Raw genomic sequence first — 55,346 nt, forward strand, 5'->3', positions numbered from 1 at the left:
GCCGTGGCAGACCGCCTGGTGGACCACTTTGGCGGCCTGCAGTTCCTCATGGCGGCGACCATTGACGACCTCATGACAGTTGACGGCATCGGCGACCAGCGCGCCCGGACGGTCCGCGAAGGCCTGAGCCGGATGGCCGAGGCCAGCCTGCTGGACCGGTTCCTCTAGCCCGGTTCCTCTGGCCCCGTCGACTGCTCCGTAACGGCCCTTTTGGCCCGCCTAAACGGCGATTTCGGAGCAATCGAAGATGACTAGCCGAGCTGGAAGACGGCCTTGGGGCTGGTCTTGTTCCCGAGCCGGGCAGTGAAGACGTAGTAGGCGCCGCCCCCGCCAGGCTGGGCGTCCACCACTTTGCAGCCCTCGGTGGACCGGTTGCGGTTCCAGGGGAAGTTGGCGGTTTCACTCCGGCCCGGGCGGATCGTTTTGACCAGGTCGCTGCTTTCGGCCTGGCAGTCGCTGGAGGAGAAGATCCGGTCCGAGCCACTGGTGATCAGGTACTCCATCTGCGAGGTCCCGAGGTTGACCTCGCACGGCACCTTGTTGCCATTGGTGACCTTGAGGGTCAGCAGGGGGTTCTCGCCCGGCGCGTAGGCGGCCTTGTCCGTGGCCGCGGTGACTTTCAGCAGCGCCTCGTCGCAGCCGGCGCCCGATGTTGGCGTGGCCGACCCCTGTGGGCTGGCGGTGGCTTTGCCCTGACCGTCCGGCTGGGGCGAGTCGCTGGCGGTGGCCGCAGGCGTTTCGCCGTTGAAGGCGCTGGAGATCGCCGCGAAACCGCCGACGGCGAGGGCAAGCACCAGCAAGAGCGCGGCGCCCACGAAGAGCCGGCGCCGGCGGTAGACCGGGCTGAGCGGTTTCCGGGCCGGCCTGCCGCTGGTCTTTGCCTTGGCGGAAGCCTTCGGTCCCGAACCGCGCGTTCCTGAGTTGCCTTGCCTGACCATGCTTCTAGGCTAGGTAACGCCGCGGGTTATGCCTGCCCACCACGCCGCTGGCCGCAGTATGGTCCCCGTCTCTATTACGATGATTCGATCAAAGCTTTAGCCGATTCCCCCGCCCCTGCCGGCCCGGCCGCCCCCGCGGCCGCGACCCCGCCCGCGGACCCGCCCGCGCCGGCCGTTCCCCTCGCCGAGCTGCATGACGCGCTTGCCTCCTGGTTCGCTGAAACTGCCCGCGACCTCCCGTGGCGGGCGGCGGACTGTTCTGCCTGGGGCGTGCTGGTCAGCGAAATCATGCTCCAGCAAACCCCTGTTGTCCGCGTTCTGCCGGTGTGGGAAGAATGGCTGCGGCGCTGGCCCGCGCCGGCCGACTTGGCCCGGGAGCCTGCCGGGGAAGCGGTCCGGTCCTGGGGGCGGCTGGGGTATCCGCGGCGCGCCCTCCGGCTGCACGCGGCCGCCGTCGCCATTGTCGAAAACCACGGGGGCGCGGTTCCCGGCAGCCACGCGGAGCTGCTGGAGCTGCCCGGCGTGGGAAGCTACACCGCGGCCGCTGTCGCCGCATTCGCGTTCGGCCGCAGGGAGACGGTGGTGGACACGAACATCCGCCGGGTCCACGCACGCCTGTTTACCGGGACCGCGTTGCCGGCGCCGGCCCTGACGGCCGCCGAGATGCGGCTGGCCGCGCAACTGCTGCCCGACGACGGCGCCGCGTCGGTGCGCTGGAACGCGGCGGTGATGGAACTGGGGGCGCTGGTCTGCACGGCCCGGAGTCCGAAGTGCGGTGAATGCCCGGTCCGCGGCGCCTGCGCCTGGCTTGCCGCCGGGGAGCCGCCGCCCAGCTACACGCCCAAGGGGCAGGCCTGGCATGGGACAGACCGGCAGCTGCGCGGGGCCGTGATGGCGGTCCTGCGCCTGGCCGAGTCGCCGGTGGCCCGCGAGCTGCTGGAGCGCGCCCCCGCGGACCTGGGCTTCGACGCGGACGGAATCGCCGTCCCGCTGGCCGCGCTGCACCGGCTCAACCCCGCGCCGGAGCAGCTGGAGCGTGCGCTTTCCGGGCTGCTCAGCGACGGCTTGGCAGAACTGCACCCCGGCGGCCTGCGGCTGCCGGGCTGAGCACTTCCTAGGGCTCCCCGAAGCCGGCCTTGATCAGCCCGCCCAGGTAGTCCACCGCCCTGGCCGCGTCCGCGCCGCTGGCTTCGATATGCAGCACGGTTCCTTTGCTGGCGCCAAGCATCATCAGTTCCGTCATGGACGCGCCGTCGACCCCGTTAATGGTGACGTCGGCCTCCATCCCGGCCAGGCCTCCCGCGATCTTCGCCGCCGGCCGCGCGTGCATGCCGGCCTGGTTGACCAGTTCAAAGTCGCCCTGGGCATCCGGCGGCTGCTGGTGCGGATGTTCGGGTCCGTGCGGGTGGGCCGGAGGCCGGTAGACAGCTTCGGCGGCTTCCTTGACGGTTTCCGCGTCGGCCCCCGTCTGCGCGGATACGGCCGCCGCGACCAGGCCCTCGATCAGCGGGGCGTCGGCGAGGTGGATGGATTCCGGGTCAGCGGCGAACTCCACCGCCGATTCCGCGGTCATGACGGCTGAACCCAGGTCGGTGAGCACCACGATGCCGCTTCCCCCGGCTGCCTGTTCCAGCGCGGCCATCACCTTCTCCAGGCTGGTCCCGATCCGGCCGTCGTCGGTGCCGCCCGCGGCCACGATCATGACGTCAGGGGCCATCTGGGCGGCGAGCTCGACGGCGCCGTCGGCAATCTTTTCGCTGTGCGAGACGACGACGAGCCGGACCGTCATTCGGCGGCCCCGACGGCGGCGCGCAGGATCAGGGCACTGGAGACGGCACCGGGGTCGCGGTGGCCGATGCTGCGCTCCCCCAGGTAGCTGGCGCGGCCCTTGCGGGCCAGCATCGGGTCGGTGGAGACTGCCCCGGCCTCGGCCGCCTCGGCTGCCGCGGCCAGGACCTTGCGGACGTCGCCCTCGCCGGCGGCGGCCGCGGAGGCGTCCACGGCAGGAGTCCAGGCATCCACCATCGTCTTGTCCCCGGATTCGGCCTTGCCGCGGGCAACGATGCCGTCGCGGGCCGCCTGCAGCGCCGCGGCCAGCGTGGCGGCGTCGATGTCGGCAGCGTCCCCGAGCGCCGTGGYGGCGCGCAGGAAGGCGGTTCCGTACAGCGGCCCTGCTGCGCCGCCCACTTTCGACATGAGCGTCATGGCGGTCAGCTTCAGGGCCGCCCCCGCAGTTTCCGGGGGCGATTCGGCGAGTTTGTCCATTACGGCTTTGAAGCCCCGGTCCATGTTCTCGCCGTGGTCGGAGTCTCCGATCGGCCGGTCCAGTTCGATGAGCTCAACCCTGTGCTCGGCCATTGCCTCGGCGGACAGGGTCAGCCACCGGAGGGCCCAGTCGACGTCCAGCCCCACGTTCAGACGCCCCACCGCAGGGCCGCCGTGTGGACGGGCGCGTCCCAGAGGCCGATCATTTCATCGTCCAGGCGCAGCACGGTGATCGAGCAGCCCTGCATCTCGAGCGAGGTGATGTAGTTGCCCACCAGCGAGCGCTCCACGGTGACGCCCTGGTCCGCGAGCCTTTGCGCGGCCCGGCGGTAGACGATGTACAGCTCACTTTGCGGTGTGCCGCCCATGCCATTGACGAACAACAGGACCTTGTCCCCTGAGGCGAGGCCGAGGTCGCTGACGACCGGGTCCAGCAGCCGGTCGGTGATGCCGTCGGCAGGTTCCATCGGGATCTTGTGCCGGCCGGGTTCGCCGTGGATGCCGATGCCGATTTCAATCTCGTTGTCTTCAAGCTCAAAGCTGGGCACCCCGGCGTGCGGAACGGTGCACGCGGTCAGGGCCACGCCCATGCTCCGCACGTTCTGGTTCACGCGGTCACCGATGGCTGCGACTGCGTCGAGGCTGTCGCCGCGTTCGGCCGCGGCTCCGGCGATCTTCTCCACCAGGACGGTTCCGCCCACTCCGCGGCGCCCTGCCGTGTAGAGCGAGTCCTGCACGGCGACGTCGTCGTTGACCAGCACCGTGCGGACTTCCACGCCCTCGGCCTGGGCCAGTTCGGCGGCCGTCTCGAAGTTCAGCACGTCGCCGGTGTAGTTCTTCACGATGTGCACGACGCCGGCTCCGGAGTTCACCGCGAGCGTGGCCGGCAGGATCTGGTCCGGGGTGGGCGAGGTGAACACGGCCCCCGGTACCGCCGCGTCCAGCATGCCCATCCCGACGTAGCCGCCGTGCAGGGGCTCGTGGCCGCTGCCGCCGCCGGAGACGAGCCCGACCTTGCCGGACACGGGGGCGTCCTTGCGGACAATGTATTTGGGGTCCGGGTGGACGGTCACAAGGTCGGCATGTGCAAGCCCGAACCCTTCTACTGACTCGTCGACCACTGCCTTGGGATCATTGATGAGTTTCTTCATGGCTGTGCTCCCTGGATGGTTGTCCTGGCTGCTTGCTTAGACCCTACTACCGGGGCCCTGCCAGCGGTAGGCTCCGGATTCAACCACTGCCGGGGGCTCAGGGCCCGGGTGCGGCCTCCGGCGCGAAGCTGGGCCAGGCGTCGGGTCCGAGCGCGGCCCGGGGCTGCGGGCGGCGCGCGGCGGCGGGATCGGCGCCGGCGCAGTCAGCCCCGGATGAGTCCGGCTGCACCGGCACGGCGTCGACCGTCATTTGGAATGCGGAGAAATCTGGAAAAATCACGCGATTCTGCAATTTCTGCCTCCGGAAGCTGGCGGCCCTCCCCATTGGGCCGGGATCAGTTTATCCACCAAGTTGATTTGGCGGAAGACCCCTTTTCAGGCAGCTGCGGGAGCGTTCAGAGCGTCCGGATCATCCGGGTGTTGCCCAGGGTATTGGGCTTGACCCGGGCCAGGTCGAGGAATTCGGCGACGCCTTCGTCGTGCGAGCGCAGGAGCTCCGAGTACACCACCGGATCCACGGCCGTCTGGTCGGCCATCACGTCGAAGCCGTGCTTCTTGAAGAACTCCACCTCGAAGGTCAGGCAGAAAACGCGTGAGATGCCCAGCGCCTTCGCATCCTCCAGCAGGCGCTCCACCAGCAGGTGTCCCACGCCCTTGCCGCGCCACGCGTCCGAGGTGGCCAGGGTGCGCACCTCGGCCAGATCCTCCCACATCACGTGCAGCGCGCCGCAGCCGATCACCTCGCCGTCGGGTGCTTCGGCGATCCGGAACTCCTGGAGGCTCTCGTAGTACGCGACTGTTTCCTTGGCCATCAGGATCCGCTGCTCGGCCAGGGGTGCCACCAAGGTCTTGATAGCGGCAACGTCGCCGGTGCGGGCAAGGCGGATGCGGATCGTCTCAGTCACAGCCCAATCCTACGGCGCGGACCCTTAGCCGCCCGCGCCGGTTACCCGCACCGCTCAGCCCGCACCGCCGGACCGGCCATCTGGCCGGCCCGGAGGCGGGAGGCTCAGAGACCGAGCGCGTCCGGCACCGGAATGTCCTTGTCCAGCAGGTTCCGGGCCAGGAAGTGCTCGACGACGCCGTACCAGACCTTGGCGTGCTGCGGCTGCAGGATCCAGTGGTTCTCGTCCGGAAAGTAGAGGAAGCGGTGGTCGGTTTCGCCATCCTCGCCGGCCGGCAGCTGTGACTTGGAGAGCAGCTCGTACCAGAGCCGCAGCCCCTCGCCGATCGGCACCCGGTAGTCCTTGTCTCCGTGGATGACCAACATCGGCGTGCGGATGTTGCCCACGTGCAGGTGCGGCGAGTTCTCCGCAGCCATCTCGGCTGTCATTTCCTTCAGCCAGTACTGCGCGGAGTCCGTCGTGGGGCCGAACTGGTCGAGGGCCCAGAGGCTGGCGTGCGTGACGATCGCCTTGAACCGGTCCGTGTGGCCCGCCACCCAGTTGGCCATGTAGCCGCCGAAGGATCCGCCCATCGCCGCGGTGCGTGTCTCATCGATGTCGGGGCGCTGTTCGACGGCGTCGGTGATTGCCATCAGGTCCAGGAAGGGGGCCTTGCCCCATTCGCCCCAGCCGCGCTGGATGTGGTCCTGGCCGTAGCCCGTGGACAGGGCCGGGTCCGGGAGCAGCACCGCGTAGCCGCGGGCAACAAGCAGCCACGGGTTCCAGCGCCAGGTCCAGGCGTTCCAGGAGCCCAGCGGGCCGCCGTGGATCCAGAGCAGCAGCGGGGCCGGGTTCCCCGCGGAGGCGTCGTCGGGCAGGGCCAGGTAGCCGGGCACCCGGTCGCCGCCTGCCGAGGTCGCCTCCACCCGCTCGAGCCTGCCCCGGTAGGCGGGACGCTCGGCCGGGGCCGGCAGCCGGGTCACCTCGCCGCTGCCGAGGTCGATCCGCACGGCTTCCGCCGGGAATTCGTAGGAGCTGCGCAGCGCGTAGGCGCTCCGGCCGTCCGGGGAGACGACGACGTCGGTGTAGGCGGCCGCATCGGCCGTCAGCCGCACGGGGGCGGTGTCCCCGCCGGCCGCGCCGGGCACCTGGATCCGGAAGACCGGGGCGGCACCGTCTTCGTCCGCCGTCACGAGCACGGCCGATCCGTCCGGGAGCCACGCCGCGGGGTGCGGCCAGCGGTCCCAGCCCTGAGCGAGCGGTGTCAGCCGCGCTTCGCCGTCGGCCGGGACTTCCCGGCCAGCTGAGACGTCGAGGAGGTGCAGCCCGATCCTGGGCGCCTGCTCCGGCGTCGTATCGGTCTCGCTGAGAACCACCAGGGTCCGGCCGTCGGGGCTGACCGGGCCGGGGAAGTAGCTCATACCCTCGGTGTCCAGCAGGACCCGGCGCGTGCCGGCGGCAACGTCGACGGCCACCAGCACGGTTCGGGAGTCGGCGTTGGCGAGCGGCTTGGTGAAGCTGCTGTAGATGGTTTTCCCGTCCGGGCTGACAACGGTGTCCGCCTCGCGGAGGCCGTTCCCGGCGTCGGGAGTCAGATTGCGTAGCTTGACCGGCGGGACGGCGTCGACGGTCACCGGTTTGCCGGGTTGCGGCTCCGCGCCGGGCTCGACGGCGAACAGCCGCGGCTGCGCGGGGCCCAGGTCAGCGTCCCAGTAGCGCACCGGGTAGCCGCTGTGCAGGATTGCGGCCACCTTGTTGTCCTTGCGGTCCTTGCGGCGTTCCTCGTCGTTGTCCTCGTCGGTGGAACCGGCGAGCACCGATGCCGTAACGAAGAGGGCATCGGCGTCCTTCGCCGCGAGCAGGCCTCCGACGCCGCCAGCGCGGGAGAGCGCGACGCGGGCCTCGCCGCCGTCGGCCGGAAGCACCCAGAGCGCGTTGACCGGCTCTGCGTCCGGGCTCTCTGGGTCCGGGCGAGCGGAGGTGAAGTACAGGCTGCCGTCGGCCGCGAACACGGCTCCGGCCTCGCCCTTGGCGCTGCGCGTAATCCGCCGGGCGTGCTTCTTGCCTTCGGGGTCCAACTCCCACAGCGCGGTGCGGTATTCGGTGCCCTTGTCGTTGAGCGTGGCCACGGTAGTGACGAGCCTTCCGCCATCGGGGCTCAGCGCCAGGCCGCTCACCCGCGGAATGGCGAGGTAATGGTCTAGGTCGTGGAACGGTGTCTCGGGATGTTCGGCCGGGGTCTGCGTATCGGTAGAAGCCATGCCCCCGATTCAACACCCCTTGTGCCCCGGATCACACCCCGTTCACTCAGAGTGAAACACTGCTTTCAGATTCCGGCGCCGGAAAATCCGCAGCGGGCTCTCAGGGACTATTGGCATGATGGGTGCATGAACCCTGAAAAGTCATTGCCTCGACGCTCCCTGCTGCTCGGCGCCGGCGCCCTGGGCGGTGGCGCCCTGGGCCTCTCGGCCTGCGCCGCTTCGCCTACCGCCGCCCCGGCAACGACGGCGGCCGGCCCCTCCGTTCCGGCCGGCACCGCGGTCCGAGTGGGCAAGCTCAGCGATGTGAAGGTGGGCGCAACGGCTACCGGCAATATCAACGGCAAGACGGTGGTGATCTTCCGGCAGGACGACAAGACCGTCCTGGCGTACGACGCGGCCTGCACTCACGCCGGCTGCCCGGTGGCTCCTGCCGGGGAAGATTTCGAATGCCCGTGCCACGGCTCCTCGTTCAAGGGATCCGACGGCAGCGTCATTCAGGGGCCGGCCCAGGCGCCGCTGGCCAAGCTGAAGGCTGCTATCGACGGCGAATGGATCACCGTCACCGCCTGAGAACCCGGGCTGCGATGGCTGCAAAAGCCCCGCTGGCAGCAAAAAGGCCCCGGCCGCCTCCCTGAAGGAAGCGGCCGGGGCCTTTTGCTTGGAGTGTGACCGCCTGGAGCCTAGACGCTCGGGGCGATTTCCGGAATGCGCGGCTTGGCGTTGCCGGCGAAGGTGAACTTCGCGTCGTCGCCTTCGCCTTCCACGTCCACCACCACGATGTCGCCGGAGTGCAGCTCGCCGAAGAGGATCTTCTCGGAGAGCTGGTCCTCGATCTCGCGCTGGATGGTGCGGCGCAGCGGCCGGGCACCCATCGCGGGATCGTAACCACGGGTGGCCAGCAGCACCTTGGCCGCGGGCGTGAGCTCGATGCCCATGTCCTTGTCCTTGAGGCGCTTCTCCAGGCGGGTGACGAACAGGTCCACGATCTCGATGATCTCGTCCTGGGTCAGCTGCGGGAACACCACCACGTCGTCAACACGGTTCAGGAACTCGGGGCGGAAGTGCTGCTTGAGCTCCTCCGTGACCCGGGCGCGCATCCGGTTGTAGCCGGTCTGCGTGTCCGTGCCGGACTGGAAGCCGGTGGCGACGCTCTTGGAGATGTCCCGGGTGCCGAGGTTCGTGGTCATGATGATCACGGTGTTCTTGAAGTCCACCACGCGGCCCTGGGAGTCGGTCAGGCGGCCGTCTTCCAGGATCTGCAGCAGCGAGTTGAAGAGATCGGCGTGCGCCTTTTCCACTTCGTCGAACAGCACCACGGAGAACGGACGGCGACGGACCTTCTCGGTCAGCTGGCCACCCTCCTCGTAGCCCACGTAGCCCGGAGGGGCACCGAAGAGCCTGGAGACGGTGTGCTTCTCCGAGTACTCGGACATGTCCAGCGTGATGAGCGCGTCTTCCTCGCCGAAGAGGAACTCCGCAAGGGCCTTGGCCAACTCGGTCTTGCCGACGCCGGTGGGGCCGGCGAAGATGAACGAGCCGCCGGGACGCTTCGGGTCCTTCAGGCCTGCACGGGTGCGGCGGATCGCCTGGGACAGGGCCTTGATGGCCTCGTCCTGGCCGACCACACGCTTGTGCAGTTCGTCTTCCATCTTCAGCAGGCGCGAGGACTCTTCCTCTGTCAGCTTGAAGACCGGGATGCCGGTGGAGTTCGCCAGCACCTCGGCGATGAGATCCTCATCCACCTCGGAGATGTCGTCCATGCCGCCGGTCTTCCACTGGCGTTCCTTCTCGGCGCGCTCCGCAATGAGCTTCTGCTCCTTGTCGCGCAGCGAGGCGGCGCCTTCGAAGTCCTGCGCGTCGATCGCGGATTCCTTCTCCAGCTTCATGGCCGCGATCTTCTCGTCCATGACCTTGAGCTCCGGCGGAGCGGTCATCCGGCGGATGCGCAGCCGGGCGCCGGCTTCGTCGATCAGGTCGATCGCCTTGTCCGGCAGGAAGCGGTCCGAGATGTAGCGCTCGGAGAGGCTGGCCGCCGATGCGAGGGCGCCGTCGGTGATGGTGACGCGGTGGTGCGCTTCGTAGCGGTCACGCAGGCCCTTGAGGATCTCGATCGCGTCGGCGACGGAGGGCTCCTTGACCTGGATCGGCTGGAAGCGGCGCTCCAGCGCGGCATCCTTCTCGATGTGCTTGCGGTACTCGTCCAGCGTGGTGGCACCGATGGTCTGGAGCTCGCCGCGGGCCAGCATCGGCTTCAGGATCGAGGCCGCATCGATGGCACCTTCGGCGGCTCCGGCACCCACCAGGGTGTGGATCTCGTCGATGAACAGGATGATGTCGCCGCGGGTGCGGATCTCCTTGAGCACCTTCTTCAGGCGCTCTTCGAAGTCACCGCGGTAGCGGGAGCCGGCCACGAGGGACCCAAGGTCCAGGGTGTACAGCTGCTTGTCCTTGATGGTCTCCGGCACGTCGCCGCGGACGATCGCCTGGGCCAGGCCCTCGACGACGGCGGTCTTGCCGACGCCGGGCTCGCCGATCAGCACCGGGTTGTTCTTGGTGCGGCGGGAAAGGACCTGCATGACGCGTTCCATTTCCTGCTCGCGGCCGATCACGGGATCGAGCTTGTTCTCCCGCGCAGCCTGGGTCAGGTTGCGCCCGAACTGGTCCAGGACCACCGAGCCGGCGGGGGTGCCTTCGGCCTGGCCGGAGCCAACGCCCGCACCCGTGGATTCTTTGCCCTGGTAGCCGGAGAGCAGCTGGATGACCTGCTGGCGGACGCGGTTCAGGTCCGCTCCGAGCTTGACCAGCACCTGGGCTGCCACACCTTCACCCTCGCGGATGAGGCCGAGCAGGATGTGCTCGGTGCCAATGTAGTTGTGGCCCAGCTGCAGGGCTTCGCGCAGCGAGAGCTCCAGCACCTTCTTGGCGCGCGGGGTGAAGGGGATGTGACCGGAGGGGGCTTGCTGGCCCTGGCCGATGATCTCCTGCACCTGCTCGCGGACGCCGTCGAGCGAGATGCTCAAGGACTCGAGGGCTTTGGCGGCAACACCTTCACCCTCATGGATCAGACCCAAGAGGATGTGTTCGGTGCCGATGTAATTGTGGTTCAGCATGCGTGCCTCTTCTTGGGCAAGCACAACTACGCGACGGGCACGGTCCGTAAATCGCTCAAACATTTCGCCACACTCCTAGCTACGACGTACTTTGATGCTACGTGCCGGACTTCCAGATTTGTGGCTTGTTCGCCACGGGGGAAACCGGGCCGGTTGCGGAGACCGGGACGGCGTGCGCAGCTGGGGCGAACCTTCCCTCCCGGTTACCTCCTCCGAAGCCTCCGGGACACGCCGCATCCACGGCGCGGCGGGGGCATTTCCGGGCCGCCGCCGGGAGTAACCGGGGAGGAACGCACATGCTCCGCTCACGACAAAGCCCCCGCCGAATGGCAGGGGCTTCGTCTGGTGCAATTGCGCCGGCACTGAACGGGCCGGAAGCGGGCTCAAACCTAGGAATTCGCCTTTTGGTAGGCTTCCTGGATTTCGGCCTGGATACGGCCGCGGCTGTTTACCGCATAGCCGTTGTCCCGGGCCCACTGTCGAATCTGCGCCGAGTCCTGATTGCGGCCGCTCGAAACCTTTGCCCGAGTAGCCCGGCCGCTCGACGTCTTGCGTGCGTGGGCCACATACCGCTCGACGGCCGAGCGGAGTTCTGATGCATTGCCCGATGACAGGTCAATTTCATAACTGACGCCATCAAGGCCAAACCGGACAGTTTCGTCCGCGGATCCCCCATCCAGATCATCAACAAGGATGATTTTAACTTTCTGTGCCATAAAGACTCTCTTTTCAAAAGGTGGAGTATTCAGAAAAGCAGGATGTATCTGATAAAAGTATCCATCCTTTTATGGCAGCGAGTCAAAGCAGAAAAGCCCTTCCAAAGAAAATTCGCAGGAAGGAATAGCCGAGCTATTAGCGCTGTTCGGGAGAATGCCCGGACCCGGGAGCAGGAGTTTGCTCCGGGCCGCGGGCTGCCGCCTCCGCCTGAGCGCGGGCTTCGGCCTGGCGCTCGGACTTGTCGGCGTTGAAGATCGCCTTCATGGCAAACCAGAAGATGAGCCCGACCACCACAGACGGGAGCAGCACGGCAATGTATTCCATGATCAGTGGCCTTCGGGCTTCAGCAGCGGGAAGAGGATGGTCTCGCGGATGCCGGCTCCGGTGAAGAGCATGACCAGCCGGTCGATGCCCAGTCCGATGCCGCCCATCGGCGGAGCCCCGTATTCGAGGGCGCGGAGGAAGTCCTCGTCCAGCTGCATGGCCTCGACGTCGCCCGCGGCGGAACGGCGTGACTGCTCGGTAAGGCGTTCGCGCTGGATGACCGGGTCGATCAGCTCGGAGAACGCGGTGCCGCGTTCCATGCCGCCGATGATCAGGTCCCACGCCTCGATCAGCCGGTCGTCTTCGCGGTGGTGGCGGGCCAGCGGCTGTGCGGACGGCGGGTAGTCGTAAACGAAGGTGGGGTTGAGCAGGGTCGGTTCCACCAGCTCGCCGAAGAGCTCCACCACGAGCTTCTCGGCGTCCCAGGCCGCGTCGACCTTCACCTCGTGCTTGGCGGCGATGGCCAGCAGTTCGGCGACGGGGGTCTCCGGCGTGATGTCCTGGCCCACGAAGTCGGACAGGCCCGGGTACACGGCCATCCAGGCCCAGTCGCCGTCGAGGTTGATCTCGCCGGCTTCGGTCTGCAGCACGCGGCCCACCCCGGCGGCGTCGGCGGCGTCCAGGATGATTTCCTTGATCCGGTCCGCCATGACGAACTGGTCCGCCCACGCCTCGTAGCTCTCCAGCGTGGTGAATTCGGGGCTGTGAGTGGAGTCCACGCCCTCGTTGCGGAAGACCCGGCCCATGTCGTAGACCCGGTCGATGCCGCCGACCACGGTGCGCTTGAGGTATAGCTCGGTGGCGATCCGGAGGGTCATCTTCTGGTCGAACGCGTTCATGTGCGTCTCGAACGGACGGGCCGTGGCGCCGCCGTGCACCAGCTGCAGCATCGGCGTCTCCACCTCGACGTAGCCCTGGCGGTGCAGGGTCTCACGGATGGATCGCGTGATGGCGGCGCGGGTGTAGACCATTTCACGGGCCTCGTCGCGGACGATCAGGTCCACGTAACGCTGGCGGACGCGGGTTTCCTCGTTCAGCTCGGCGTGCAGCACGGGCAGCGGCCGCAGCGCCTTGGAGGCCATGGACCAGGACTCGGCCATGACGGAGAGCTCGCCGCGGCGCGAGGAGATGACCTCGCCCTTGATGAAGACGTGGTCGCCAAGGTCCACGAGGGACTTCCAGTCCGCGAGCGCTTCCTCGCCGATGTTGGCCAGGCTGAGCATGACCTGCAGCCGGACGGCCTTGCCATCGAGGCCACCCTCCTGGAGGGTCGCGAAGCAGAGCTTTCCGGTGTTGCGGATGAAGACAATGCGGCCGGTCACGCCGACGACGTCGCCGGTGGTCTCGTCGGCCACGAGGTGTGCGTATTTTTCGCGGACCTCCGTCAGCGAGTGCGTCCGTTCGACTCCCACCGGGTACGCCTCGATGCCACGTTCGATCAGCTTGGCGCGCTTTTCCATGCGGACCAGCGTCTGTTCGCTGGCATCGGAGTGCTCGGGCGTGTTCGGGGCGGGGGTGTTTTGGGAAGTCACAATCCCTAAGTTTACCGGGCATCCGGCCCCGGCCGGTGCGGAGGGCGCGGGAAGCGACCGGGAATAGACTCACAACCATGGAGACGTGGACGATTCGGACCGACGACGGCGGCGGGCACCTTGAGGTGCACACCTTCCGTCCCAGCACCGAAGCGGCCCCGCAAGCGCGGCTAGTGCAGCTTCCGGAGCGGCAGGATCCGGCGCCAGCGGACCCGATGTCGGAAGGCGCGCCGGAGGGTGCGCCGTCGGCCGGGACCGGCGTCGTGCTGGTCCATGGGACGTTGGTCACGGACGCCCTGTACCGTCCGTTCGCCCGGAGCCTGAGCCGGCTGTTGGGCCGGCCGGTGCACTGTTACAACCGCCGCGGGCGGGCCGGGTCCTCGCCCCAGCCCGCGGATTACTCGGCGGCGACCGAGGTGGCCGATCTCGCCGCAGTGCTGCGGCAGACCGGCTCGACGGACGTGTTCGCGCACAGTTACGGCGGCTTCGTGGCGTTGCAGGCCGCGCGCAGCGTGCCGATCCGACGGCTGGTGACCTATGACGCGGCCGTGTCCCTCGCCGGGAACCTGACCAGCCGTTGGCGCCCGGAACTGGAGCGATCCGTGGCAGCCGGGGAACTGGACAATGCGTGGGCCCACCTGGTCCAGGGGCTGGAAACCGCCGGTCCCGTGTCGAAACTGCCGCTCGGTGCCCTGCGCATGCTCAGCATCCTCTCTGCCCGGACCAGCCTGGGCGCGGAGATGCGGGAACTGCTGCCCACGGCCGTGAAGGAGATGCGCGCCGTGCTCGCTGCCGACGCGGAGCTCGATGATTTTGCCGGCATCACCACGCCCACACTGATGCTCACCGGCGGCTGGAGCCCCGGCTACTTCGCCGAAACCGGGCGGCAGCTCGCGGCCTCGGTGCCGGCCATCGAGTTTGCCGCCGTGCCGGGCCAGCTGCACGAGGGACCGATCCGTCCCGGGAACCGCCGGCTGGCGCTGATTGCGGCCAGGTTCCTGCTCGACGGCGATGGCGTTCCGGCGCGGCTACGGATCCGGCGGCGGCTGCGGCCGGCCCGCTGACTTCTGGCACTAGACTCGGTGGCGACCTAAGTCGAAAGGACCCCCTTGGCCAAGCTCTACTTCCGTTACGGCGCGATGAACTCCGGCAAGTCGACGGGCCTGCTGCAGGCTGCGTTCAACTATGAGGAGCGCGGCCAGAGAGTGGTGCTCGCCAAGCCGGACATCGACACCAAGGGCGACGCCGACGTCGTGTCCCGGCTGGGGATGACCCGCTCGGTGGACTTCCTGATCCCGGCCGGGGCATCCGCCCGGGAGCTGTTCTCGGCGCACGCCCACGGCGACGACCCGGCCGCGCTGCTGCAGCATGTGGACACTCCCCCGGTGGCCTGCCTGCTGGTGGATGAAGCCCAGTTCCTCGAGCCGGAGCAGGTGGACGACCTGTTTCGCATCGCCGTGCTGGACAACGTTCCGGTTCTTGCCTACGGCATCCGCACCGATTTCCGGACCCGCGCCTTCCCGGGCTCGCTTCGGCTCCTGGAAATCGCGCACACCCTGGAAGAACTCAAGACCATCTGCCGGTGCGGCCGCAAGGCCATCTTCAACACCCGCCGGATCGGCGACGAGGTGGTGTTCGACGGCGACCAGGTCGCCATCGACGGGCAGGACGCCTGGTACGAATCGCTCTGCGGCTCCTGCTACCTCGAAATCTCCGGCGGCCGGCTCGGCAGCTGACGGGTTCCGCGCTGTGCGGTTCCGGGCGCCTCGGCTAGGCTCGGAGCATGACCCGCGAGAACATCAAAACCCCCGACGGCGGAACCCTCGAGCTTTTCAGCACGGGCGCGGAGCTGACCGAGGCGGGTTCCGGCGTCGTCGTCGTGCCGGCATCCATGGTGACGGCGGCCGACTACACGCGTTTCGCGCAGAAGCTCAGCGCCGCCCTGGGCCGGCCGGTCCACACCTTTAACCGCCGCGGCCGCGGCTCGTCCTCCCCGCAGCCGGAGGACTACACGCTGGACGTGGACATCCGCGACCTGGACGCCGTGATGAAGCACACCGCCAGCACCGACGTCTTCGGGCACAGCTTCGGCGGCGCGGTGGCGCTGCACGCCGCACGCACCCTGCCGGTGGAACGCCTGGCCGTCTACGACCCAGCTGTGTCGGTGAACCACAGCGTCACCGCGGACTGGATTCCCGAATACGAACGCCTGACCGCATCGGGCGACGACGACCGCGCCCTTGCGGTGCTGGTCCGCGGCTTGGAGACCGGCAGTGCCCTGTCCCGGATGCCGCTGTCCATGCTCACCCTGGCGAACAAGCTCACCGCCGGCACGCCGGTCGGCAAGCAGCTGCGCGAGCTGATGCAGACAGGCGTACGCGAGATCAAGGCGATCATCGCCGCCGACATGCCGGCCGAGCCGTTCCTGGAACTCCCGCTCGAGACGCTAATCGTTGTGGGCGAAAAGAGCCCGGCGTACTTCGGCGTGGCCTGCGGGCAGATCCATGACGTGCTCTCCGGCTCCAGCTACACCATCCTGCCCGGGATGGGTCACGACGGCGTCAACAAGGCACCGGACAAGCTCATCGCCGAACTCAGCGAGTTCTTCGCAGGCTAGGGCAGGCCAGGGGCCGCGTCCCTAGTGGGCTGCCGGGCCGGCTGTCCCCTCGGTCTTGCGCATCAGCACCGAGAGCACGACGGCGGCGAGCGCGATGGCGGCCGCCGTCAGGAACGCCGCGTGCATCCCGGCGACGATGCCGGACCCGGCCGAGACAACCGCGTAGATCGACACCAGCAGTGCCGTGCCGGCCGCGCCCGCGACCTGTTGAAGGGTGCTCATGATGGCCGAGCCGTGCGAGTACAGGTGCGGGGGCAAGGGGTTCAGCCCGGTGGTGAAGGCGGGCGTGAACAGCAGCGCCAGGCCCAGGCTCAGTGTCACATGCAGGGCGATGATCCAGCCCACCGGCGTCTGGGCGTCCAGCCGGGAGAACTGCCAGAGCGAGAGCACCATCAGCACCGATCCCGTGACGGTCAGCGGCAGCGGGCCGAACTTGTCGAAAAGCCGGCCGATGACCGGGCCCAGCAGGCCCATCGCGAGGCCGCCCGGCAGCAGGGCGAGGCCGGTTTCCAACGACTTCAGCCCGCGGACTTCCTGCAGGTACAACGGGAGCAGGATCACGGCCCCGAACAGGGCAATCATCGCGACCACGAGCAACAGCACGGACACGGAGAACATCCGGAAGTTGAAGGCCCGCAGGTCCAACAGCGGCGCGTCGGACTTCTGCAGCCAGAGCTGGCGCAGGACGAAGGCCAGCAGCGCCACGACGCCGACGGCGAGCGCGGCCACCGCCGGGGTTCCCGGGCCCGCCGTTCCGCCGCCGATCTGGCTCAGGCCGTACACGACGCCGCCGAAAGCCGGGACGGTCAGGACGACGGAAAGCGCGTCGAGCCGGGGCTTCTCGTTTTCGCCGATGTTCCGCAGGAATTTGGCGCCGATGCCGAACGCGAGCAGGGCGATCGGCAGGACGAACACGAACATGAACCGCCAGGAGAAGTGCTGCAGGATCAGCCCGGAAACCGTCGGTCCCATGGCCGGTGCCACCGAGATCGCGATGCTCACGTTGCCCATCACGGCGCCGCGGCGTGAGACGGGGACCAGGGTCAGGATGGTGGTCATCAGCAGCGGGAGCATGATCGCGGTGCCGCCGGCCTGGACGATCCTGGCCAGGAGCAGGACTTCGAAACCGGGTGCCAGGGCTGCCAGCAGGGTGCCCGCGGAAAACAGCCCGATCGCCAGCATGAAGACGGCACGGGTGGAGAGCCGCTGCAGGATGAAGCCCGTGGTGGGGATGACCACCGCCATGGTCAGCATGAAGCCGGTGGACAACCACTGCACCGTGGGGGCATCGACCCGCAGGTCAACCATGAGCCGCTGCAGCGCAACGTTCATGATGGTTTCGTTGAGGATCACCACGAAGGTTGCCACCAACAGGGTGGCGATGATCGTGACGGACTGCCGGGACAGCTTCTCCGGACCGGCCGCCGGTGCCTCCGCGCGCGGCGGTGCCGCCACGGCAGCGCCGTCGGACCCGGCAGCGTCGGCGGAGACGGCAGCGTCGGTGCGCAGTGGCTGCACGGGGCTTTCCCTGAGGTTGGAAGGGGCGTCTGCTGGCATGGTGATCCCCTTGGGAGTCGGCGTGGGTTGTGGCGAACTCCGTCGCCGTTATGGTTTCCAACCCGGGACGCGCGGCGGTAATTCCCGGTGGGGGGGACAAATTGCTCAGGATTCGCTGCGGAACCGAAGCGGCCGGGCCGGGAGACGTCCCGGCCCGCAGCGGAAGACCCGCCCCGGGGCCTTTCTCCCCTACCCGCTTTCCGGCGGCGGGCGTTGGCTGGTAACGGGCCGCGGAACCGTTGCCGCACACCCGTTTCCCTGATTGTTGTGACGTGAGGATCTTCGATGGGCCACATCAAACTCGACACGCAGATCGATGCGCCGGTGGAGCGCGTCACCGAAATCGCCGTCGACCCGTACCACTGGGCTTCGTGGTGGGTTAATCTCAGCGAGCCGAAAAAGGTGCAGGGCGACGGCCGGGCCGGGACCGTCCTCGAGCACAGCTACCTGATGGCCGGCGTTCCGTTTCCGGTCACCACGCGCGTGCTGGAAAACGAGCCGACCGCCAGCGGCGGCCAGCACGTCCGGCTCGAATTCGAGGGCCCCCTCAAGGGGTGGCAGACCTGGGACTACGAGCCCTCCGGAACCGGCACCCGGGTCACCGCGGAAATCGAGTACAACGTCCCCGGTGCGGCGATCGGGAAGTTCGACGACCGGGTGCTGGTGGAACAGCTGCAGGAGCGGGCCAGGGAACAAACCTTGGCGAACCTCAAACTCATGGCCGAAACGGTGCAGGGCTAGGAGTCCAGCGGCACGTTGTCGATCAGCCGGACCGGGCCCACCTTGGCCGCAATGAGAACCAGGCCCTCGCCGCGGAACGGGGTCTCGCGGCAGTTCTCCGCGAGCGGCTCCAGGGTGCGCGGGTCCACGACGTCGAAGTAGTCCAGCGCCACGAGGGGCTGGGATTCCACCAGAGCCCGGGCGGAGTCCAGGTCGAGGGGTTCGTGGGCGTTGGCGCGTTCCTCGACCAGCCGCAGCGCCCGGGACAGCACCAGGGCGGCCTCGCGTTCCTCGGCTGAGAGGAAACGGTTCCGGCTGGAGAGCGCCAGGCCGTCCGCGGACCGCACGATCGGCACCGGGACGATGTCCACCGGAAAGTTCAAGTCCGCCACCATCCGCTGGACCAGGGCCAGCTGCTGGGCGTCCTTCTGGCCGAAGTAGGCCCGGTAGCTGCTCTGCCCCAAGGCGGGGAGGCCGTAGTGCAGCAGCTTCGCCACCACGGTCAGGGCGCCGTCGAAGTGCCCGGGTCGGGAGGCGCCCTCCCACTTGTCCGCCAGCACGCCTGCGGTGATCCGCACGAGGGGTTCGCCGCCGGGATAGACCTCCTCGACCGCCGGCGCGAAGGCGATGTCCACGCCTTCGGCCTCAAGCAAGGCCAGATCCGCCTCCAGCGTCCGCGGGTAGCGTTCCAGATCCACGGCCTCGCCGAACTGCAGCGGGTTGACGAAGATGCTGGCCACCACCACGTCGTTTTCCGCGACGGCGGTGCGCGCCAGCTGGGCATGCCCCTCGTGCAGGGCGCCCATCGTCGGCACGAGGCCCTGCGAGGTGCCGCGCTTTTCGGTGAGCAGGCGTGCGCTCTCGGCGCGCAGCTGCGCAGCCGTAGTCACCAGCTGGATTGCCATCTCAGGGTCCTTCCTCAGGAATCGGGCCATCGGCGTCTGGGTTATCGAGCGCCTGCCGGATGCCGTCGATTTGCTCCGGCTTCAACAGCCCTCGGCTGCCCGCGCGGCGGGCCGTTGCCCGGGCCATGGCCAGGTATGCCTCCAGAATATCGCCGCCGGAGCCGCCGTCGAGTTCGCGCAGGGCCTCCGAGTGCGCTGCCACAGTGCCCACGTCCCCGCGCGCCACCGGGCCGGTCAGCGCCGCCTCGCCGGAGGCGAGGGCGTTTTCCAGGCTGGCCCGCAGCAGGGGGCCCAGCATGCGTTCGGGGGCATCGACGCCGACTTCGCGCAGCAGTTCGGACGCCTGGGCCACAAGGGTGACCAGGTGGTTCGAGCCGTGCGCCAGTGCCGCGTGGTACACAGTGCGGTCAGCCTCGGCAATCGCAACGGGCTCGGCGCCCATTTCCACCACGAGGGCCTGGGCGATTGGCAGCATGGCCGGATCGGCCGTCACCCCGAAGCTGCAGTCCAGCAGCCGGGTCAGGTCCAGGCTCATGCCGGTGAAGGTCATGGCGGGGTGCAGCGCCAGCGGGATGGCTCCCGCGGCGCGGACCGGGCTCAGGATGCCGACGCCGAAGCGGCCCGAGGTGTGGGCCACGAGCTGGCCGGGCTGCCAGGCGCCGAGCTTCGCCAGTCCCTCCACGAGCGGGCCGAGGGCGTCGTCCGGGACCGCCAGCAGCACCAGTTCGGCGCGTTCCACGATGTCCTGCACCTCGAGGATCGGGACGCCCGGCAATAGGGTTTCCGCACGTTCACGGCTCGCGTCGGAGACGGCCGAGACCCCGACGACGGCGTGCTCGGCGGCGCGCAGGGCGGCGCCCAGGACGGCGCCGACCTTGCCGGCTCCGATGATTCCGACGCCCAGGCGTCCTGGCTTAGCCATGCTGCGGCCCTTCCTTTGGTGTGGGTACAAGGTGGCCGCCCTGAGCGAGCCAGTGTTCGCTGGTCTGTTGTTTCCGCGCGGTCCGGGCGCGGGCGGCCTGTGCGTCAAGCAGGGCCCTGCCCTCGTCCAGGCCCGCCTGCACCAGCCGCGGTGCGACCGGCCCGGCGGTGGTGTGCAGGACCAGGTCCGCCACCCGGAAGCGCCGGGCCAGCGGGCCCTGCTGCAGTGCGATCGACTGGGTGCGTTGGTGTGGGACGAGCACGAGGTGGCGCCACCACCGGCCGGAGCGGATCAGCAGGGCCGTGTCCGTCGCGGTGAAGCCGTTGCGCCGCCAGCCCAGCGGTGCAAGCAGCCGGGCCCGCCGCGGCGTGGTGACGAAGCCGCCGTCGTCGCCATCGGCCTGGCCGGGGCCGCCGGAGGACGCCAGCCCGTTCAGCCCCGCGGTGAAGACGCGCACCGGATCCGGGGCGCCGGGGTCCGGCAGGACCAGCGCGAGCATGGTGAACACCTCGGCCAGCGTTCCGACCGGCAGCAGGGTGGTCCGGGAGGAGTGCTCGCCGTTGCTGCCGGATGTGCCGTAGCCGGCGACGTTGACCTGCATCCGGTACCAGCCGAAGAAGCGCCAGAGCGGCGGCTGGCTGACGCGGACGGCCTGGATCCGGCCCGGCGGCAGAGTCTGGGCCTGGGTGTCCAGCAGGCCGTAGCGGAGCCGGATGCCGTCCGGGGAAATGGCGGCGGTGAAGTTGTAGCCCTTGTTGAAGGAGTTCCAGTACGCAGCGGCCAGGCCCAGGCCGGCCGGGATCAGGTAGAAGTAGAAGCTGCGGTTCTCGGTGAAGGCGGAGAGCAGCACCGACGCCACGGCGCCGAGGACGATCACGACGCTTTGCTCGCTCAGCACCAGCGACCCCAGCAGGCGCGGCGGCGGTACGGTGAGCACGGCGCGTTCCGGCGCCTCCTCGGCGATTCCCGCCTGCTGCCCCGCTATTCCCGCCGACGACGCCGGCGGCGCCGCCTCAGGTGCCGCGTCGGCGGCACCTGACGCGCGGGCGGCCCCCGATGCGCGCGCAAGGATGGTCGCGCGGAGCTGGCGGGCCTCGTCCACGCGCAGGTAGGCCAGGTGCACCGCCGACTGGCCGGCGTCGGCTACCTCGAACCTCAGCTCGGCGAGTCCGAAAATCCGCGCCAGCAGGGGCTGCACGACGTCGATTGCCTGCACCCGGTCCAGCCTCGCCTGGCGCTGTTGCTTGAACAGGAATCCGGTGTTGACCCGCACGTACCCGTCGGCCACCTGGTAGCGGGTGAAGTACCAGCTCAGCACGAAACCGGTCACGGTCAGCAGCAAGACGGTGCCGCCACCGACCAGCAGCCACGGCGCCCGTCCGGCGAACCGCTCGTCAAAGACCGGCCCGCCCTGGAGCAGGCGTTCAAAGGCATCCCTCCCGAAGAAGAAGAACGTCGCGGCCACCGCCACCCAGCCGCGCACGAACGGCGACGCCGGATGCACGCGCTGCCAGCTGTCCTGTGTGGTCCTCACGGCGCGGCCGTCACAGTCCGGCCAAACGGGCCTCGCCGCGGGCGGACAGCTGTTCGCGCAGCCGCGCCCCCTCCGCCGCGGGCAGGCCTGGGATCTCCGCGCTGGTGCCGGCGGAAGCGGTGTGAAGTTTAAGGGTGCACAGGCCGAGGCCGCGCTCCACCGGGCCGGCCCCGATGTCCACGTACTGCATCCGCCCGTACGGCACCACAAGCACGCGCTGGAAGAAGATGCCGCGGCGGATCAGCAGGTCATCCTCGCGTTCGGCGTAGCCGATGGACCGCACCTGGCGCGGGATCAGCACGAACCGCCAGAGGGCCAGCAGGAAGGCCGCGGCGGGCAGGGCAACGGCGAGCCAGAGCGGCGGCCAGTCCCACGCCCCGTTCAGCACCAGCACCAGCGGTACGGACAGGACCGCGACGGCAACGAGGTTGGCCAGCGCCCAGCCCACCAGGCGCACCGTCACGTACCGCGGGGACACCCGTCGCCAGGCCAGGCCGGGCGGGTCAATCGCCTCGGTATGCATATTCGCCCTCAGCCTTGGGTTTGCCGCGCTTGCCCTGCAGGCCTGGGGTGCCCTCGGCGTCGCCGTCCTCGGGGGGAATCCGGCAGAAGCGCTCCACCACCAGGCCCACCACCACCATGACGAGGCCCCCGCCGGCCATGGCCAGCGTCTCCCAGGTGATGGACTGCCCACTGCGCACCGCCCAAAGCCTCAGCTGGTCCAGGAATATTCCGGCGTGCCAGCCCAGCAGAACGGTGCCCGTGTAGGCGCACGCCTGGGCGAGGACCAGCGTCCACGCGGCCAGGATCGGGTTGAGCATTTTCTTCTTCTTGCCGTTGCGCCAGCGCAGCACCCGGATGCCAAGGATCAGGGTCAGGACCACGATCACGCCCATCGTGAGCAGCCCGGTGAGCGGCAGAACCGGGGTGTCGAGGCTGTAGCGCCCTGAAATCAGGGAGCCAAGCCAGCCCAGCACGGCGAGGGCGACCGCGATGAGGAGAAGCAGCAGCGGGCTGACCGGCTTCACGGCGCCTCCACCGGCGCGGCCCCGGCTGCGCTGTTGAAGTCTTCGAACCCGTCGAACGGCGCGAGGTCCGGGAAGTCGGCGGCCTTGGCGGCCAGTTCGCCGACCCGTTCGCCGTTGAGCTCCGCCGTGGGGTCGATCAGGGACCAGGGGTAGAGCACGAAGGCGCGCTCCGCGGCGCGTGGGTGCGGAAGGGTCAGTTCCGGGTCGGAGCTCACCACCTCGCCGTAGGTGATGATGTCCACGTCCAGGGTGCGCGGACCCCAGTGGACGTCACGGACCCTCAGGTGCTTCTGTTCCACCGCGTGGCAGTGCCGCAGCAGTTCCTCCGGGGACAGCGAGGTCTCCACGGCAACGACCATGTTCAGGAAGTCAGGCTGGCCCGGCGGGCCGCCCACGGCCTTGGTCTGCACGATCGGCGAGATCGCCAGCAGCCGCACCTCCGGCGGGTCGACGAGGTCGGCGACGGCGGCCGAGAGCGTGTCGTTGCGCTCCCCCAGATTGCTGCCGAGCGCGATCACGGCGCGGGTGTAGGGCACCGCCTGGGGGCTCATGGCCGGTCCCGGTGGACGCTGACGGACACATCGCCGAAGTCGACCTCGATCGGCGCCTTCGGCTTGTGCACGGTGATATCGACGGCGGCCACCGCGAAGCGGCGCAGCACGTCATCGGCAATCCGCACGGCCAGGGCCTCGATCAGGTTCATCGGCTCGCCGGTGATCCAGCCGCGGATGCATTCCGCCACCTCGCCGTAGTGCGCGGTGTCCCGTACGTCGTCGCTGGCGGCAGCCGGGCCGAAGTCGAGGTGCAGCACGGCATCGACGACGAACGGCTGGCCGTCCCGGCGTTCAAAATCGAAGACTCCGTGATGCCCGACGGCGGTGACGCCGCTCAGCGTGATCCGGTCCATGGGGCAGCCGTCTCAGCCGTTGCCGGGCACGGCCGGCGCCGCTTCGGCGCGCGGGGCCGGGGCGATCCGGGCGGCGACCTTGACGGCGTCGAGGCTTGAACCGACGTCGTGCACCCGGACAGCCCAGGCACCGCGGAAGGCGCTGATGGCGGTGACGGCGGCGGTGGCTGCGTCGCGTTCCTGCGGCGGGGAGGCCTTGCCGGCGACGGTGAGCAGGCTGCCGAGGAAGCGTTTCCGGGAGGCAGCAACCAGGACCTTGTGGCCCATGGCCTGCAGCACGTCGATGTTCTGCAGCAGTTCCCAGTTCTGCGATTCATTCTTGGCGAAGCCCAGGCCGGGATCCACGATGATCTGCTCCGGCGCGGCGCCGGCGGCGTACAGCTTGTCCCGCACGCCGGCGAGCTCTGCGGCGACGTCCCGGGCCACGTTGCCGTAGTCGGTCAGCGAGTCCATGGTTTTCGCGTCGCCGCGGCGGTGGGTGAGGATGTAGGGCGCTTTGCTCCGCGCCACCAGCTCAACCATCTCCGGTTCAATCGTGAGGCCGGAGACGTCGTTGATGATCGTGGCGCCGGCGGCCAGCGCGGCCTCGGCGGTGGCGGCGTGCGTGGTGTCGATGCTGACCAGGGCGCCGGCCTTGACCAGCGCCTCGATCACGGGAAGTACCCGCCGCTTCTCCTCCTCAACGCTCACTTCCGCGGCGCCGGGGCGGGTGGATTCCCCGCCGACGTCGATGATGTCGGCGCCGGCGTAGTACATCCGCAGTCCGGCGGCGACGGCTGTGTCCGCCGTCGCGTGCAGGCCGCCGTCGCTGAACGAATCCGGCGTGACGTTCAGGATCCCCATTACAAGCGTGCGGTCCGTCGGCAGGTCCTTGAAGCTCGCGGCCGGGCGCGGCTTGCGCAGCACGGGCAGCGGCGAGGTGGCAGGTCCTGTTCCAGGGGCTGCGGCTAGGGAGTCCATAGTGAGTTCTTGTTACCTTCCAAGGATGAGGCTCATGGCTTCGGCGCGGGTGGCCGGGTCATGCAGTTGCCCGCGGACCGCACTGGTCACGGTCTTGGCGCCGGGCTTGCGGATGCCGCGCATCGACATGCACAGGTGTTCGCATTCGACCACGACGATCGCGCCGCGCGGCTTGAGGTGGGTGACGAGGGCTTCGACGATCTGGGTGGTCAGCCGTTCTTGAACCTGCGGGCGGCGGGCGAACATGTCCACCAGCCGGGCCAGCTTGCTCAGCCCGGTGACCTTGCCGTCGTGCGAGGGGATGTAGCCGACGTGCGCGACGCCGTGGAACGGCACCAGGTGGTGTTCGCAGGTCGAGTAGAACGGGATGTCCTTGACCAGGACCAGTTCCTCGTGGTCCAGGTCAAAGGTGGTGGCGAGGATTTCCGCCGGGTCGTGGTGCAGGCCGGCGAACATCTCCGCGTAAGCCTTGGCCACCCGCTTGGGGGTGTCCAGCAGTCCGCTGCGGTCCGGGTCCTCGCCGATGGCGAGCAGGATCTCGCGCACCGCCGCCTGAATCCGCGGGCGATCCACCTTGGAAACGGGCTGGCCCGCGGCTTCCGCCGGCTCCCCCTCGGAGAGGGAACCGGCGGAGGCGGAAACGTCGTCGTCGTCGAAGTAGGAAGTCACAGAAGAAGCCTAGCCGGGATGGACGTCAGGCCCGAGATCCGTGACGCCGTCCTGGAACGACTCCTGTCCGGGTACGCCCTGGGCGTGCGGCGGGCGGGTGTCGAGCGGCTCCTCGAGCCGGGCTTCCTTGGCTTCTTCCTGGGCTTCGCGTTCGGCCTTCTCACGGCGGGACTCCACCGGACCGACGGCCTGGATCGGCCGGCTCTCCTTGGAGAGCCAGATTTCGCGGAAATCGCGCTTGCGGATGTCAGCGAAGACCTGGGCGATCTCGGCCTGGTTCAGGGTTTCGCGTTCCAGCAGTTCCAGTGCGAGCTGGTCCAGCACGTCGCGGTTCTCGGTCAGGATCGCGTAGGCCTCGTCGTGCGCACCCTCGATCAGGCGGCGCACTTCCTCGTCCACGACGTAGGCGATCTGGTCCGAGTAGTTGCGCTCGTGGCCGGCGTCGCGGCCCAGGAACGGCTCGCCGCCGCCCTGGCCAAGGCGCACGGCACCCACGCGTTCGCTCATGCCGAACTCGGTGACCATCTTGCGTGCGATCCCGGTGGCCTTTTCGATGTCGTTCGAGGCGCCGGTGGAGGGGTCGTGGAAGACGAGTTCCTCGGCCACGCGGCCGCCCATGGCGTACGCCATCTGGTCCAGCAGTTCGTTGCGGGTCACGGAGTACTTGTCGTTCTCCGGAACCACCATGGTGTAACCGAGGGCGCGGCCGCGCGGCAGGATGGTGATCTTGGTGACCGGGGCCGAGTTGCGCAGTGCCGCCGCAACGAGGGCGTGGCCGCCCTCGTGGTAGGCGGTGACTTTGCGCTCGTGTTCCTTCATGACGCGGCTGCGCTTCTGCGGACCGGCCATCACCCGGTCGATCGCCTCGTCGAGGGCGCGGTCATCGATCAGGTTGGCGTTGGAGCGCGCCGTCAGGAGGGCGGCTTCGTTGAGTACGTTCGCCAGGTCGGCGCCGGTGTAGCCGGGGGTCTTCTTTGCGACGGCCTTGAGGTCGACGCCGGGAGCCATCGGCTTGCCCTTTGCGTGCACCCTCAGAATCTGGTCGCGGCCGATCAGGTCCGGCGCCTCGACCGAAATCTGGCGGTCGAAGCGGCCCGGGCGCAGCAGGGCCGGGTCGAGCACGTCGGGCCGGTTCGTGGCCGCGATCAGGATGACATTGGTCTTGACGTCGAAGCCGTCCATCTCGACCAGGAGCTGGTTGAGGGTCTGCTCGCGTTCGTCGTTGCCGCCGCCGATGCCCGCGCCGCGGTGACGGCCGACGGCGTCGATCTCATCCACGAAGATGATGGCGGGCGAGTTGGCCTTGGCCTGCTCGAACAGGTCGCGGACGCGGGAGGCGCCCACGCCGACGAACATTTCCACGAAGTCGGAACCGGAGATGGAGAAGAACGGCACGCCGGCCTCGCCGGCGACGGCGCGGGCCAGCAGCGTCTTGCCGGTGCCGGGAGGGCCGTAGAGCAGCACGCCCTTGGGGATCTTCGCGCCCACGGCCTGGAACTTGGCCGGTTCCTGAAGGAATTCCTTGATTTCCTGGAGTTCCTCGACGGCCTCGTCGGCGCCGGCGACGTCGCCGAAGGTCACCTGGGGCATGTCCTTGTTAACCATCTTGGCCTTGGACTTGCCGAACTGCATGACCTTGGAGCCGCCGCCCTGCATCCGGGAGAGCAGGAACCAGAAGAGGACACCCAGGAGCAGCACCGGGACCAGCAGGGAGAACAGGCCGGAGAACCAGTTGCTTTCCACCGGCTGGTCGGTGAAACCGCTCGGCGGCTTCGCCGCGGTCACGGCCTTGACGACGTCCGCAGCACGGGCGTTGACGAAGTAGAACTGGACGTTCTTGCCCTTGTCCTGGCCGTCAATCTGGATGTCGTTTTTCAGCACCAGGTCCACGCGGTTCTCGGCGTCGAAAATCTTGGCCTGCTCGACCTTGTCGCTGGCGGCCAAAAGCGCCAGGCCCCGGTCCGTGTCGATCCGGACGGAGCCGCCCGGGGCCAGGGTGGCAAAGGCCAGCAGGAGCATGCCGATAACAACGACAATCCAGATGCCCGGGCCCTTGAAGAAACTCTTAGCTTTCATCTGATCGGGGGCTCGCCCCGTCCCTCCTGGTAGTGCTGCACGGCGACCGATCTGCGCGCGTGTGGTGCTGCGTCAGGTTCTAGCTATACACCGTCGCAGTAAGTCACGCACGGTCATGGCTAAAAGTTCCCTGTCGGCGTAGCGGAGGGCTGTGCGGGTGCAGGCCAGGCTCAGCGTCGAGCCGGAGGGAGTTCGCCCGAGGCAGTCTACGTTTACTCGTAGACGTGCGGTGCGAGGGTGCCCACGAAGTCGAGGTTGCGGTACTTTTCGGCGTAGTCCAGGCCGTAGCCGACGACGAATTCGTTGGGGATGTCGTAGCCGACGTACTTGACGTCGATCTGGACCTTCGCGGCGGTGGGCTTGCGGAACGCGGTGCAGATTTCCACCGAGGCCGGGCCGCGGGACTCCAGGTTGGTCTTGAGCCAGGAGAGCGTGAGGCCGGAGTCGATGATGTCCTCGACGATCAGGACGTCCTTGCCCATCAGGTCGGTGTCGAGGTCCTTGAGGATGCGGACCACGCCGGAGGACTGGGTGCCCGAGCCGTAGGAGGAGACGGCCATCCAGTCCATCGAGACGTGGCTGTGCAGCGCACGGGCCAGGTCCGCCATGACCATGACCGCACCCTTGAGCACACCGACGATCAGCAGATCGCGTCCTTCGTAGTCCTTGTCGATCTGGGCAGCGAGTTCAGTGATCCTGGTCTGGATCTGCTCCTTGGAGTAGAGAACGTGCTTGAGGTCTGCCTGGACGTCGTTTGAATCCACCAATGGCTCCTGTGTAGATGCGGGTGCGACTATTCTTGGGGCGGTTTTTGAGGCCGGAATACAAGCTTCCCACAGCGGGCGCCCTCACGGGGAACGCCGGCGGGGCCGGACTGTTCGGCTGCGAGCAGTTCCGCGAGCGAAAGCCGGTACACGCTCACGCCGCCTGGCAGCTCCACCGGTCCGGCGGATCCCTGCCGGCGCAGCAACGCTTCGGCGGCCAGCAGCCGCTGGTAGCTGGGCTGTTGACCGCCGACGGCGGCGGCGGCCTTCGCGATCACCCGGAACCTGAGCGCGGGTGCCAGTTCGCGAAGCTCGGCCTCGGGCAGGCTGAGGTCTGTCCCCGAACGGCTCTGCAGCCGGAGATAAGTGTCGTTGGCCACATCCTCGAGGTAATCGGCGTCGAGCTGCAGGATCGACGCCGTCCTGGCCAGCGACTCCGCGACGCCGGGCCCGAGCTTTTCTTCCAGCATCGGCAGCACCTCCACCCGGGTGCGGGAGCGGGCGAAGGCGGGGTCCTCGTTGCTCGGGTCGTGCCACGGGTCCAGTCCCTCGACCGCGCAGATTTCCAGGGTTTCGGCCCGGCGCAGGCCCAGGAACGGGCGGAGCAGGCGGCCCCGCACCGGCCGCATCCCGGCGAGCGAGCGGGTTCCGGAGCCGCGGGCCAGTCCCAGCAGGACCTGTTCGGCCTGGTCATCCAGGGTGTGGCCCAGCAGGACGGCCGCGGCGCCGGTATCGTCGGCGGCGGCCTCGAGGGCTGCGTGCCGGGCGTCCCGCGCGGCGGCCTCCGGGCCCATCCCGGTGGCGGCAACGTCAACGGTCCGGAGCTGGACGGGGTCCAGCCCCAGCTCCTCCAGCGTCCATACGGTCGCCGCCGCCACGGCCGCGGAGCCGGGCTGCAACTGGTGGTCGACCACGACGGCGCCGACGGAGATCGGGTGCCCGTCAACGTGCCCGCGGCGGCCAAAGTAGGCCGCGACGGCCGCAAGAGCCAGCGAGTCCGGGCCGCCGCTGCACGCCACCAGCACCCGCCCGGGGTAGCCGGCGTCGGCGAGGGCGTTCTGCAGCATTTTCCGCGCCTTGCCGACGACGGGCGCCAGCCGGCCGGGCCGACGTCGTCCGCCGGAAGCCGCCGGAAGGGACGGTGGGGTGGTTGGTGCCACGTGGTCTAGAGCCCCATCCGTTCGAGCCAGAGCTTGGAGTCGTGGATTTCGGGTTCGGTGGGAAGGCGGTCGGCGGACTCCCAGACCTTGTTGAAGCCTTCCATGCCGGCGGCGTCGACCACTTCGCGGACAAATTTTGCGCCGTCGGTGTATTGCCGCATCTTCGCGTCGAGGCCGAGCAGGCTGCGGATGAACTTCTCGATGGTGCCGCGGTCCTTGCCGCGGGCGTTGAAGCGCTGCCGGATGGTTTTGACCGAAGGCACGATGCTGGCGTCCACCGCATCCATCACCACGTTGGCGTGGCCTTCCAGCAGGCTCATGACGGCGGTGAGATGTGAGATCGCGGCCCGTTCCGCGGGGTCCTGCAGCAGATCCAGGATTGCCCCGCGGCCGGGAGCGGCCCCGTTGCCGGACCGGTCCTTGAGGGCCCTCGCGGCCCCCTCCATGATCGAGTCGACGTTGCCCAGCAGGTGCTGGCTGAGGTCTTCGATTTGTTCCAGCATGTGGTGCCGCAGCCAGGGCGCGGCGGCGAACTGCACGCGGTGGGTCTGTTCGTGCAGGCACACCCAGAGCCGGAAGTCCTCGGGAGCGACATTGAGCTCACGTTCCACCGCGACGATGTTGGGCGCCACCAACAGCAGCCGGCCGGCGGCGGGGGCGGTGGAGTTCTCGGCGAGCGCGGAAAACGGGTCGTACTGGCCCAGGACCTTGCTGGAGAGGAAGGCCAGGATCGCGCCCAGTTGGCTGCCGGTGATTGCGCCGCCGACGCTCGCGGCTCCCGGGGTCACGGTTCCGCGGCGGCCTTCGAGCATCTTTTCGATGGCGGGCTGGAGCATCACGGCGAAGCTCTGCGTGTTGGCTTTGGCCCATGAGGCGCGGTCCACCACCAGCACGGACGAGTCCCGGAGGTCCCGGGCGGCCTCGAGTCCGGTGATGTCATGAACGTGCGGCACCGAAATGTCCGCCATCAGGCGCAGGTTCTCGACGGCGGCGCCGATCTCCTTGGACCCCAGCGACGGCCCGGCCGGGGTGAGGCGTGCGGCCGTGGACGCGGCGAGGTCCCAGTTGATCAGGGCCTGGGCCTGGGATTTCGTGTCCGGTGATGTCTCGCGCGAAGAGGACTCCATAGCCCCCATCAGATCACAGCGTGCCCGGGGTGCGCCTTAAATTCGTCGGGCGGCGAACGGGCAGCCGGCGCCGGCCGGTTCGACGGTTCCCTGCAGGATCGACGTTTCGAACCGTCTTGTGCGCAGGGAACCGTCGAATCGGCGGGGGCCCTAGCGGCATCCGCAGGCGGCCAGGACCGAGGCGGTCCGGTCCAGCGCCACCTTGTTCCCGGCAGCCCCCGGGGTGAGGCCGTTGCCGATGAAGGAGAAGACCAGCAACCGTCCGTCCGCGTCCACGACGTAGCCGCTGAGGGCGATCACGGTGTTCAGCGTTCCGGTCTTGGCGCGGACCAGGCCCGCGCCCCGGGAGGTGCTGGTGTCCATGTACCGGCTGCCGAGCGTTCCGGTCAGCCCGGCCACGGGGAAACCGGCCAGGGCGGAGCGGAGGCGGGTGTCCGTGCCGGTGGTCATGGCGCGGACCACGGCGGAGATCTGCCGCGCGGAGACCTTGTTCTCGAGGGTGAGCCCGGCCAGGTCGGCCATCCGGAGGGTGGCCAGCGGTATTCCCAGTTCCTTGAGCTGCTGCAGCACGGCGGCACGGGCGCCGTCGTTGCTGGCCGGTTTGCCGCTGGCCACGGCCACCATGCGGCCGATCACCTCGGTGAGGTAGTTATCCGAGGTGCGCAGCATCAGGTCCACCTGCTGGCTGACGGTGGCGGACTGCACTTCCGCCAGGACTTTCCCGGCCTGGCTGCTGGGGGACGCGGGGGGCTTGGGCGCGGCCGCCAGCCTGGCGACGCCGGCCCGCACCCTAAATCCCGCACCGGCGCCGGCCGCCGAGAGCCGGGCCGCGAACGCCTCGGCAGCGCTCATGGCGGCATCCCGGGGGCGGGGTCCGGCGGTGACGGCGGGGTCGAAGCGGGCGGAGTTCAGTGCCAGCGGGAACAGCGGCGCCACCTCGCCGGCGGCCACGTCGTCTGGGCTCCACGCCGGGTTCAGCGACGGGCCGCTGAACAGAGAATCATCCAGCAGCACGGACACCGGGCCGGAGACGCCCGCTTTCCGCAGTGCGTCGGCGGTGGACTGCGCGAGGCTGGCGAGCCCGGCGTGGCCCAGGACGGCATCGGCAGCGGACTTGCCCGCGCCCAACAGCACGTCTCCGCCGCCGGTCAGCACCACCGTGCCGGGCGTGCTGCCGGCCACGACCTTGGTGCTGAAGCGCCGGTCCGGGCCAAGGGTCCGCAGCGCGGCGGCGGCGGTCAGGAGCTTGATGTTCGAGGCGGGGGCGCGGACCTCGGCGGCGGACCGGTCGAAGAGCACCTTGCCGGTGCGGGCGTCCTGGACGAGTCCGCTGAAGGACCCCGCGCCGTCGGCCTTGAGGGTGGCACCGAGCAGGACGGCCAGCCTGGCGGCATCCGGCAGCGGCGCCGCGTCACTGAGCGGTGTCATGCCGCCCGCGGTTCCCGCACCGCCGTCGGGCGCGCTGAGGCTCGCGGGCATTTGCTGCCAGGGACCGGCCGCGGCGGGCTCGGGAACGGGCGCCGGTCCGCGGAATCCGGGGCTGACCGCCATGCCTGCCGGGACGGCGAGCGCCAGGATTACCAGGGTCAGGAGCAGCATCGGGAAGATCCGCCCGATCCTTCCGGGCGCCGGAGCCGTGCCCTCATGGCTCGTTCTGCGTTTCATGCTGCTGCTGGTCCTTTAGTCCCGAAATGTCCCCACTAGTTCCTGAAACCAGGGCCTGTCGCTATATCCTCAATAATAGTCGGCGGCACCGGCGCTGTTTTTTGGACGCCCTGTGTGCCGCGCACCCCCTGAATCCGTCGAGGAGCATTCCATGAAGCATGACGTGACCATCGAGATCCCCAAGGGATCGCGCGTCAAGTACGAAGTCGACCACGAGACCGGCCGCGTCCGCCTGGACCGCGTCCTGTTCACCTCCATGCAGTACCCCACGCACTACGGCTTCTTCGAGAACACCCTGGGCGAGGACGGCGACCCGCTGGACGCCCTGGTGCTCCTGCAGGACTTCGACCTCTACCCGGGCGTAATCGTCGAGGCCCGCCCGATCGGCGTGTTCAACATGACCGACGACGGCGGCGGGGACGCCAAGGTCCTCTGCGTGCCGGCCGACGCCCGTTTCGACCACATCAACGAGATCAGTGATGTCAACGAGTTCCTGATCAAGGAAATCGAGCACTTCTTCACCCGCTACAAGGACCTGGAGCCGGGCAAGTGGGTCAAGGCCGAGGGCTGGGGCGACCGCGCCGCAGCCGAAGCCGAACTCGAAGCGTCGATCAAGCGCTTCGTCCCGGGCGCCGGACACTAGTCCCCCGCCCGCGCCCCTGGGGCGTGAACTTGAGGCCCCGAATCTCCGGATTTTGGGGCCTCATGTGTACGTCCGCGCTTTACCAGTCGCGGCTCAGGAAAGTGTGAAATCGTTGGTTCATGCCTGCGGATCCCAGCTTTAGCCCGCCCTGCGGCCCGGTCACCGGGTGGCGGGACGGCGACGTCGTGCGTGCCACCGGCATCCCCTACGCCACCGCGGCGCGTTTCCAGCCTCCGGCGGCCGCGCCCGACTGGCGCGAGGCTTTCGCGGCCACCACCCTCTCCCCGGCCTGCCCGCAGGCTCCGGTCCCGTTCCTGGACGACATCCTCGGCACCCGTTACGGGGAACTGCCGGGCAGCGAGGACTGCCAGCGGCTCTCCGTCACCATGCCGGCGGAGCTGCGCGACGGCGAACGCGTGCCGGTCATGGTGTGGCTGCACGGCGGCTCCTACACGTCCGGCTCCGGCGACCTGGCGATTTTCGATCCCCGCGCCCTCGTCGCCGAAAACCGCGTCATTGTGGTCTCCGTGACGTACCGGCTGGGCCTGTTCGGCTACTTGGCAACCGGCACCGGCCGGCCCGCGAACCTGGGGCTGCTGGATCAGCTCGAGGCGTTCCGCTGGGTGCAGCGCAACATCTCAGCTTTCGGCGGCGATCCGGGAAACGTCACGGCCTTCGGGCAGTCTGCCGGCGGGGACGCCGTCGCCCACCTGATGGCGACGCCGGAGGCACCCACGCTCTTCCGGCGGGCCATCATCCAGAGCGCGCCGCTGGGCATCACCCGCGGCCGGGACAAGATGAGCCGCGCCATGGGCGTGGCCGCGGAAGCCGTCACCGAGGACACCCCGGCGATGGACGTTGTGGAGATCGAGGGGCACGTGTCGCAAGTGGCCCGGAAGTTCGGGCTGATCGCGGCGATGCCCTTCGGCACCCAGTACGGGCACGCTCCGCTGCCGCCGGAGTCCGGCATTGAGGCCGCCTGGAACGCCACGGCAGCCGGGATCGAGGTCCTGATCGGGCACACCTCCGAGGAAGCCCGGATGTTCCTGCCGCGCAACCCCGCGGTCAGCCGGGTTTCAGGGATCCCGGTACTCGGGACCGCCGTCGTCAGGGCCATCAACTGGGCCGTGACGGAGGCGGTGTACGGCCGGGCGGCCAGGCGATTCGCCCGGCGCCATGCCCGGGCCGGCGGCACGGCCTACCGCTATCTGCTGTCCTGGGCCGCTCCGGGAAACCGCTACGGGGCCGCGCACACCGTGGATTTGCCGCTGCTGTTCGGCGACGAGCAGACCTGGGCCGGGGCGGGGCTGCTGGAGGGGGCCAGCTGGGAGGACATCAACGTCACCGGCAAGGAATTGCGCGCCCTGTGGGCCCGGTTCGCGTCCGGCGACGGGCTGGACGACGACGGCATGATCCCCGGCGGCCTCCGCTACCGCAGGGTCTGAACCATGCTGACCCTCGGCGTCGACCTTGCAGCGGCCATGAAGAAGACCGCGGCCGCCGTCATCGAATGGAAGAACGGCGCCGCCCGCCTGGCGCACCTGGACCTGGACGTCGACGACGACGAGGTGGTGCGGCTCTTCGGCGCGGCCGACATGGCCGGGATCGACTGCCCCGTGGGTTGGCCGGATGCCTTCCTGCCCTTCATCGCAGCGCACCTGGCCGGCGAGCCGCACCCGGTGCTGGACTATGACGGCATTGAAGGCCGCAGGTTGCTGGCCTACCGCGACACGGACCGCTTCGTCACCGCCAGGACCGGCCTGATCCCGCTCAGCGTCTCCGCCGACCGGCTTGCGCACCCGGCCATGCGTTGCGCCGTCATCCAGGCCAAAATCGCCGGTGGCCACGGGGCCCAGGCGCGGGACGGCAGCGGCAGGCTGGCCGAGGTCTACCCCGCGGCGTCCCTGAAATCCTGGGGCCTGCTCGCCCGCGGCTACAAGGGCCGCGGCGGCACGGAAACGCAGCGGCTGGGCGAGCTCCTCGACGGGCTCCGGCAGGCAGCACCCTGGCTGGATCTGGCCGGCCACGAGGACCGTCTGGCCGGCTCGGATGACATGTTCGACGCCTTGGTCGCCTCCCTCACGGCACGGGCCGTGGCCATCGGCGCCACGATCCGTACCGACGCCGCGCACGCCAAAGCTGCCCTGACCGAGGGTTGGATCCACCTGCCGATCGGGGGGCTGGCCGCGCTCAACGGCACGGCCCCCAGGCACGGAGAGTGGCACGGTGAGTGGCACGGAGAGGCTACCGGCCGCCCAGGGTCCAGCCGCTGATCTCCTTCGCGTCCTCGCCGTGCTCCCGGGTGTGGTTGTGCGCCCGGATACGACGGTCCTGCAGCGACTGGCGCAGCAGCGAGTGCCGCTCCGCCAGGCCCGGAACCCGGTCGATTGCGTCGATGGCCAGCTGGTACCGGTCGATCCCGTTGAGCATGGCCATGTCGAACGGCGTCGTCGTGGTGCCTTCCTCCTTGTAGCCGCGCACGTGCAGGCCCTCCTGGTTGGTACGGCGGTAGGCCAGCCGGTGGATCAGCGACGGATAGCCGTGGTAGGCGAAGATGATCGGCTTGTCCGCCGTGAAGATGCCGTCAAAGTCCCGGGATGAGAGCCCGTGCGGGTGTTCGGCCGCGTCCTGGAGCCGCATCAGGTCCACCACGTTCACCACCCGGATTTTCAGCCCGGGCGCCCCCTCCTTGAGCAGTTCGGCTGCCGCCACGGTCTCCACCGTCGGAACGTCGCCCGCGCAGGCCAGCACGACGTCGGGCTCCTCGCCGGGGACCTCGGACCCGGCGAACTCCCAGATCCCCAGGCCGCGCTGGCAGTGGTGCGAGGCTTCGGCCGGGCCCAGCCAGGTGGGTGAGGGCTGCTTGCCGCTGACGACGATGTTGACGTAGTCCCGCGAGCCAAGGCAGTGCTCCATGACCGAGAGCAGGGTGTTGGCGTCCGGCGGCAGGTAGACCCGGATGACCTCGGACTTCTTGTTCACCGCGTGGTCGATGAAGCCGGGATCCTGGTGCGAGAACCCGTTGTGGTCCTGCTGCCAGACGTGCGAGGAGAGGACGTAGTTCAGCGAGGCGACGGGCTGGCGCCACGGGAGCTCCCGGTGCACCTTGAGCCACTTGGCGTGCTGGTTGAACATCGAATCGACAATGTGGATGAACGCCTCGTAGCAGCTGAACACGCCGTGCCGGCCGGTCAGCAGGTAGCCCTCCAGCCAGCCCTGGCAGAGGTGTTCGCTGAGGACCTCCATCACGCGCCCGGCCCGGGCCAGATGCTCGTCGACCTGCTCGATCCGGTACTGCCAGACCTTGTCCGTCACTTCGTAGACGTCCTGGAGCCGGTTGGACGCCGTCTCGTCCGGGCCGAACAGCCGGAACGTCTCCGGGTTCAGCGCTATCACGTCCCGCAGCCAGCCGCCGAGGGTGATCATGGCGCTGACCCGTTCCCGGCCCGGCTGGGCAACATCCACCGCATGGTCGGCGTAGCCGGGCAGTTTCAGGTCCCGCAACAGGACGCCGCCGTTGGCATGCGGGGTGGCGCTCATCCGCAGATCGCCGTCGGGGGCGTTGGCGGCGACGTCGGACCGGAGCCGGCCGCCCTCGTCGAACAGCTCCGCCGGGCGGTAGGACTCCAGCCAGCGGCCCAGCTGCGCCAGGTGCGCGGGGTTGGTGCGGACTTCGGCGAGGGGCACCTGGTGGCTGCGCCAGGTGCCTTCCACCTGCAGCCCGTCGACCGTTTTCGGGCCGGTCCAGCCCTTCGGCGAACGGAGCACGATCATCGGCCACGCGGCGGCGGGAGCGTCGTCGCCGGCGGTGGTTGTTGCGTCCCTGCGGGCTGCCTGAATGGCGCGGATCTCGGCCAGGCAGTCGTCCAGCACCGCCGCGAAATCCCGGTGCGCCGCGGCGGTGTCCTCCGGATCGGCGACGGTCACGAAGTGCGGCGTGTGCCCGTAGCCGCGCAGCAGTTGCTCCAGCTGGGCCTCCGGCATGCGCGCGAGAATCGTGGGGTTGGCGATCTTGTAGCCGTTCAGGTGCAGGATGGGCAGCACGGCCCCGTCCTGCACCGGGTCCAGGAAGTTGTGTGAGTGCCAGCTGGCGGCCAGCGGCCCGGTCTCGGCCTCGCCGTCGCCGATCACGACGGCGGTGATCAGCTCGGGGTTGTCGAACACCGTGCCGTAGGCGTGCGCCAACGAGTACCCGAGTTCGCCGCCCTCATTGATGGAGCCCGGGGTTTCCGGGGCGGCGTGGCTGGGGATGCCGCCGGGGTAGGAGAACTGCCGGAACAGCTCGGCCAGGCCGTCCTCGTCCGGGCCGACGTTGCTGTAGATCTCGGAGTAAGTCCCTTCCAGCCAGGCGTTCGCCACCACGGCCGGTCCGCCGTGGCCGGGGCCGGCGACGAACAGCATCTCCTGGGCGTCGCGGCGGATGACGCGGTTCAGGTGCGCATAGATGAAGTTCAGGCCCGGGGTGGTGCCCCAGTGCCCAAGCAGGCGGGACTTGGTGTCCCCGGCGCTGAGCGGTTCGCGCAGCAGCGGGTTGGAGCGCAGATAGATCTGGCCTACCGAGAGATAGTTGGCGGCCCGCCACCACCGGTCCACGAGTTCAAGTTCGTCCGCGCGCCCCGCCGGCACCGTCCGCTGCCCTGTCCCCTGTTCCAACCCATCAGCCACTGATGCACTCCGCCCGGTCCGTGCCGCCGTCGGCAGCGTGTCCCCCCATCGCAACATCTCCCGGGGTCAGAGACAAGCCCGCCGGGGTGTTGTGCCGGCTGCGGCGGACCGGTAACGGGGACCGCAACGGGTACTTGCCTCCCCTTAGCCACGCGGTAGTGTGGCATCCAGTATGTTCACGCTGACCATCAACCAAACCGACAGCCGGCGCGACGGCGACCGTGTGCCGCAGCTCCTCAAGGACCTGCGGCACATTCCGGCGCGCCTCGATTTCGACCGGTCGGTGGAGGACGAGGTCCAGGGCATCCTGGACTGCCCCCGCCAAGCCGTCGAGGCGGCGCTGATCGCCCTGCGGACCGGCGCCTGGTATGTCGGGATCGGCGTCGGCCCGGTCAACGAACCGCTGCCGAACCAGATCAAGGACGCCTCAGGGCACGGCCTGGTCTACGCCCGACGCGCCGTGGACCGGCTCAGGAACGGCAAGGAACGCATCCCGGTGGCGGTGGAAGGGCCCCTGGCGGACCTTGCCGCCGAAGCCGAGGCCGTGCTGCGGCTGCTAGGCCACATCGTGCACGACCGCAGCGCCGCCGAGTGGCGGGTGCTGGACCTGCTTACCCCCGGTGTGCGCGGGCAGCAGAAAGCCGTGGCCGAGGAACTGGGCATCACCACCCAGGCCGTCAGCAAGGCGGTGGCCCGGGCGCAGTGGAACGAGGAGCACGCGGCCCGGCCCGCCGCCGCCCGGCTGCTGGGCCTGATCCTCGAAGTCCGCTAGGCCGGATCCCGCGCCGGCGTTCCGCCCTCAGGTTCCGGGCCGGAGGTTCCGCGCCGCGGTGGAGCCGGCGTCCTTAGAGCAGGATGCTGCGCAGCACGTGGGCGGCGCCGTCGTCGTACACCGAGTGGGTGACCTCGTCGGCGGCGGCAATCACCTCGGCCGGGGCCTGGCCCATCGCCACGCCGCGGCGTGCCCAGGTGAGCATCTCGATGTCATTCCGGCCGTCGCCGACGGCGACCGTTCGGTGCGCCTCGATGCTCAGCCGTCCGCGCAGTTGTTCCAAGGCGCTGGCCTTGGTGACGCCGGCAGCGGCAATGTCCAGCCACGCCGTCCACCCGACGGAGTAGGTGACACCCGCGAGGCCAACGTGGCGGATCGCTGCGTTGAATTCCTCGGGCGTGTTCTCGGAGCTGAACACCACGACGCGCACGGCGGTGGCCTCCAGCATGGTCTGGAAGTCGACGCCGATTGCTTCGACGCCGAAGCTGGCGTCCTGGAAGCGTTCGGTGGAGAGGAAGTTGCCGTTCTCGTCCTCAAGCGCGTACTTGGCCGAGGGCAGCCGCTTGCGCAGCGCCCGGAGCGCCGGGCCGGGGTCGAAGGTGGCTTTGTGCAGCACTTCGTAGCCGTCGGCGAGGCCGGAATCCACGCGCAGCGTGACGCCGCCGTTGGAGCAGACAGCGTAGCCGCTTTCAATGCCGATGTGCTCGATGATGGGCAGGGTTGCGTTGAGCGAGCGGCCCGTCGCGATCATCACCTCGTGCCCGGCGGCCACGACAGCCTGGGCCGCTTCCCGCACGGGGACGGACATGTGCCCGTCGTGGTCGACGAGTGTTCCGTCGACGTCGAGGGCGATCATCATTTTGTCGTTTGCATCTCGCTGGTCATCGTTGCCAGCGACTGAGGCTTCAGTCAATGTAGTCATCCAATAAGTAGAGCAGACACCCCCGACAGCTGCTAGGACGCGCGCCACAGCAAGGCATGAAGCGTTGGTGAACAGCTGCCGACGGCCGGTGGCCTAGAGGACGGGGAGCACCGTCATCCCGCCGAGGTACTTCTGCAGCGCCGCCGGGACGTTGACCGAGCCGTCAGGGTTCTGGTGGTGTTCGAGGATGGCGACGATCCAGCGGGTCGTGGCGAGGGTGCCGTTGAGGGTGGCCACCGCGCGGGTTCCCTTGGGTGCGCCTTCCTCGTTCAGCACGCGTTCGCGGATGTTGAGCCGGCGTGCCTGGAAGGTGGTGCAGTTGGAGGTGGAGGTCAGCTCGCGGTAGGCGCCCTGCGTGGGAACCCAGGCTTCGCAGTCGAACTTGCGGGCCGCCGAGGTGCCAAGGTCGCCCGCGGCGGTGTCGATCACGCGGTAGGGCAGCTCGCACTTGGCCAGCATTTCCTCTTCCCAGGCCAGCAGGCGGGCGTGCTCGGCTGCCGCCTCCTCGACCGAGGTGTAGATGAACATCTCCACCTTGTTGAACTGGTGGACGCGGATGATGCCGCGGGTGTCCTTGCCGTGCGATCCGGCCTCGCGCCGGTAGCAGGAGCTCTGTCCCGCGTAGCGGATCGGGCCGCCGCTGAGGTCCAGGATTTCGTCTGCGTGGTAGCCGGCGAGGGCCACCTCGGAGGTGCCAACCAGGTAGAGGTCGTCCTCGGCGAGGCGGTAGATCTCGGCGTCGTGCTTGACGTCGAATCCGGTGCCCTGCATGGTCTCGGGCCGGACCAGCGTCGGGGTGATCATGGGGACGAAGCCGGCGTCGATGGCCTGCTCCATGGCCATCTGCAAGAGGGCCATCTCGAGCCGGGCACCGACGCCGCGCAGGAAGTAGAAGCGTGAACCGGAGACCTTGGCTCCGCGTTCCATGTCGATCGCGCCAATCAGCTCGCCGATTTCGAGGTGGTCCTTCGGCTCGAAGTCGGGGAATTCGCGGGGCGTCCCGACGGTCTTCACCACGACGTAGTCGTCCTCGCCGCCGGCCGGGACGCCGTCTTCGACCAGGTTGGGTATGCCGCGGAGGAGCTCCTCCTGGGCGGCCTGGGCGACGTCGGCTTCGGCTGAGGCTTCCTTGACCGAGGCCGCGAGCACCTTGACCTCGGCGAGCAGGGCCTGCTTTTCCTCGCCCTTGGCCTGCGCCACCTTCTTGCCGAAGGCGTTCTGCTCGGCCCGCAGGTTTTCGAAACGGATCAGTGCCGCGCGCCGGGCCGCGTCCGCGGCGATGATCGCGTCCACCACGGATTCATCGGCACCGCGGGCGCGCTGGCTGGCACGGAACTTGTCCGGATTTTCGCTGAGGTCTTTTACGTCGATCACCAGATAAGAGTATCGAATCCGGGGGCCGCCCTCCGGCAGTGCTGCCGCGGCGAACTCGCGGGATAGTGTTGGAGCAACATGCGCGACTGGCTGCTCTACCTCGTCCTCGCTGGAGCCCTGGCATTTGCCGTCTCCAGTTGGTGGGGCGTGCGCCGGTTGAAGGCCAAGCACACCCGCAGTGCCGTATGGGAAGAGACGCACAACCCCGGTCTGGTCAAGCAGCGGGTGGCCGTCGTAATCAACCCGATCAAATCCAGGTCGGCGGAAGCCAGGGTTTTGGTGGAGAGCGCCTGCCTCGCGGCCGGCTGGGAGGCGCCGCGCTTCTTCGAGACCACACCCGAGGACCCCGGCTTCTCGCAGGCACGTGCCGCCGTCGAATACGGAGCCGACGTCGTCCTGGTGGGCGGCGGCGACGGCACCGTCCGGGTGGTGGCCGACGTCCTCGCGCACACGGATATCGCCATGGGGCTCCTGCCGCTGGGCACCGGCAACCTGCTGGCCCGTAACGTCCATCTGGACATCGGGGACCTGCACGGCTGCGTGGAGATTGCGCTGTTCGGACACCAGCGCTTCATTGACACCGCCCGCATGACGGTGGAGAACGCCTTGACCGGGCAGTCCGCAGATCATGCCTTTTTGGTGATTGCCGGCATGGGCATGGACGCCGAGGTGGTCGGCGACACGAACGACGGGCTCAAGAAAGCGGTGGGCTGGCTGGCCTACACGGAGGCGGGTGTGCGGCACCTACCGGGCCGCCGCAAGCGGGTCTCCATCGCCCTGGACGACCAGCCGGAGCAGTCGCGGAAGATCCGGAGCGTGCTCTTCGCCAACTGCGGGCTGATTCCGGGCGGAATCGACTTCATCCCCCAGGCCATGATCGACGACGGCATGCTTGACGTGGTGGTGATGAGCCCGCGCAGCGCGATCGGCTGGCTGGCGATGTACTGGAAGATTGTGCTCAAGCACAAAAGAAACTTGCCGGTGATGACGTATTACCGCTCCGGCAAGGTGGTGATCAAGTGCGCCGAACCCATGCCCACCCAGGTCGACGGCGATCCGTCCGGCGAGGCTACGGCCGTTACGGTCCGGATAGCCCCCCGCTCGCTGCTGGTCCGGGTAAGGGAAGACGTAGCCAGGGACGAGCTGGCCAGCGGCGCCGGCAAGTCCGGGAACAGCCAGCCCTGGCACCTGCCCTGACGCGACCGCCTTAGCTGGCTTCTTTCTTCGCGTCGGCTTCCTTCTTGGCGTCCGCGGCTGCCTTGGCGGCGCGCGCCTCCGACTGCTCGCGGATCATCGCCTGCTCCTCCTCGAAGCGCAAGCGGTCAGCACGGTCAGCGTCGTCGCCGTCCCAGTCCTGGTTCTCGGCCGTCGGTTTGGGATTGACAATCATTCCCTGGCCGTCATTTTCTGTGCTGGTTCCTGCCATGACCCGCTCCTTCCGGTAGGGGACTACCCCAATAGATCAGGCAAGCATACGCATAGTTGCCAAGGGGTGGAAGTGCCGCATGTGGCAATTGCCTACGCTGTGGGCGAAGCCTGCGGGTTATATTCCTGAACCACAGATGCACCGGTGAGTATGTCTTCGACCCAAGCATGGGCAGCGCGGAATGCCTGGTCCGAGGTGTGCGGCGCCACCTCTGCGCGCTGGCCGTCCGCCCGCCCGTAGGAGCCGAGGAACCGAGTAGCCGGGCTGATCCGATGCAGTCCCGCGAGGGCGTCGGCCACCCGCGCGTCCCCCACGTGGCCGTCCGCGTCGATGCTGAAGAAGTAGTGGCCCAAGTACTGCCCGGTGGGCCGGGATTCGATCCTGCTTAGGTTTACGCCTCGGGTGGCGAACTGGTCGAGGATTTCCATCAATGCGCCCGGCCGGTCTTCCGGAAGCGGGACCACCACGGTGGTCTTGTCGGCTCCGGTTCGTTCCGGCAGCGTGCCGGGACGCCCCACCAGGACGAACCGCGTCACTGCGCCCGGGTTGTCGCCGATGTTCTCCGCCAGCACAGCCAGCCCGGGCTGCTCGGCCGCCACAATGGGTGCGCAGATGGCGGCGTCGTAGTGGGGATCGGCTTCCAGCAGGCCCAGCGCGGCCGCGGCGGTCGAGGAGCCGGGGATGTATTCCACATTTGGAATATGACTGTCCACCCACAGCCTGCACTGGGCCCAGGCGTGCCCGTGGGTGGAGATCCGGCGGATGTCCTCGATCCGGACGCCGGGCCTGGCCACCAGCACAAAGCTGATCGGCACGAGGGCCTCGCGCAGGATCCGAAGCTCCTGGCCGGTGGCGATAGCGTCCAGTGTTGCCGTGACGCCGCCCTCCACGGAGTTCTCGATCGGCACCATCGCGGCGTCGGCCGAGCCGTTGCGGACCTTGTCCAGCGCCGCGTTGACGTTCGAGGAAGGGATTCGGATGGCCTCCGCGGCGCCGGGCACCTGCATCAACGCCGCCTCGGTGAAGGTCCCCTCGGGGCCGAGGAAGGTATAGGTGACGGGTGACGCTGGCATTGGTTCTTCCTTCGTTTACAGAACGACGGGCTTGAGGCCGTTGTCGGACACCAGCGGCAGCCCGTTCTCGAGCCACTGGTCCATTCCGCCGGCCACATTCATCGCCGAGTAGCCGTGGCCGACAAGCCACTGCGCCGCCCGGAAAGAACGTCCGCCGGTTCGGCAGATGACGTACAAATCCTCGTCCGGGTCCAGCTCATCGAGCCGGGCGGGGAGCTGGTCGAGGGGAATGTGCACGGCGTGCTCGGCGTGGCCGGCCGCCCACTCGTAGTCCTCGCGTACGTCCAGGATCCGCGCCGCTTCGGGGATGTCGGAAACGGTCACGGTGTCGATGTCGCTCATGGTCGTCCTCTCCGCTGAAACCAAGGTCTGCCCCCAGCGTATCGCCAGCTGTCGGGGCCCGGTCCAAACAGGTGGCAGGTTACGCTTCTGGAGAGCGCAAAGGAGACCCATGGCAGCGAAGACCGGACATGTCCCACCGGGGAAGCAGGCTCCACGCCTGAACAGCGCAGGCCGTTGACCCTTGGCTGAGATCCATGAGCTGTCCGCCGTGGCACTCCGCGACGCCCTGCGCGACGGCGAGCTCTCCGCGCGCCAGGCCGCGGCGCACTTCCTTGACCGCATCGCGGCGGAGAACCCGCACCTGGGCGCCTTCATCACCGTCACGGCCGAGCAGGCGCTCAGGGACGCCGACGCCGCGGACAGCCGCCACGCCCGAACCTCCACCCATGCCAACGCGGACGACGCCCGGGCGGAACTGCCGCTGCTGCACGGCATGCCGACCGCGTTCAAGGACCTGACCGACGTCGCCGGCGTCGTCACCACGCACGGCAGCGCCGCCTTCGAACACAAAGCCGCTGTGGCGGACGGCGCCTTGGCGGCCGCGCTAAAAGGCGCCGGGGTCATTTCGCTGGGCAAGACGCAGGTCCCGGAATTCGGACTGACGGCCTACAGCGAGAACAGGATTGCCGCGCCCTCACGCAACCCGTACGCGCTGAGCCGGAGCTCCGGCGGCTCCTCGGGCGGCAGCGCAGCCGCCGTGGCCGCCGGACTGCTTCCCTTCGCTCCGGGATCCGACGGCGGCGGCTCTATCCGCATCCCGGCCGCCGCCTGCGGCCTGGTGGGCCTGAAACCGGGCCGCGGGCTGATCCCGGCCGGGGAAAGCACCGGCGACCCCGCCGGTCTGGTGGTTGCCGGTCCCCTGGCCCGTTCCGCTGCGGACGCAGCCCTGATGGTCGACGCACTGGTTCCGCTGCAACCGCCCCGGCAGCCGGCAGGAGAACAGGCCGGAAAACGGCCCGGGCAGGCGGACAGCTACCTTCAACTGGCCGGACAGGAGCCGCCCCCACTGCGGATCGGGGTCAGCCTGGACAGCCCGTGGCAGTCGGTCTTTCCCTTCACCCCGGACCGCGAAGCCCTCGATGCGCTGGAGACGGGCATCAAGCTGCTGGAGGCTGCCGGACACCAGAGCTGCGAAGCCGCAATCCGCTATGACAACCGCTACGCGAGCGCCTTTACGACGGCCTGGACCGCCGGCGTCGGGAGCGCCCGCATCGCGCCGCAACGCGAGGCCCTGCTGGCTCCGCTGACCCGCACCTTCCGGCGTCGGGCCCAACAGCGCAGCGCCTCGAAGCTCAACGAAGCCCTCGGCTTCCTGCGCCAGTTCCAGCGGGACACGATTGCCCAGTTCTCCGCCTGGGACCTGGTGCTGAGTCCCACACTGGCGCAGACGCCGCGGCCGGTGGGCTGGTTCACCGGCGCCGCGCACGGCGACGGCTACTGGCCCGCCGAGTGGGCCGGGGACGCCGACGACGACTACCGCAAACAGTGCGAGTTTGCCCCGTGGTCCTCGCTGGTCAACGTCTGCGGGCTCCCCGCGATCAGCATTCCGGTTCACTGGACCGGCGGGGCGCCCGGCGCTGGCCTGCCGATGGGCATCCAACTGGTCGGGCCGATGGGATCCGAGGCGCTGCTGCTGCAGGTGGCCGCTCAGCTGGGCTTCTAGGCTGCCGGCCGCGGGGATTACCCGGGCCGCATCCGCGTGCGGTTTACTGGTGCCAACACGCATAACCAGACGAGAGGGATCGATGAAGATCACCGGTGCAGTCCTTGAGGAAATCGGCCGTCCGCGACCCTTCGCCGAGTCCAAGCCGATCACCATCGCTGAGCTGGAGCTTGGCTCGCCCGGACCGACGGAAATCCTCGTCCGGCTTGAAGCTGCCGGGATCTGCCACTCGGACCTCAGTGTCGTCGACGGCAACCGGGTCCGCCCCGTGCCCATGCTGCTGGGGCACGAAGCCGCCGGCCGCGTGGTCGAGGTCGGGACGGACGTCAGCGACCTGCAGCCGGGGCAGCGGGTGGTCATGTCCTTCCTGCCGCGCTGCGAGGAGTGCGCCAACTGCGCCGCCGACGGACGGCTCCCCTGCACCGCGGGCTCCAAGAGCAACGGCGAGGGCACCCTGCTGCACGGCTCGATGCATTTGAGCCGTGCCGGCGAACCGGTCTTCCACCACCTCGGCGTCTCCGGATTCGCCAGCCACGCCGTGGTGGACCGGGCCTCTGCCGTACCGGTCGGCGACGACATCCCGGCGGACATCGCCGCGGTCCTGGGCTGCGCCGTGCTTACCGGGGGCGGCGCGGTGCTGAACGCCGCGAAGCCCCGGCCCGAGGACAGCATCATGATCGTGGGACTCGGCGGCGTCGGGATGGCCGCGCTGATCACCGCGGTCTCACAGGGTATTTCGCGGATCGTCGCCGTCGACACCCTGGACGAGAAGCTCGAGCACGCCCGCCGGCTCGGCGCCCACGAGACGTACACGCCGCAGGAGCTGGCCGAGCAAGGGGTCAAGGCCAAGTTCGTCGTCGAATGCGCAGGCAGCGCCAGGGCGTTCGAGACCGCCTTCGCCGCCACCGACGTCGGGGGTACCACGGTCACCGCCGGGCTGCCCTCCCCCGAGACCCGGGCACAGCTTTCCCCGCTGACCATCACGGCGGAAGCCCGCACGATCGTTGGCAGCTACCTCGGCTCGGCGGTGCCGTCCCGGGACATCCCCAAATACGCGCAGCTGTGGCGGGATGGGAAGCTTCCAGTGGAGGAGCTCATTTCTTCACGGATCGCGCTGGCGGACATCAACAAGGCCATGGATCAGCTCGCCGACGGCAAGGCGGTCCGCCAGGTCATCATGTTCGACGCCGACTAGGCCTGCTGCGCAGGCAGCCCCCCCGTTGCTCGCTCACTTATGGCTGCTAACCCGGCCCTGAAGCAGCCATAAGTGAGCGAGCAACGTGGGAAAGCGGGGCGCGAAACACCTTCCGATTGACTTGCCCCGGCCCGGCGCGGATGTGACAATCGCCCGCCGCGGTGTCAGCATTAAGTAAATGAGCACAACTCATTTAGATAGTCCCCCCGCTACAACGCCGGGCGATACCTCGTTTTTTGGCCACCCAAAGATGCTGGCCAGCCTCTTCTCCGTAGAAATGTGGGAGCGCTTCTCCTTCTACGGAATGCAGGGGATTCTCCTCTACTACATGTACTTCACGGCTGCCGAGGGTGGCCTTGAAATCAACAAGGCCCTCGCCGCCAGCCTGGTCGGCGCCTACGGCGGCGGTGTCTACCTCTCGACCATCCTGGGCGCGTGGCTCGCGGACCGGATCTTCGGCTCCGAGCGTGTGCTCTTCGGCTCCGCCATCATGATCATGGCCGGGCACATCGCCCTGGCCCTGGTCCCCGGCATTCCGGGCCTGATTGCCGGCCTCGTGCTGGTGGGCGTGGGATCCGGCGGCCTGAAGGCCAACGCCACCGCCCTCGTCGGAAGCCTGTACCGCGAAAAGGACGAACGCCGCGACGCCGGCTTCTCCATCTTCTACATGGGCATCAACGCCGGCGCCCTGATCGGCCCGCTGGTCACCGGCTGGCTGCAGGAGAGCCAGGGCTTCCACTGGGGCTTCGGCGCCGCCGCCGTCGGCATGGCCGTGGGCCTGGTGATCTACGCCTTGGGCCGCAACAAGCTCCCCGAAGAGGCGCAGCGGGTGCCGAACGCCCTGCCCGCAGCGGAACGCACCAAGTACGGCCTGATCTTCGCCGTCATTGCCGCGATCATCGCGGTGCTGCTGGCGACCGGCATCGTCAACGCGGACAACCTCGCTATGTCCATGGCGTACGCCGCGATCGGCGCATCGGCGGTCTACTTTGTGCTGATCTTCAGCAGCAAAAAGGTCAACGCCACCGAGCGCAGCAGGGTCGCAGCCTTCATCCCGCTGTACATCGCCTCCGCCGCGTTCTGGGCGCTCTTCCAGCAGCAGTTCACCTTCATCGCCGTGTACTCGGAGGAGAAGCTGGACCGCAACCTGTTCGGCTGGGAAATGCCGGCCGCCTGGGTCCAGTCCATCAACCCGGTCTTCATCATCATCTTCGCCGGCGTCATGGCCGCCCTGTGGACCCGGCTGGGTCGCAGGCAGCCCGGCTCGGCGCTGAAATTCTCGATCGGCCTGTTCGTGATGGGGCTCGCCTTCCTCGCATTCATCCCGCTTGCCGGCGAGGGCAAGACCCCGCTGCTGGCGCTGGTGGGAATCCTGCTGCTCTTCACGCTCGCGGAACTGTTCCTCTCCCCCATCGGGCTGTCCGTGACCACCAAGCTGGCACCCAAGGCCTTCCACACGCAGATGGTTGCTTTGTTCTTCCTCTCCGTCTCGCTGGGGACCACACTGGCCGGCATGCTCTCCGGGCTCTACAACCCGAACGACGAACTGCCGTACTTCATCGGCGTCGGCGGCACGGCAATGCTCCTGGCAGTCGGCCTGGCCGCCGCCTCGCCTGCCATCAAGAAGCTCATGGGCGGCGTACGCTGAGCTGAATGAGCACCCGATATCGCCCGCCGGTTGAGGCGCGCGTCTACGTCCCCGCCGCCGGCGAGGCGTCCGACGTCGAACTCATGCCGGCGGGCGATGTCACTGAAGGCGTAGTGCGGGTTGGCGGGACCATCCGCCGCCCGCACCAGCCGCAGAGCCTTGCCGTCGCGGCCTACCTGGACTGGCTTGAGGACGCTGGCTTTGAGGGTTCGCCGCGGTTTTTGGGCCGGGATGCCGAGGGCCGGGACGTCCTTAGCTTCGTTGCCGGAAGGTGCGCCGGCGCACTGCCGGAAGCCTGGGTGCAGTCCGAGGAGCTGCTGGCCTCCGTGGCCCGGCTGGTCCGCCGCCTGCATAACGCGTCGGCGGGCTACGACCCGCAGCTCCATCCGTTCCCGCCGCGCTATGTCCCGCCCGGCACCGTGAACCAGGACGCCGCCGGACTCGTCTGCCATCTGGACGTCACCCCGCAGAACGTGGTGGTCCGGGACGGGGTGGCAGTCGGGCTCGTGGATTTCGACCTCGCCGGACCCAGCACTACCCTCCGGGATTCCTACAACGCCGCCCTGCACTGGGTTCCGCTCCGCGCCCCCGCGGATTTGTGGCCCGGCTGGGAGGGACTCGACCCCTTCCGGCGGCTACGCATCTTCGCCGATGCCTACGGCTGGAGCCAGGAGGAACGACGCCGGGTACCCGCGCTGGGCATCGAGGCGGCGGCGCTGAGCTACGAGCGGATGCAGCACAGCGCGGCGACCCTTGGCGGCGGCTGGGCCCGGATGTGGGACGAGGGCGTCGGCGAACTCATCCTTCGCCGCCGCGGCTGGCTTGAGGCCAACGCACGGCAAATCGTGGACGCGCTTACCGGCTGACGAAGTCCGCGTTGGAGAGGGCGACGCCCAGGGTGATGACCACCAGCAAGGTAATCGCGATCGCGGCGTAGCCCAGGACAAGGCCGGCGATCGCCAGGCCCCTGCCGCCGGGCTCGCGCTGCAGCGCCAGATGCCCGAGGATGACGGCGGCCAGTTGCGGGAGCAGGAAAAAGCCGAACCCCAGGAAAGCTGCGACGCCGCAACACAGGCTCGCGATGCTCAGACCCTTCGGCGCGGGAGCCACTCCGTAGTAATACGGCTGGCCGTAGGCGTCGGCATAGGGAGCGGCCGGCTGGCCGTAGGCGTCGGGCTGGGCGTAGGCGTCGTGGCTGCCGGCCGGCTGGCCGAGGTGCGGCGCCGTCGTCGGCCGCGGCGGAATATGGCCGTCTCCCCCGTATGGCGGACGATACGGCGGCGGCTGGTAGCCCCGGCGCGTCTCGTCGTACCCGGACGTGGGCTGCTCGGTCATGGAATTCCCCTCTGCGTGTCTAGGTCAAGATTAGCGCCGCGCCGTTAGCCCCGCCTGACGTGCGGCGTCACAGCTGTCCTATTCAGGCGAAACCATGTCCCCGGCTCCCCGCGTCTGGCATGCTGGAGCCATGGCTAGCCGCGCGGGCACAGTTGCCCAACCCCAAGACCTTGTTGACCTCACTGCGCTTCTGGATGCGTACTACGACGTTTCGCCGGATCTCGGCGACCCCGGGCAGCGGGTCGCATTCGGCACCTCCGGGCACCGGGGCTCCAGCCTCAAAGCCTCGTTCAACGAACCGCACATCCTCGCCATCACCCAGGCGATCGTGGAATACCGTGCCGGCCAGGGCATCACCGGTCCGCTCTACCTCGCCAAGGACACCCATGCGCTGAGTGAGCCGGCCCAGAACTCAGCCCTCGAGGTCCTTGCCGCAAACGGCGTGAACGTGCTGATTGACGCCCGCCACGGTTACACACCCACCCCGGCATTGAGCCACGCCATTCTCACCCACAACAACAACTCCCCCGCCGGCGCGCCGCAGGCCGACGGCATCGTGGTGACACCCAGCCACAACCCGCCCGGCGACGGCGGCTTCAAGTACAACCCGCCCCACGGCGGCCCGGCCGACACCGACGCCACAGGCTGGATCGCGAACCGCGCCAACGAACTGCTGGAGAACGGGCTGCGCGGGGTCAAGCGGATCCCGATCGCGGACGCCATGGCCGCCGGCACGACCGGGAAGTTCGACTTCCTGTCCAGCTACGTTGATGATCTGCCGTCCGTGCTGGACCTCAACGCCATCCGCGAGGCGGGAGTCCGCATCGGCGCCGATCCCATGGGCGGTGCCTCCGTGGACTACTGGGGCGAAATCGCCGAACGCCACCACCTGAACCTCACCGTGGTGAACCCGACCGTCGACCCGCAGTGGGCCTTCATGACGCTGGACTGGGACGAGAAGATCCGGATGGACTGCTCTTCGCCGTCGGCGATGGCGTCACTGATCAACCGGATGTCCGTGGGGGCGGACGGATCAGCCGCGTTCGACGTCGCCACCGGCAACGACGCCGACGCCGACCGGCACGGCATCGTGACACCGGACGGCGGGCTGATGAACCCGAACCATTACCTCGCCGTCGCGATCGACTACCTGTACCGGCACCGCAGCGGCTGGAATCCCCAGTCGGTGATCGGCAAGACCCTGGTGTCCTCCTCCATCATTGACCGGGTTGCCGAAAGCCTCGGCCGCAAGCTGGTGGAAGTGCCGGTGGGCTTTAAGTGGTTCGTCCCCGGGCTGCTCTCCGGCGAGGGCGCCTTCGGCGGGGAAGAGTCCGCGGGCGCGTCCTTCAACAAAAAGGACGGCAGTGTCTGGACCACGGACAAGGACGGCATCCTGCTGGCCCTGCTGGCCTCCGAGATCACGGCAGTCACCGGCAAGTCGCCGTCGCAGCTGTACAAGGGGCTCACGGACAAGTTCGGCGACCCCGTCTACGCGCGGATCGACGCCGCCGCGACGCGCGAGCAGAAGGCCGCCCTCGGCAAGCTGTCGCCGTCGGACGTTACCGCGACCGAGCTGGCCGGCGAAACCATCACCGCCAAGCTCACCGAGGCGCCCGGCAACGGCGCGGCGATCGGCGGGTTGAAGGTGGTCACCGAGAACGCCTGGTTCGCGGCGCGGCCCTCAGGCACCGAGGATGTCTACAAGATCTACGCCGAGTCCTTCAAGGGCGCGGAGCACCTGAAGCAGGTGCAGGCGGAAGCCAAGGCCCTGGTGGACGGGGTAATTTCCTAGCCAGCCGCGGGTCCGGCGCCGGCGGCCAGAACGGCCGGCGGCGCCGGCGGTCCCGGGCCGGCGGCGGGCCGGGTCCGGGGCCGCGGCTTAGGCCGATTGCTCCTCAAGGAGGCTGGCGGCCAATACCGACCGGTCCCGGCCCAGCGTCTTGGCGCGGTACAGGGCCGCGTCAGCCGAGGCGATCAGTGCCTCCAGGTCCGCCCGGCCGGGACCGGTCGAGGCAATCCCGTAGCTCACGGTGGGAAGCCGTGCCTCCACGTTCGGCTGCGCTTCCTGCAAGCGGCGGCTGATGGTGGCCGTCATCTCGCTGGCGCGCTCCGGGCTGACCCCGGGGAGCAGCAGGACGAACTCCTCACCGCCGTAGCGCCCAACCAGGTCGGTGGAGCGGACCGAGGCCGTGCATGCGGCGGCAAAGGCCTGCAGGGCCACGTCTCCTGCGGCATGCCCGTACTTGTCGTTGACGGCCTTGAAGTGGTCCAGGTCCGCCAGCACCAGCGCGGCCGTGGTCCGGGCGTTTCCCAGGCGGCGCAGTTCGTTCTCCGCAAGGTCCATGAAGGCCGTGCGGTTGAGGAGGCCGGTGAGCCCGTCGACAGTCGCGCGTGCACGGAGGTCCCGGGTCAATTGCTCGTTGCTCAACTCGGCCATGGTGAAGGAAGCGAGCACCAGGACCATCGAGGTGAGGAGCGTCGTCACCACCGAGCCGAAGTAGGCGACAAACACCGGGCCCTCCGGGCCATCGATGAGGAACGCCGTCAGGCGTCCGAGGTAGTAGAGGGCTAAGAGACCTGAGCCGTAGGCCAGGGGGCGGTGCACCCGGGAGTAGCCGACCTCCAACAGGAAGAGCTCCCGGCAGGACAGCCCGAGCATCAGCCCCATCATTCCCAGCATTACCGGGCCGCCGGACCAGTTGTTCGTCGCCGGGTGGTCGAGCACCGAAACGATGCCTGTTACCAGGGGTCCTGCGGTCAGCGCCCAAAGCTTGGGGTTATTGGTCCGCAGCGACCGGGCGCCGGCCCACATGGCTCCGGCGCCGCCGACCAGCAAGATATTGCCCAGCGGGTTCGCCCACGCCTGGTGGGGCGTGCCGTCCAGCAGGTAGGAGGCGGAGCCCGTGAGGAAAAGCAGCAGGGCCGAGCACCACCAGGCGCTGAACGGGGAACGGGTCCGCCTGAAGGTGATGAAGTAGAACAGGCACAGCAGCGTCAGGGTTACAACTGCTAAGGCAACGCGCAGGGTAGAGGTGTCAAGCATCATCCTGTGGTTCCCCCGGCACGCACCTAGTGACCCCATCAGTCATGGGCGTCTGCTCTCGATTTGACCCCAGTATGGCACCTCGATGGAAAAATAAAGAGCTTCAGTCACAATGTGGCTTGCCAAAGTGCCAGCACCCGACGCGTGGCATGTCCGCCGTCGGGAGCCATGTCTACCAGGGCAATCCGGTCCAGGACCAGTTGACCGCCTGCGCGGGGCGCTTTTTCGCCCCGGTGCGAGACGTGCGGACGGAAGCCTGCCATGGTGTAGCCGGGGGTGGCGATGCGGCCGTTCAGTGTCTCCACCGCCCTCACCAGGGCTTCGTGGAGCGTTTGGAGCGGGGCGCTCGGTTCAATCAGGCTGACCGGGACGGAGCCGCCGCGGCCGAAGCCTGCCTCCCCGCCGACGGTCACGGTCCTACCCAGCGCGGCCCGCGCCGGGGCCTCCATGAGTGCGGCCACACGGGCGGCCAGCGCATCCCCGACGACGGCGGGCGGCTGATCGGCGACGTCGACGTCGGGTGGCTGCTCGGCGCCGTCATCGGCGGGCGCCTGATCGGCGACGTCGAACTTCACCAGGGTGATGTGCAGCGGCCAGGCGTCGCGCGGAAATTCCATCCCCTCGGTGACGGGCTCAAGGAAAGCGACCACGATCAGGTTCCGCATGGTCCCAGTCTGCCACTGGCCGCCGACACGGGCTGCGCCTCCGGCCCTTAGACGGTGCGGACCACGTCTTCGTAGGCGAACTTTGGCTTCGGGGCGCCCCAGGCATCCTCGGCGGCCTGGCCGATGTTGACCACCATGAAGCTCTTCTGGCTGCCGTCCGGGAAGAAAGCAGCGTCGATCTTGCCGAAGTCGGCGCCGGTCATCGGGCCGGCGGCGAGTCCCAGCGACCGCACGGCGAGGATGAAGTAGCCGGCCTGCAGGTGGGCGTTGTTGTTGCCGGTGGCAGCGGCGAGGTCCGGGGCGGCGTCGTACATGGCCTTGGGGGCGTTGTAGCCGGGCAGGAAGTTGTCCCACTGCTCGTGCCAGGCGGTGTCGACGCTGAGGATCGCGACCAGCGGCGCGGACGCCGTCTTGGCCCGGTTGCCGGCGGACAAAGCGTCCACCAGCGCGGCGCGGGCCTCGTCCGAACGGACATAGGTCACGCGCAGGGGCTGGGAGTTGAACGCCGTGGGACCGAATTTCGTCAGCTCGTAGATGGCGCGGGCCTGCTCGTCCGTGACTTCACCGGTGAAGGCATTGGCCGTGCGCGCCTGGGCAAAGATGGCGTCCACTGCTGCGGCGTCGATTACTGCTTCTTCATGGGCGATCGTCATCGGGTCCCTTTCGCTGGGCTCGGCCCCGTCCGGGGCATTTTGGCTGTCAGTAGCTTCAACTACTGCCCGGGACGGCAGCTTCCCTGGGTGCGGAGTGACGTCGCGCACAGCGGGAAGCCGGCAATCATTCCAATTCCGCCAACCGCAGCATCCGGAGGCTGTCGCGGCGGTACATGGCGGCATGGTCGTTGAGTTCGGCGCGTCCGGTCGCGGCCGCCCGGCCGTCCGAGTAGTCCGCGAGTTCAACGAGCCTGGCGCTCAGGGTTTCCAGCACGTCCCGGCGCGGAAATGGGAAACCATACGCCGCGATCAGTTCGTCCAGGCGGGCCAGCCGCTCCGGCCCTTCCGGCGCGCCGTTGCCACCGCCCTCAATGAACGGCACCAACTGGTAGGCCAGATAGGCGAAATCCCAGATGCGCGGCCCGGGCGACGCCGCGTCAAAGTCAAAGATTCCCGCGAAGCGCTGGTCTTGGAACACCATGTTGTACGGCGCAAAGTCGTTGTGGCAGACCACCTCGACCGGTTCGTGGGTTGGCAATTGCCAGCTCAGCTGCTTCCGGGCCAACTCAACGGTGGCGTCATGGATCTGCCGGAGCAGGCCGGCCGCGTCCCGCAGGATCGAGGGATGCCAAATCCACTCCGGAAGCGGATATTCCACCACATCCCCCGGCAGGAAGGACAGGACTTCGCGGCCCTTCTCATCCATGCCGTCCGCCGATGGAACGCGCGTGATTCCGCTGGCGCGGAGCGCATCGAGCAAGGCGTGGACAGCAGGGGTCCAGGGTCCGGTGTTCCTCCGGACGGTGTCCCCTACCCGCACCACGACGCTGGAATTGCCGCCAGCCAGGGCCTCTTCGTTCACCATCCAACCAAATCTAGACTGTCTGTGTTGGCGCCGGGGGCACGTCGACTCCTTGCGCCGTCGTCGAAGGCTGAGCCGGGCGGTGGACGTCAAGGTCCTCGGGGAACGTCTTCCAGCTCCCGAGCGGAGAAGCGACGACGGGCAGCGCGGCGGTTGCCGCAATGAAGGCCGCAGCCCAAAGGGCGGCGGCCTCCCCGGCCAAAAGTGCGAGGGCGCCTCCGGCGAGGCTCGCCACCGGCATCACGCCCAGTGTGACGAGACGGTAGCTGGACATCGCTCTGCCCATCAACCCCGCCGGGACGAGCCGGGGCAGGATGCCGGCACCCGCTAATCCGGTGAGGACAACGAAGTAGGACCAGCCGAAGCCGGAGAGTCCCACCCAGAAGACGGGCTGGAGGCCCAAGACGGGCGCCGCGGGAACCAGGGCCATAAAACCGGCCCCCGCTAGGCTGGCCAGCACCTTCGTCTTGCCGATTCCGATCCGGTGGGTCACGCCAGTGGCCATCAGGGAGGCAACCAACCCGCCGGCAGCGGAAACGGCTCCCAAGGCGACGACTTGGTCAACCGGCACCCGGAGGGTATTCAGCACAAAGACGACCTTCGCCCCGGCCGCCCAAAGACCGGCCGCGTTGACCAAGGCCACCGAGCCCATCAACGGCCGAACCAGCGGATGCTTCAATGTGAACGACAGCCCATGGCCAGCCTCAGCCCAAAACCCCGATGAGGTCTGGGACCGCACCGGCCGCAACTCGGGAAGCGCCCACGTTGCTGCTGCCGAGAAGAGGTAGGCCAAACCGGAGACAACCAGGACGGCAGGTGCAGCGATCACTTTGATGAGCAGGCCAACCACCCCGGGAGAAGCGACGGCCAGGCCGCTCTGGACAGCCTGCACACGGGCATACCCTGCTGCCAGCCGGTTGCCGGGCAGCAGCGAGGGCATCAATGCCGAATGTGCTGCGGTAAAGAAGACATCAGCCGCACTGACGACGGCGGCGACGACGAAGAGGTGCCAAAGACCCAGCGAACCTGTTGCGTATCCCAGCGGCACGGTAAGGATAGCTGCTGCCCGGAGAATATTGGCGCCGATCAGAACCGGTTTCCTGGGCCAGCGGTCCACCAGGACACCCGCAGGGACGCCGAGGACCAGGAACGCCGCCATGCCCAGTGCATTGAGGATGCCGGCGTCGAAGGCACCCGCGCCCAGGAACGCCACCGCCACGACCGGCAGGAGGGACCTGGCAACGTCGTCGCCAATCCCGTCCCCAATCGCCG

At 68.7% G+C, this 55,346-nt stretch carries 55 protein-coding genes (2 of these 55 cut by a window edge); 17 read left to right on the plus strand and 38 right to left on the minus strand.

Annotation, left to right across the window (positions count from 1 at the left end; genetic code table 11):
• Positions 1 to 168: the end of a DNA integrity scanning diadenylate cyclase DisA gene (disA, locus tag AC1DNC_RS04205; RefSeq protein WP_476861295.1), read on the plus strand. Its footprint begins 909 nt before the window's first position; 168 of the gene's 1,077 nt are visible here — the last part of the coding sequence; the start codon falls outside the window, past its left edge; the stop codon is at positions 166 to 168.
• An 83-nt stretch (positions 169 to 251) separates the two neighbouring features.
• Here the strand turns inward: disA and AC1DNC_RS04210 are convergent, their stop codons facing one another.
• Positions 252 to 938, minus strand: a complete 687-nt coding sequence (locus AC1DNC_RS04210; RefSeq protein ID WP_476861296.1) for a hypothetical protein — start codon at positions 936 to 938, stop codon at positions 252 to 254.
• 270 nt (positions 939 to 1,208) lie between these two features.
• Here AC1DNC_RS04210 and AC1DNC_RS04215 point away from each other — a divergent pair, with 270 nt between their 5' ends.
• The gene (locus tag AC1DNC_RS04215) at positions 1,209 to 2,045 is read left to right on the plus strand and encodes an HhH-GPD family protein (protein ID WP_476861297.1); all 837 of its coding nucleotides are present in this window, start codon (positions 1,209 to 1,211) and stop codon (positions 2,043 to 2,045) included.
• A gap of 7 nt (positions 2,046 to 2,052) precedes the next feature.
• Here AC1DNC_RS04215 and dhaM read toward each other — a convergent pair whose 3' ends face one another.
• From dhaM to AC1DNC_RS04245, 6 genes are all read right to left on the minus strand, one after another.
• Positions 2,053 to 2,727: a dihydroxyacetone kinase phosphoryl donor subunit DhaM gene (dhaM, locus tag AC1DNC_RS04220; protein WP_476861298.1), complete on the minus strand. Its 675-nt coding sequence runs from the start codon at positions 2,725 to 2,727 to the stop codon at positions 2,053 to 2,055.
• Positions 2,724 to 3,350, minus strand: coding sequence for a dihydroxyacetone kinase subunit DhaL (dhaL, locus tag AC1DNC_RS04225; RefSeq protein WP_476861590.1), 627 nt, complete (start codon positions 3,348 to 3,350; stop codon positions 2,724 to 2,726). The genes dhaM and dhaL overlap by 4 nt, the downstream gene beginning before the upstream one ends.
• Positions 3,351 to 3,352: 2 nt before the next feature.
• Positions 3,353 to 4,354 (minus strand): dihydroxyacetone kinase subunit DhaK, encoded by a 1,002-nt coding sequence (gene dhaK / locus AC1DNC_RS04230; RefSeq protein ID WP_476861299.1) that lies wholly within the window; start codon positions 4,352 to 4,354, stop codon positions 3,353 to 3,355.
• A gap of 97 nt (positions 4,355 to 4,451) precedes the next feature.
• A complete protein-coding gene (locus AC1DNC_RS04235; RefSeq protein WP_476861300.1) occupies positions 4,452 to 4,634 on the minus strand; it encodes a hypothetical protein in 183 nt (60 codons plus the stop codon).
• A gap of 115 nt (positions 4,635 to 4,749) precedes the next feature.
• A complete protein-coding gene (locus AC1DNC_RS04240) occupies positions 4,750 to 5,259 on the minus strand; it encodes an amino-acid N-acetyltransferase (protein ID WP_476861301.1) in 510 nt (169 codons plus the stop codon).
• Between the two features lie 104 nt (positions 5,260 to 5,363).
• Positions 5,364 to 7,499, minus strand: a complete 2,136-nt coding sequence (locus AC1DNC_RS04245; RefSeq protein WP_476861302.1) for a S9 family peptidase — start codon at positions 7,497 to 7,499, stop codon at positions 5,364 to 5,366.
• 126 nt (positions 7,500 to 7,625) lie between these two features.
• Between AC1DNC_RS04245 and AC1DNC_RS04250 the strand changes: the two genes are divergently transcribed.
• Positions 7,626 to 8,069 (plus strand): Rieske (2Fe-2S) protein, encoded by a 444-nt coding sequence (locus AC1DNC_RS04250; protein ID WP_476861303.1) that lies wholly within the window; start codon positions 7,626 to 7,628, stop codon positions 8,067 to 8,069.
• A 110-nt stretch (positions 8,070 to 8,179) separates the two neighbouring features.
• On the opposite strand, the gene AC1DNC_RS04255 is transcribed toward AC1DNC_RS04250, so the two are convergent.
• From AC1DNC_RS04255 to lysS, 4 genes are all read right to left on the minus strand, one after another.
• Complete coding sequence (locus AC1DNC_RS04255; RefSeq protein ID WP_476861304.1) at positions 8,180 to 10,672, minus strand: ATP-dependent Clp protease ATP-binding subunit; 2,493 nt, start codon at positions 10,670 to 10,672, stop codon at positions 8,180 to 8,182.
• Positions 10,673 to 10,998: 326 nt separating this feature from the next.
• Positions 10,999 to 11,325, minus strand: a complete 327-nt coding sequence (locus AC1DNC_RS04260) for a histone-like nucleoid-structuring protein Lsr2 (protein ID WP_476861305.1) — start codon at positions 11,323 to 11,325, stop codon at positions 10,999 to 11,001.
• Positions 11,326 to 11,461: 136 nt separating this feature from the next.
• Positions 11,462 to 11,650 carry a hypothetical protein gene (locus AC1DNC_RS04265; RefSeq protein ID WP_476861306.1) on the minus strand — a complete coding sequence of 63 codons (189 nt, stop codon included), beginning with the start codon at positions 11,648 to 11,650 and terminating at the stop codon, positions 11,462 to 11,464.
• Between the two features lie 2 nt (positions 11,651 to 11,652).
• Complete coding sequence (lysS, locus tag AC1DNC_RS04270) at positions 11,653 to 13,182, minus strand: lysine--tRNA ligase (protein WP_476861307.1); 1,530 nt, start codon at positions 13,180 to 13,182, stop codon at positions 11,653 to 11,655.
• Positions 13,183 to 13,259: 77 nt separating this feature from the next.
• Here lysS and AC1DNC_RS04275 point away from each other — a divergent pair, with 77 nt between their 5' ends.
• From AC1DNC_RS04275 to AC1DNC_RS04285, 3 genes are read left to right on the plus strand one after another with little or no spacing between them, the layout of a single operon-like run.
• On the plus strand, positions 13,260 to 14,246 hold the full coding sequence (locus tag AC1DNC_RS04275) for an alpha/beta fold hydrolase (protein ID WP_476861308.1): 987 nt from the start codon (positions 13,260 to 13,262) through the stop codon (positions 14,244 to 14,246).
• A gap of 45 nt (positions 14,247 to 14,291) precedes the next feature.
• A complete protein-coding gene (locus AC1DNC_RS04280) occupies positions 14,292 to 14,918 on the plus strand; it encodes a thymidine kinase (protein ID WP_476861309.1) in 627 nt (208 codons plus the stop codon).
• A gap of 47 nt (positions 14,919 to 14,965) precedes the next feature.
• Positions 14,966 to 15,799, plus strand: coding sequence for an alpha/beta fold hydrolase (locus tag AC1DNC_RS04285; RefSeq protein ID WP_476861310.1), 834 nt, complete (start codon positions 14,966 to 14,968; stop codon positions 15,797 to 15,799).
• A gap of 21 nt (positions 15,800 to 15,820) precedes the next feature.
• Here AC1DNC_RS04285 and AC1DNC_RS04290 read toward each other — a convergent pair whose 3' ends face one another.
• Positions 15,821 to 17,356: an MDR family MFS transporter gene (locus tag AC1DNC_RS04290; protein WP_476861311.1), complete on the minus strand. Its 1,536-nt coding sequence runs from the start codon at positions 17,354 to 17,356 to the stop codon at positions 15,821 to 15,823.
• Positions 17,357 to 17,641: 285 nt separating this feature from the next.
• Between AC1DNC_RS04290 and AC1DNC_RS04295 the strand changes: the two genes are divergently transcribed.
• Positions 17,642 to 18,097, plus strand: coding sequence for an SRPBCC family protein (locus tag AC1DNC_RS04295; RefSeq protein ID WP_476861312.1), 456 nt, complete (start codon positions 17,642 to 17,644; stop codon positions 18,095 to 18,097).
• Here the strand turns inward: AC1DNC_RS04295 and panC are convergent.
• The 14 genes from panC to dacB form a co-directional block, all read right to left on the minus strand.
• The gene (panC, locus tag AC1DNC_RS04300) at positions 18,094 to 18,981 is read right to left on the minus strand and encodes a pantoate--beta-alanine ligase (RefSeq protein ID WP_476861313.1); all 888 of its coding nucleotides are present in this window, start codon (positions 18,979 to 18,981) and stop codon (positions 18,094 to 18,096) included. The two genes, AC1DNC_RS04295 and panC, sit on opposite strands and share 4 nt — an antisense overlap.
• Position 18,982: 1 nt before the next feature.
• On the minus strand, positions 18,983 to 19,903 hold the full coding sequence (locus AC1DNC_RS04305) for a Rossmann-like and DUF2520 domain-containing protein (RefSeq protein ID WP_476861314.1): 921 nt from the start codon (positions 19,901 to 19,903) through the stop codon (positions 18,983 to 18,985).
• Positions 19,896 to 21,437 carry a PH domain-containing protein gene (locus AC1DNC_RS04310; protein WP_476861315.1) on the minus strand — a complete coding sequence of 514 codons (1,542 nt, stop codon included), beginning with the start codon at positions 21,435 to 21,437 and terminating at the stop codon, positions 19,896 to 19,898. The genes AC1DNC_RS04305 and AC1DNC_RS04310 overlap by 8 nt, the downstream gene beginning before the upstream one ends.
• Positions 21,438 to 21,447: 10 nt before the next feature.
• Positions 21,448 to 21,960, minus strand: a complete 513-nt coding sequence (locus AC1DNC_RS04315) for a PH domain-containing protein (RefSeq protein WP_476861316.1) — start codon at positions 21,958 to 21,960, stop codon at positions 21,448 to 21,450.
• Entirely contained in the window at positions 21,941 to 22,465 is a 525-nt protein-coding gene (locus AC1DNC_RS04320) for a DUF3180 domain-containing protein (protein WP_476861317.1), read from the minus strand. Before AC1DNC_RS04320 ends, AC1DNC_RS04315 begins: the two co-directional genes overlap by 20 nt.
• On the minus strand, positions 22,462 to 23,016 hold the full coding sequence (gene folK / locus AC1DNC_RS04325) for a 2-amino-4-hydroxy-6-hydroxymethyldihydropteridine diphosphokinase (RefSeq protein ID WP_476861318.1): 555 nt from the start codon (positions 23,014 to 23,016) through the stop codon (positions 22,462 to 22,464). Before folK ends, AC1DNC_RS04320 begins: the two co-directional genes overlap by 4 nt.
• Positions 23,013 to 23,372 carry a dihydroneopterin aldolase gene (gene folB, locus AC1DNC_RS04330; protein ID WP_476861319.1) on the minus strand — a complete coding sequence of 120 codons (360 nt, stop codon included), beginning with the start codon at positions 23,370 to 23,372 and terminating at the stop codon, positions 23,013 to 23,015. Before folB ends, folK begins: the two co-directional genes overlap by 4 nt.
• A gap of 12 nt (positions 23,373 to 23,384) precedes the next feature.
• Positions 23,385 to 24,332 (minus strand): dihydropteroate synthase, encoded by a 948-nt coding sequence (gene folP / locus AC1DNC_RS04335; protein WP_476861320.1) that lies wholly within the window; start codon positions 24,330 to 24,332, stop codon positions 23,385 to 23,387.
• Positions 24,333 to 24,344: 12 nt separating this feature from the next.
• On the minus strand, positions 24,345 to 25,001 hold the full coding sequence (gene folE, locus AC1DNC_RS04340; protein WP_476861321.1) for a GTP cyclohydrolase I FolE: 657 nt from the start codon (positions 24,999 to 25,001) through the stop codon (positions 24,345 to 24,347).
• Between the two features lie 9 nt (positions 25,002 to 25,010).
• The gene (gene ftsH / locus AC1DNC_RS04345; RefSeq protein WP_476861322.1) at positions 25,011 to 27,077 is read right to left on the minus strand and encodes an ATP-dependent zinc metalloprotease FtsH; all 2,067 of its coding nucleotides are present in this window, start codon (positions 27,075 to 27,077) and stop codon (positions 25,011 to 25,013) included.
• Positions 27,078 to 27,289: 212 nt separating this feature from the next.
• Entirely contained in the window at positions 27,290 to 27,841 is a 552-nt protein-coding gene (gene hpt / locus AC1DNC_RS04350; RefSeq protein ID WP_146336115.1) for a hypoxanthine phosphoribosyltransferase, read from the minus strand.
• 29 nt (positions 27,842 to 27,870) lie between these two features.
• Positions 27,871 to 28,908 carry a tRNA lysidine(34) synthetase TilS gene (gene tilS, locus AC1DNC_RS04355; RefSeq protein WP_476861323.1) on the minus strand — a complete coding sequence of 346 codons (1,038 nt, stop codon included), beginning with the start codon at positions 28,906 to 28,908 and terminating at the stop codon, positions 27,871 to 27,873.
• 98 nt (positions 28,909 to 29,006) lie between these two features.
• Positions 29,007 to 30,128 (minus strand): zinc-dependent metalloprotease, encoded by a 1,122-nt coding sequence (locus AC1DNC_RS04360; protein WP_476861324.1) that lies wholly within the window; start codon positions 30,126 to 30,128, stop codon positions 29,007 to 29,009.
• A gap of 150 nt (positions 30,129 to 30,278) precedes the next feature.
• Positions 30,279 to 31,793: a D-alanyl-D-alanine carboxypeptidase/D-alanyl-D-alanine endopeptidase gene (dacB, locus tag AC1DNC_RS04365; protein ID WP_476861325.1), complete on the minus strand. Its 1,515-nt coding sequence runs from the start codon at positions 31,791 to 31,793 to the stop codon at positions 30,279 to 30,281.
• 151 nt (positions 31,794 to 31,944) lie between these two features.
• Here dacB and AC1DNC_RS04370 point away from each other — a divergent pair, with 151 nt between their 5' ends.
• The 3 genes from AC1DNC_RS04370 (at position 31,945) to AC1DNC_RS04380 (ending at position 34,709) form a co-directional block, all read left to right on the plus strand.
• Complete coding sequence (locus AC1DNC_RS04370; protein ID WP_056736593.1) at positions 31,945 to 32,436, plus strand: inorganic diphosphatase; 492 nt, start codon at positions 31,945 to 31,947, stop codon at positions 32,434 to 32,436.
• A 119-nt stretch (positions 32,437 to 32,555) separates the two neighbouring features.
• On the plus strand, positions 32,556 to 33,881 hold the full coding sequence (locus AC1DNC_RS04375) for a carboxylesterase family protein (protein WP_476861326.1): 1,326 nt from the start codon (positions 32,556 to 32,558) through the stop codon (positions 33,879 to 33,881).
• A 3-nt stretch (positions 33,882 to 33,884) separates the two neighbouring features.
• Positions 33,885 to 34,709, plus strand: coding sequence for a DUF429 domain-containing protein (locus AC1DNC_RS04380; RefSeq protein WP_476861327.1), 825 nt, complete (start codon positions 33,885 to 33,887; stop codon positions 34,707 to 34,709).
• On the opposite strand, the gene AC1DNC_RS04385 is transcribed toward AC1DNC_RS04380, so the two are convergent.
• Positions 34,681 to 37,158, minus strand: a complete 2,478-nt coding sequence (locus AC1DNC_RS04385) for a phosphoketolase family protein (protein ID WP_476861328.1) — start codon at positions 37,156 to 37,158, stop codon at positions 34,681 to 34,683. The genes AC1DNC_RS04380 and AC1DNC_RS04385 overlap by 29 nt on opposite strands.
• A gap of 115 nt (positions 37,159 to 37,273) precedes the next feature.
• Between AC1DNC_RS04385 and AC1DNC_RS04390 the strand changes: the two genes are divergently transcribed.
• Positions 37,274 to 37,873 (plus strand): hypothetical protein, encoded by a 600-nt coding sequence (locus tag AC1DNC_RS04390; RefSeq protein WP_476861591.1) that lies wholly within the window; start codon positions 37,274 to 37,276, stop codon positions 37,871 to 37,873.
• A 73-nt stretch (positions 37,874 to 37,946) separates the two neighbouring features.
• Here AC1DNC_RS04390 and AC1DNC_RS04395 read toward each other — a convergent pair whose 3' ends face one another.
• Complete coding sequence (locus tag AC1DNC_RS04395) at positions 37,947 to 38,795, minus strand: HAD family hydrolase (protein WP_476861329.1); 849 nt, start codon at positions 38,793 to 38,795, stop codon at positions 37,947 to 37,949.
• Between the two features lie 93 nt (positions 38,796 to 38,888).
• Positions 38,889 to 40,169 (minus strand): serine--tRNA ligase, encoded by a 1,281-nt coding sequence (gene serS / locus AC1DNC_RS04400; RefSeq protein WP_476861330.1) that lies wholly within the window; start codon positions 40,167 to 40,169, stop codon positions 38,889 to 38,891.
• A 78-nt stretch (positions 40,170 to 40,247) separates the two neighbouring features.
• Between serS and AC1DNC_RS04405 the strand changes: the two genes are divergently transcribed.
• A complete protein-coding gene (locus AC1DNC_RS04405) occupies positions 40,248 to 41,366 on the plus strand; it encodes a diacylglycerol/lipid kinase family protein (protein ID WP_476861331.1) in 1,119 nt (372 codons plus the stop codon).
• 10 nt (positions 41,367 to 41,376) lie between these two features.
• Here AC1DNC_RS04405 and AC1DNC_RS04410 read toward each other — a convergent pair whose 3' ends face one another.
• The 3 genes from AC1DNC_RS04410 to AC1DNC_RS04420 form a co-directional block, all read right to left on the minus strand.
• Entirely contained in the window at positions 41,377 to 41,595 is a 219-nt protein-coding gene (locus AC1DNC_RS04410) for a hypothetical protein (protein WP_175323934.1), read from the minus strand.
• Positions 41,596 to 41,687: 92 nt separating this feature from the next.
• A complete protein-coding gene (gene pheA, locus AC1DNC_RS04415) occupies positions 41,688 to 42,668 on the minus strand; it encodes a prephenate dehydratase (protein WP_476861332.1) in 981 nt (326 codons plus the stop codon).
• 15 nt (positions 42,669 to 42,683) lie between these two features.
• On the minus strand, positions 42,684 to 43,010 hold the full coding sequence (locus AC1DNC_RS04420) for a rhodanese-like domain-containing protein (RefSeq protein ID WP_476861333.1): 327 nt from the start codon (positions 43,008 to 43,010) through the stop codon (positions 42,684 to 42,686).
• A gap of 181 nt (positions 43,011 to 43,191) precedes the next feature.
• Between AC1DNC_RS04420 and AC1DNC_RS04425 the strand changes: the two genes are divergently transcribed.
• From AC1DNC_RS04425 to AC1DNC_RS04440, 4 genes are all read left to right on the plus strand, one after another.
• Complete coding sequence (locus AC1DNC_RS04425; protein WP_476861334.1) at positions 43,192 to 44,673, plus strand: amidase; 1,482 nt, start codon at positions 43,192 to 43,194, stop codon at positions 44,671 to 44,673.
• A gap of 82 nt (positions 44,674 to 44,755) precedes the next feature.
• Positions 44,756 to 45,868, plus strand: coding sequence for an alcohol dehydrogenase catalytic domain-containing protein (locus tag AC1DNC_RS04430; RefSeq protein WP_476861335.1), 1,113 nt, complete (start codon positions 44,756 to 44,758; stop codon positions 45,866 to 45,868).
• A gap of 178 nt (positions 45,869 to 46,046) precedes the next feature.
• The gene (locus tag AC1DNC_RS04435; RefSeq protein ID WP_476861336.1) at positions 46,047 to 47,516 is read left to right on the plus strand and encodes a peptide MFS transporter; all 1,470 of its coding nucleotides are present in this window, start codon (positions 46,047 to 46,049) and stop codon (positions 47,514 to 47,516) included.
• A 5-nt stretch (positions 47,517 to 47,521) separates the two neighbouring features.
• Complete coding sequence (locus AC1DNC_RS04440; protein WP_476861337.1) at positions 47,522 to 48,382, plus strand: aminoglycoside phosphotransferase/kinase family protein; 861 nt, start codon at positions 47,522 to 47,524, stop codon at positions 48,380 to 48,382.
• On the opposite strand, the gene AC1DNC_RS04445 is transcribed toward AC1DNC_RS04440, so the two are convergent.
• A complete protein-coding gene (locus tag AC1DNC_RS04445) occupies positions 48,372 to 48,851 on the minus strand; it encodes a DUF4190 domain-containing protein (protein WP_476861338.1) in 480 nt (159 codons plus the stop codon). The two genes, AC1DNC_RS04440 and AC1DNC_RS04445, sit on opposite strands and share 11 nt — an antisense overlap.
• A gap of 130 nt (positions 48,852 to 48,981) precedes the next feature.
• On the opposite strand from AC1DNC_RS04445, the gene pgm reads away from it, so the two are divergent.
• A complete protein-coding gene (pgm, locus tag AC1DNC_RS04450; protein ID WP_476861339.1) occupies positions 48,982 to 50,643 on the plus strand; it encodes a phosphoglucomutase (alpha-D-glucose-1,6-bisphosphate-dependent) in 1,662 nt (553 codons plus the stop codon).
• Positions 50,644 to 50,730: 87 nt separating this feature from the next.
• Here pgm and AC1DNC_RS04455 read toward each other — a convergent pair whose 3' ends face one another.
• The 5 genes from AC1DNC_RS04455 to AC1DNC_RS04475 form a co-directional block, all read right to left on the minus strand.
• Complete coding sequence (locus tag AC1DNC_RS04455) at positions 50,731 to 51,897, minus strand: GGDEF domain-containing protein (RefSeq protein ID WP_476861340.1); 1,167 nt, start codon at positions 51,895 to 51,897, stop codon at positions 50,731 to 50,733.
• 104 nt (positions 51,898 to 52,001) lie between these two features.
• On the minus strand, positions 52,002 to 52,559 hold the full coding sequence (locus AC1DNC_RS04460) for a 2'-5' RNA ligase family protein (protein ID WP_476861341.1): 558 nt from the start codon (positions 52,557 to 52,559) through the stop codon (positions 52,002 to 52,004).
• Between the two features lie 47 nt (positions 52,560 to 52,606).
• On the minus strand, positions 52,607 to 53,212 hold the full coding sequence (locus AC1DNC_RS04465; RefSeq protein ID WP_476861342.1) for a malonic semialdehyde reductase: 606 nt from the start codon (positions 53,210 to 53,212) through the stop codon (positions 52,607 to 52,609).
• 124 nt (positions 53,213 to 53,336) lie between these two features.
• On the minus strand, positions 53,337 to 54,077 hold the full coding sequence (locus AC1DNC_RS04470; RefSeq protein ID WP_476861343.1) for a phosphotransferase enzyme family protein: 741 nt from the start codon (positions 54,075 to 54,077) through the stop codon (positions 53,337 to 53,339).
• Positions 54,078 to 54,087: 10 nt separating this feature from the next.
• On the minus strand, positions 54,088 to 55,346 hold the 3' portion of the coding sequence (locus AC1DNC_RS04475; RefSeq protein WP_476861344.1) for an MFS transporter. It continues 31 nt past the right edge of the window; the window shows 1,259 of its 1,290 coding nt (coding positions 32-1,290); its start codon lies off the right edge, out of view; its stop codon occupies positions 54,088 to 54,090.

Source organism: Arthrobacter sp. 01N442, assembly GCF_056399345.1.

Bases quoted from the DNA above. Each gene is read 5' to 3' on its own strand.
- AC1DNC_RS04255 (WP_476861304.1), bottom strand. From the start codon at position 10,672: ATGTTTGAGCGATTTACGGACCGTGCCCGTCGCGTAGTTGTGCTTGCC.
- AC1DNC_RS04305 (WP_476861314.1), bottom strand. From the start codon at position 19,903: ATGGCTAAGCCAGGACGCCTGGGCGTCGGAATCATCGGAGCCGGCAAG.
- AC1DNC_RS04360 (WP_476861324.1), bottom strand. From the start codon at position 30,128: ATGGAGTCCTCTTCGCGCGAGACATCACCGGACACGAAATCCCAGGCC.
- AC1DNC_RS04290 (WP_476861311.1), bottom strand. From the start codon at position 17,356: ATGCCAGCAGACGCCCCTTCCAACCTCAGGGAAAGCCCCGTGCAGCCA.
- AC1DNC_RS04420 (WP_476861333.1), bottom strand. From the start codon at position 43,010: ATGAGCGACATCGACACCGTGACCGTTTCCGACATCCCCGAAGCGGCG.
- panC (WP_476861313.1), bottom strand. From the start codon at position 18,981: ATGGCAATCCAGCTGGTGACTACGGCTGCGCAGCTGCGCGCCGAGAGC.
- folK (WP_476861318.1), bottom strand. From the start codon at position 23,016: ATGAGCCCCCAGGCGGTGCCCTACACCCGCGCCGTGATCGCGCTCGGC.
- dhaM (WP_476861298.1), bottom strand. From the start codon at position 2,727: ATGACGGTCCGGCTCGTCGTCGTCTCGCACAGCGAAAAGATTGCCGAC.
- AC1DNC_RS04440 (WP_476861337.1), top strand. From the start codon at position 47,522: ATGAGCACCCGATATCGCCCGCCGGTTGAGGCGCGCGTCTACGTCCCC.
- tilS (WP_476861323.1), bottom strand. From the start codon at position 28,908: ATGCTGCAGAACGCCCTCGCCGACGCCGGCTACCCCGGGCGGGTGCTG.
- AC1DNC_RS04390 (WP_476861591.1), top strand. From the start codon at position 37,274: ATGTTCACGCTGACCATCAACCAAACCGACAGCCGGCGCGACGGCGAC.
- AC1DNC_RS04285 (WP_476861310.1), top strand. From the start codon at position 14,966: ATGACCCGCGAGAACATCAAAACCCCCGACGGCGGAACCCTCGAGCTT.
- dhaK (WP_476861299.1), bottom strand. From the start codon at position 4,354: ATGAAGAAACTCATCAATGATCCCAAGGCAGTGGTCGACGAGTCAGTA.
- pgm (WP_476861339.1), top strand. From the start codon at position 48,982: ATGGCTAGCCGCGCGGGCACAGTTGCCCAACCCCAAGACCTTGTTGAC.
- ftsH (WP_476861322.1), bottom strand. From the start codon at position 27,077: ATGAAAGCTAAGAGTTTCTTCAAGGGCCCGGGCATCTGGATTGTCGTT.
- AC1DNC_RS04435 (WP_476861336.1), top strand. From the start codon at position 46,047: ATGAGCACAACTCATTTAGATAGTCCCCCCGCTACAACGCCGGGCGAT.
- AC1DNC_RS04460 (WP_476861341.1), bottom strand. From the start codon at position 52,559: ATGCGGAACCTGATCGTGGTCGCTTTCCTTGAGCCCGTCACCGAGGGG.
- dacB (WP_476861325.1), bottom strand. From the start codon at position 31,793: ATGAAACGCAGAACGAGCCATGAGGGCACGGCTCCGGCGCCCGGAAGG.
- folP (WP_476861320.1), bottom strand. From the start codon at position 24,332: ATGGACTCCCTAGCCGCAGCCCCTGGAACAGGACCTGCCACCTCGCCG.
- AC1DNC_RS04370 (WP_056736593.1), top strand. From the start codon at position 31,945: ATGAAGCATGACGTGACCATCGAGATCCCCAAGGGATCGCGCGTCAAG.
- AC1DNC_RS04405 (WP_476861331.1), top strand. From the start codon at position 40,248: ATGCGCGACTGGCTGCTCTACCTCGTCCTCGCTGGAGCCCTGGCATTT.
- AC1DNC_RS04410 (WP_175323934.1), bottom strand. From the start codon at position 41,595: ATGGCAGGAACCAGCACAGAAAATGACGGCCAGGGAATGATTGTCAAT.
- AC1DNC_RS04275 (WP_476861308.1), top strand. From the start codon at position 13,260: ATGGAGACGTGGACGATTCGGACCGACGACGGCGGCGGGCACCTTGAG.
- AC1DNC_RS04455 (WP_476861340.1), bottom strand. From the start codon at position 51,897: ATGATGCTTGACACCTCTACCCTGCGCGTTGCCTTAGCAGTTGTAACC.
- folB (WP_476861319.1), bottom strand. From the start codon at position 23,372: ATGGACCGGATCACGCTGAGCGGCGTCACCGCCGTCGGGCATCACGGA.
- AC1DNC_RS04295 (WP_476861312.1), top strand. From the start codon at position 17,642: ATGGGCCACATCAAACTCGACACGCAGATCGATGCGCCGGTGGAGCGC.
- AC1DNC_RS04445 (WP_476861338.1), bottom strand. From the start codon at position 48,851: ATGACCGAGCAGCCCACGTCCGGGTACGACGAGACGCGCCGGGGCTAC.
- AC1DNC_RS04375 (WP_476861326.1), top strand. From the start codon at position 32,556: ATGCCTGCGGATCCCAGCTTTAGCCCGCCCTGCGGCCCGGTCACCGGG.
- AC1DNC_RS04250 (WP_476861303.1), top strand. From the start codon at position 7,626: ATGAACCCTGAAAAGTCATTGCCTCGACGCTCCCTGCTGCTCGGCGCC.
- AC1DNC_RS04380 (WP_476861327.1), top strand. From the start codon at position 33,885: ATGCTGACCCTCGGCGTCGACCTTGCAGCGGCCATGAAGAAGACCGCG.
- pheA (WP_476861332.1), bottom strand. From the start codon at position 42,668: ATGCCAGCGTCACCCGTCACCTATACCTTCCTCGGCCCCGAGGGGACC.
- AC1DNC_RS04470 (WP_476861343.1), bottom strand. From the start codon at position 54,077: ATGGTGAACGAAGAGGCCCTGGCTGGCGGCAATTCCAGCGTCGTGGTG.
- AC1DNC_RS04465 (WP_476861342.1), bottom strand. From the start codon at position 53,212: ATGACGATCGCCCATGAAGAAGCAGTAATCGACGCCGCAGCAGTGGAC.
- AC1DNC_RS04260 (WP_476861305.1), bottom strand. From the start codon at position 11,325: ATGGCACAGAAAGTTAAAATCATCCTTGTTGATGATCTGGATGGGGGA.
- AC1DNC_RS04385 (WP_476861328.1), bottom strand. From the start codon at position 37,158: ATGTTGCGATGGGGGGACACGCTGCCGACGGCGGCACGGACCGGGCGG.
- AC1DNC_RS04395 (WP_476861329.1), bottom strand. From the start codon at position 38,795: ATGACTACATTGACTGAAGCCTCAGTCGCTGGCAACGATGACCAGCGA.
- AC1DNC_RS04245 (WP_476861302.1), bottom strand. From the start codon at position 7,499: ATGGCTTCTACCGATACGCAGACCCCGGCCGAACATCCCGAGACACCG.
- AC1DNC_RS04430 (WP_476861335.1), top strand. From the start codon at position 44,756: ATGAAGATCACCGGTGCAGTCCTTGAGGAAATCGGCCGTCCGCGACCC.
- AC1DNC_RS04315 (WP_476861316.1), bottom strand. From the start codon at position 21,960: ATGCATACCGAGGCGATTGACCCGCCCGGCCTGGCCTGGCGACGGGTG.
- AC1DNC_RS04210 (WP_476861296.1), bottom strand. From the start codon at position 938: ATGGTCAGGCAAGGCAACTCAGGAACGCGCGGTTCGGGACCGAAGGCT.
- AC1DNC_RS04265 (WP_476861306.1), bottom strand. From the start codon at position 11,650: ATGGAATACATTGCCGTGCTGCTCCCGTCTGTGGTGGTCGGGCTCATC.